The sequence below is a fragment of the Bartonella bennetti genome (genome assembly GCF_045945445.1).
Classification (GTDB): Bacteria; Pseudomonadota; Alphaproteobacteria; order Rhizobiales; family Rhizobiaceae; genus Bartonella.
This window is the reverse complement of sequence record NZ_CP174576.1, coordinates 1,548,076-1,605,746: the sequence shown is the minus strand read 5'-3', so window position 1 is coordinate 1,605,746 and position 57,671 is coordinate 1,548,076. Positions and strand designations below refer to the sequence as shown.

Sequence of the window (57,671 nt, the reverse complement as noted above, 5' to 3'; positions counted from 1 at the left end):
AATCAAGACACGCATCGTATTTCGCTTGGAATGAAACAACTTGAAAACGATCCATGGAATAATATTAATACTAAATATCCAGTTGGTAAAAAAATTACTGGCGCTGTTACAAACATCACTGATTACGGTGGTTTTGTTGAAATCGAACCAGGAATCGAAGGGTTAATCCATGTTTCTGAAATGAGTTGGACAAAAAAGAATATACATCCTGGAAAACTTCTTTCCATATCACAAGAAGTAGAAGTTGTTATTCTTGAAATTGATTCTTCTAAACGCCGTATTTCTCTTGGTTTAAAGCAAACATCCGAAAATCCATGGGTAGCTTTTGCAAATAAATTCCCTGTGAATTCACAAATTACAGGCGAAGTTAAAAACAAAACAGAATTTGGTCTTTTCATTGGTCTTGAAGGTGATGTCGATGGTATGGTTCATCTTTCTGATCTTGATTGGAATCGCCCTGGTGAACAAGTTATTGATATGTATAATAAAGGTGATACCGTTCAAGCTGTTGTTCTTGATGTTGATGTTGAAAAAGAGCGTATTTCTTTAGGAATTAAACAACTTTCCAATGACAAAATGAGAGAAGCAGTAGCATCTAGCGAATTACGTAAAGGTGCCATTGTTACATGTGAGGTAATAGGAATCAATGAAAATGGCATTGATGTGAAACTTATTGAACACGATCTTGAAATCACCATCCGCCGTACTGATTTGGCACGTGATCGTGATGAACAACGTCCTGAGCGTTTTGCTATTGGACAAAAAGTTGATGCTCAAGTGACCGCATTTGACAAAAAAACCCGTAAGATTTCAGTATCGATCAAAGCCTTAGAAATCGCAGAAGAAAAAGAAGCTGTTGCTCAATATGGCTCTACAGATTCAGGAGCTTCTCTTGGTGATATTCTTGGTGCAGCTTTAAAAAAGCAAGAACAAGATTAATCATAAAACAAAAGGCCACTATACAATTAGTGGCCTTTTATTCTCCATTAGGAATTCTCTTTTAACCCTTTAATTTTTTCTACAAAAAATTTAAAAACTTACAATAAAAACAAAAACTTATTTTTAATGAAATGAAGTGTTCACTTATTGAGATAAAATACCAACAGTCTATTGAGTAAATAACACATCATCGAATGGCAATAGAACATTATGGTACCCCGATTACATCGCATGAAGTGGTTTTCTTTCCAAAAGACAAAAATTCATTATCTCGATGAGACTAGTTCCCCTATTCGCTCAACTAATAAATCACAAGAAGAGCTTTATAAGTTAGGATATAATATAGCCTCCGGCCAAGAAATCTTGCTTCCTGAATATAAAGAAGAAGAAAATGATTTTCGCAAACGATTAATTAAAAATGCTAAACTTATTCTCCATGTCTTTCACATCAACGATGTTGCCGCACGTAATAATGAAACAATTGCACTATCCGCCCAGTGGCTTATTGATAATCATTATACTATTGATAAAACTATACAGCAGCTACGGTGCAATTTTTCTAAATCTTTCATCAAGCAACTCCCCCTTTACGAACAGAAAAAAGAAATTCCACGTATTTTTGCTTTAGCCTGGCTTTATGTTGCCCATACAGATAGCAGGTTTTCACAAGAAACACTGACAGCAATGGTTAATGGTTTTCAAAAAGTTTGTACTCTAAAAATTAGTGAATTGTGGGCTCTCCCTTTTGTTGTTCGTATGATATTAATTGAAAATATCTGCCGTCTTTCATTGCGTATGGAACAAGCACGGTATATGCATTCTCTTGCTAATCAAGTAGCCGATAAAATTGCCCTTGCAAAAAATGAAACTCAATTAAATATTCTCATCCTTTATGAAAAACTAACCTCTCATTCGATTTTTTCAGCTCATTTATTTTATCGCCTGCGAGGTGCATCTGTTGATTCAACAACAGCATTAACCTGGCTTGAAGAACAGTTGTATCTTCATGGCAGTAGTCCAGAAATGATAACAGCTGATGAACATACTCGTCAAACAACAGATGGTATAACCATGAGCAATATTATTCGTGCTCTCAAAACTATTGATGATGTTGATTGGACGGAATGGTTTGAAACAGTAAGTTGTGTAGACTTAATCCTACGTGAAAATAGTGATTTTTCTGAAATTGATTCTCATTCACGTAATGCTTATCGACAAGTCATCGAAAAAATCGCCCATCGCTCACCTCTTAGTGAATTAGAAATTGCACGTAAAGCTGTAGAGATGACAAAAACTTGCTCTCAAGATGTTACTTGTAAAAATAATTTTTCTGTTGGATGGTACCTTGTTGATGATGGACGTTCTATTTTTGAAGAAGCTTGCGGATACAAACCATCATTTCTGACAAAATGGATACAAACCTATTACCGTTTAAAAATAGGAACCATTGCCATTCCTATCTTTCTTTTAATGTTCGTTCTTTTGTTCGCGATCTATACTTCATTACAAACATCCGGTCTGACACCATTAATGACACTCCTTTTCACTGCACTGACACTTTTTCCTACTATGGACGCTTCTTTTGCTTTTTTTAACACTATTGTTTCATGGTTTGTTCCACCAAAACAGCTCATTGGTTATGAATATAAAGCAGGTATTCCCGAAGATGCACGCACAATGGTTGTTGTCCCCACTTTAATCACATCACGTCATGATATCGATGAACAAATACGTAATCTTGAAGTGCACTACCTTTCTAATCCTCAAGGTGCCATTCATTTTGCTCTTATCACAGACTGGGCAGATGCTCCATTTGAAGAAACACAAAATGACCTTGATCTGTTACACTATGCACAAAAGGGTATTGCTCAGCTGAACCAACGCTATCAGCGTGATAGCATCCCCCTATTTTTTCTTCTTCACCGTCGACGTCTTTATAACGCTCATGAAAAATGCTGGATGGGATGGGAGCGCAAGCGTGGGAAACTTCATGAACTTAATCTCTTACTCCGAGGAAATGAAAATACGAGTTTTTATGCTCCAGATCCGCACCTTCCTATGGATTGTCGTTTTGTTATGACTTTAGATTCAGACACACGTCTAACGCCTGAAAGTGTCACTAGACTTGTTGGTAAGCTCAACCATCCACTTAATTGCCCCATTTTTTCTGAAAAAAATGGGGTAATTGTAAAAGGCTACAGTATTTTACAACCCCGTATTACACCTCCTCTCACAGCAGAAGAAGAAACATCAATTTTGCAACGAATTTTCTCTACCAATCGTGGAATTGATCCTTATGTCTTTGCTGTATCTGACACCTATCAAGATCTTTTAGGAGAAGGAACTTTTACCGGAAAAGGGCTTTACAATATCGATGCCTTTGAACAAGCACTGAAAAACAAAATCAAAGAAAATACTGTCCTCAGTCATGACCTTTTGGAAGGAAGCTATGCACGCACTGCGCTTGTAAGCGATGTAGAAATCATTGAAGATTATCCAACGGCCTATAACGTTGATGTCATTCGCCATCACCGTTGGATCCGTGGTGACTGGCAGTTATTGCCTTATCTTTTAAACCATCATACCATAAGTCTCACAACGCGCTGGAAAATGCAAGACAATTTGCGTCGTTCTCTCACACCACTCATGTGGCTTATTGCAGCAATAGTAGGATGGTCTTTTTTACCGTTAAAGATAGCAATTGTTTGGCAAATATTTCTGCTTTTCAGTCCTTTCATTGCGCAAATTTTAGGTGTCTTTCGTACGTTTATTCCCTCCAATAGTGATTATTCTTTATGCGGACAGTTGCAATTAATTTCAAGTAGTATTTCCTCCACGATATTAGAAATATTTCTTAAAATTACATTTATAGCCCATTCAGCTTATTTTATGACTGATGCAATCATCCGCGCACTCTATCGCATGATGATCTCAAAACAGTATCTTCTTGAATGGAAAACTTCAGCTGCAACGAAATTAATTCCTAGCAGTTTAAGTTTCTATATCATCACTATGTGGCCAGCAGTATTTATTGGTATTATTGCTATAGGATTACCTCTATTTTTTCATAATTCAACAATATTGATTGCTTTACCCTTTGGGCTTCTATGGTTTTTCTCACCACTGATTGCATGGATTGTCAGCAAACCAACAACATTTCAAGATGTTCTTGATATATCCTCCACAGATAAAAAAATACTAAGGTGCATTGCACGACGCACATGGCTTTATTATGCAACCTTTGTTAATGCACAAAATAATTATTTGCCACCTGATAATTTTCAAGAGGAACCTGAACCTCTTGTTGCACAGCGCACATCACCCACCAATATCGGAGTGTACCTACTTTCTGTTATTGCCGCACGTGATTTTGGTTGGATTAGCTTTGAAGATGCCATTACGCGAATTAAGTGCACATTAAGTACCCTTGAAAAAATGGAAAAGTTTCGAGGTCATTTGTATAATTGGTATGAAACAGATACACTTAAGCCTCTTCTACCAACTTATATTTCAACGGTTGATTCAGGCAATCTTGCTGGCCATTTAATAACTCTGTCTTCTGCTTTAAGCGAATGGGCTGAAACACCTGATACTTTTTTACAAAGCGATCTAGATGGTTTATTCGATATCAGTAATATTATTGAAGAAATCTTAAAAGAAATTCCTGACAATCTCAAGTTTCCTCACCCATTTCGTCAACAGATCAAAGAGCATATTGCTAATTTTCATCACTCTGTTAGTGAACTCAAAGCAAAACCAGCAGCCGTTATAAATATCTCTCGTCTTTCCATTACTGCTCGTAACATTGTACATTTAATCAATAGACTGGATAAAACAATCCAAACAAAAGAATCTGCTTATATATTATCTTGGGCTAAATTCCTGATAGAAACCTGTGAAGCACATAACCATGATATTACCAATAACTATGATATTAAAGAATTATGCAAAGAATTAAATACTTTATCTGAAAAAGCTCGACAAATAGCTTTCGATATGAAATTTGATTTTTTAGAACAGACTGAACGCCAACTTTTATCTATTGGCTATCGCGTACAGGAAAATAAACTTGATGAAAGCTGCTATGATCTTCTAGCTTCAGAAGCACGTCTCTCAAGCTTCTTTGCTATCGCTAAGGGCGATATTAAATTCAAACATTGGTTTCGTCTTGGCCGATTACTTACCCCAATTGGTTGGAAAAGTGCTCTATTATCATGGTCAGGATCCATGTTTGAATATCTTATGCCTTCCCTCGTTATGCGTGAACCCTTAGGATCCATACTTGATCAAACAAATCGGCTCATTATTCGCCATCAAATACAATATGCGCGCAAACGAGGATTACCATGGGGTATTTCAGAAGCTGCATTTAATACTCGTGACCACTTAATGAATTATCAATATTCTAATTTTGGTGTTCCAAGTCTTGGGCTTCAACGTGGCTTATCACGCAATGCTGTCATTGCCCCTTATGCTAGTATTTTAGCTGCACAATATATGCCAACTCAATCTACCGCTAATCTAAAACGCCTGCGTAATCTTGGTGCTTTAGGAACATACGGTTATTACGATGCTATTGATTTTACTCCTTCACGTGTACAAAAAGGAGAAAAATATGCTATCGTGCGTAACTATTATGCACATCACCATGGCATGTCAATTCTTGCCATTAATAATATCATTTTTGAAGGGCGTATGCGCAATCGCTTTCATCGTGATCCAATTATAAAAGCTGTACAACTCTTATTACAGGAAAGAGCGCCACGACAAACTCCTGTCATTCATACTAAAATGAACAATCCTATACACAATAGCTCTAGAGGTTTTGATGATACTCCTGTACGCATTATTACAAATCCCCTTTTTAAACCTAGAGCAACTTTACTTCTATCGAATGGTTGTTATTCCATAATGACGACGGCAAATGGTTCTGGTTATAGCCGTTGGCATAATTATGCCATCACGCGTTTTATTCCTGATGTATCAGAAGATCAACAAGGAACTTTTTTCTTTGTCCAAGATACATATAATAAATCCTGGTGGTCTATCACTAGTGAACCAACACGTATAGCCGAAGAAGAAGTAGTTAGTATTTTTACAGATGAAAAAGCTGAATATACAAAAACAGTTGATGGCCTGAAATCAATACTTGAATGCCTTGTTGCTTCTGAAGGTGCTGGTGAAGGTCGACGTATACAATTAATGAATACAACTCACAAAGACCGAATAGTTGAAATAACTTCTTATGGTGAGTTAGCACTCGCAACAATGGACGATGATCATGCTCATCCTGTTTTTTCGCGGATGTTCATAGAAACAGAAATTCTTGATTCAGGTGGGACAATTTTAGCTAAAAGACGCAAACGTTCTCCTCACGATCCTAATATTCATGTCGCCCATTTTGTTACTGATCCATCAGGAATTATCCCAGAAGCAGAAGCAGAAACTGATCGTCGCATTTTTATTGGCCGTGGTCGATCTATTCATCACCCAATTGTCTTTGACCAAAATACTCGTTTCAAGGGTAATCAAGGGTGTGTTCTTGATCCGATTATTTCAATCCGTTGTCGTGTAAAAATTCCAGCATATGAAAAAGCAGAACTTATTTTTTGGACTTTTGCTGCCGATTCAAAAAAAACACTACAAAACTATATTGAGCATTATCGACAACCTCATATGTTCCAGCAAGAATTATCAAAGGCATGGATACATTCACAAGTTTCACTGTATCAAAACAATATCAGTCCTAAAGAAGCTATTACTTATCAAAAATATATAACACCACTTATCTATCCTGATCGAACATGGCGTCTTCCTCCTGAAATATTAGCAAAAACTCTTGGAAAACAATCTGATTTATGGCCAATGTCTATTTCAGGAAATTATCCTATTTTCCTCCTCAGAATTGATAATGAAACGGATATCACTGTACTGAGCGAACTTCTTAAAGCATATGAGTATTGGCGTATGCGAGGTCTCATCGCTGATATAGTTATTTTAAATGAACAGACATTTTCTTATCTACAAAATACACAACGTGCCATTAAATGGACATGTGAATCTTACCGTCACCGTACAAAAGAAATGAATGGACAACATCATATTTTCACCCTCCAACGCGATCAAATGAGTGAACAAAGTTTGAAAACACTTCTCGCATCAGCCCGTATTATCTTACATGCCCAAAATGGATCTTTATCTGAACAATTGAAACGTATAGAAAATATTGATTCCAATTTAGTGATACGCAGTCATAGTCAAGAATCTAATCATAAATTAAACCACAAAAAATATAATAAAAGAACACAAAAAAAACCACAAGCCAAACCAAACCTATTTGCTTCTATTGCTCTCATTGACCAACAGAAAACTTCTTCTTTTCCCATACCGAGCGAAGATCTGCGTTATTGGAATGGTTATGGTGGTTTTAATCAGGATAACCATTACGTAGTGCGTTTGAATGGATGCCAAACAACACCACATCCATGGATTAACATAATTGCAAACCATAGTTTTGGCTTTCATGTATCCGCTGAAGGAGCACTCTTTACCTGGGCTAATAACAGCCGTGACTACCAATTAACACCTTGGAGCAATGATCCCGTTACCAATCGTCCAGGAGAAGCACTCTATCTTGTTGATCGTCTATCTTTAAAATGTTTTTCTCCAGTTTCTGCCGTCGAATGTGATGACAATGTCATTTATGAAGCGTGCCATGGTTTTGGATTTTCAACTTTTAAGTCTACACATTCAGATATTGCATTAGAACTTACCCACACTCTTAATGGAGAAAAGCCAATTCGTTTTTCTCGTCTCATCATTAAAAATGAAGGAAAAAAACCACGTAGTTTACGCCTTTATAATTATGCTGAATGGGTTTTAGGAAACATCCGTACACAATATGCGCCCTTTATTATTCCCCATTACGATCCTAAACGTGGTGCACATTTTATCCAAAATCCTTATCACATTGAAAAATCTCAACAAGTTACTTTCTTATCAGCATCCGAAATGCCAACCAGTTTTACTACTGATCGTACTGAGTTTATCGGCATAACAGGAACCATTCAACATCCACAAGCTATCCGTGAAGCTGAAGCACTTTCAAATACAGTAGAACCAGGTCATGATCCTTGTTCAGCACTCGCCTATGATATCGATTTACAACCAGGAGAAACAAAAGAAATTATCTTCTATCTTGGCAACGCTGAAAATATTCAAAAAGCTGAAAAACTACTAGACCAAGTGCATAAAAATGATTTTAAGATTCTCCTCGCACAACAAAAACAAAAATGGAATGATTTTGTTTCTCCACTACAAGTAAAAACCCCTGATCCCTCTTTTGATATTATGGTTAATCATTGGTTACCCTATCAAGTTTATACATGTCGTTTGATGGCACGCTCAGCTTTTTATCAATCTAGTGGAGCATTTGGTTTCCGTGATCAATTGCAAGATAGTTTATCTTTATTACTGCTTGAACCACAATTAGCACGTGAGTATTTATTAAATGCAGCAGCACACCAATTTCCTGAAGGAGATGTACAGCATTGGTGGCTTCCTGATACAAATGCTGGTGTCCGCACACTTATTTCTGATGACATCGTTTGGCTTGCTTATGGAACAGCCTTATATGTTCAAACCACTGGCGAAACTGAATTTCTTGATACTTTAGTTCCTTTCATCGAAGGTCCCCTCTTAACCACAGAGCAACAAGATGCTTATTTCCAACCTACACAATCCTCTAACATTACAACACTTTATGAACATTGTGCTTTAGCTTTAGATCTCGCCATCAAGCGCTGTGGACCACATAATCTACCTCTGATTCTGGGTGGTGATTGGAATGACGGTATGAACTTGGTGGGCATTGAAGGAAAAGGTGAAAGTATCTGGCTGGGATGGTTTCTTGGAACTGCTTTACAAGCATTCATTCCTCTTGCTAAAAATCGTAATGATCATAGCCGTGCAAAAGCCTGGAGTGCATATTTAAAGCGTCTCATTAAAGCTCTAGAAGAAAAAGGGTGGGATGGTGCTTGGTATCGACGTGGTTATTTTGATGATGCAACTCCTTTTGGCTCTAAAATAAATGATGAATGTCAAATTGATGCTATTGCTCAATCTTGGGCTGTAATTTCCAAAATGGCAGCTTCTAACCGTCAAAAACAAGCAATGACATCACTGCTTGATCACCTCTATGATGAAAAAACTGGCCTCATACGCCTTTTCTGGCCACCTTTCAACGAAAGTGCTCTCGAACCAGGTTATATTAAAGGGTATCCTCCAGGAGTTCGAGAAAATGGTGGACAATATACTCATGGTGCCATTTGGAGTATTTTAGCACTTGCTGAAATAGGAGAGGAAGATAAAGCTTACATGCTGTTTTCAAGGATAAATCCTATCAATCATGGTCAAAATCCAGAAGTTTATCGTGTTGAACCTTATGTCACGGCTGCAGATATTTATACAGTTGAGCCATATCGTGGACAAGGTGGCTGGACATGGTACACAGGCTCAGCAGGATGGCTTTATCGTGCAGCAACACAAACTATTCTTGGAGTTCACCTGCAAGCCGGAAAGTTATTTTTACGCCCACATTTACCCTCCTTCTGGCCTGAATATGAAGCAAAAATGAAATTTCACAGTGCTGTTTATAAAATTAAAATTAGACGAGCAAATAAAAACATGATTAGTATTAACGGAAAAGAATACAATAAAATTGATAAAGGCATAAAATTAAAAAAAACAGGCAAGCATGAAATTATATATACCCTAGAATCATAAATAAATGAAAAGCTTTTTATATTGCTCAAAACTATAAAATTGTTATAGTTTATGCATTTCTTGTAATGGTGCAAAATGCATAACAGTTTTAAATTTTACTCCACGAATAAGAGCAAAGGTCATGAATTGTACAGATATTGCTAGACGTGTCTATAATCATACGTGGAAACATGATCCAATCATCCGTTCTCTTCTTGATACAGATTTTTATAAACTTCTTATGGTGCAGATGATCTGGGGATTGTATCCAGATGTTAAAGTCACTTTCTCTCTCATAAACCGCACAAAAACAATTCGCCTTGCCAATGATATTGATGAAAATGAGTTGCGCGCTCAACTTGATCATGCCCTTAGCTTGCGCTTTACCAAAAAAGAAATGATTTGGCTTGCTGGTAATACATTTTATGGACGTAAACGAATTTTTGAACCAGAGTTTCTACAGTGGCTTGAGAAATTTCAGCTTCCAGAATATGAATTAACTCGCAAAGATGGTCAATATATTCTCCGTTTTGATGGACCATGGGCTTATAGTTCTATGTGGGAAATTCCTGCTCTTGCTATCATTAGTGAATTACGTTCACGTGCTGCTATGAAAAATCTTGGTCTTTTTGCACTTGATGTGCTTTATGCTCGTGCCAAAGCAAAAATGTGGAGCAAAATTGAACGACTAAAAAAACTGCCCGATATTAAAATATCTGACTTTGGGACTAGACGTCGGCACTCATTTTTATGGCAACGCTGGTGTGTTGAAGCTTTAAAAGAAGGAATTGGTAATTCTTTTACAGGTACTTCTAACGTCCTTCTAGCCATGGATACAGATTTAGAAGCTCTTGGTACCAATGCCCATGAATTACCAATGGTTATTTCTGCTCTTACCAATAATGACGATGATTTACGTAAAGCGTCTTATAAAGTCTTACAAGATTGGAATCGTTATTATGGTGGTAACCTTTTAATTGTTTTGCCTGATGCTTTTGGCACAGAAGCTTTTTTACGAAACGCCCCAGAATGGGTAGCGGACTGGACAGGTTTCAGACCCGACAGTGCTCCACCTATCGAAGGAGGTGAGCGAATCATCAAATGGTGGCAAGAAAAAGGAAAAAACCCACGTGAAAAATTATTAATTTTTTCTGATGCTTTAGATATAGACACAATTGAAAAAACTTATCACCACTTTCACGGCAAAGTCCGTATGTACTTTGGATGGGGAACTAATCTTACTAATGATTTTGAAAATTGTGCACCTAAAAATATTCCAAACCTTGAAGCCATTTCTCTTGTTTGTAAAGTCACCCATGCTAATGACCGACCAGCTGTAAAACTTTCGGATAATCCCGAAAAAGCTATTGGCGATCCAAAAGAAATACAACGTTACTTAAATTTTTTTGGGAATGAACAACGCATTGCTAAGCCTGTAAAAGTTTAACCATTAACTCATTTGTATCAAATAACTTCTGAACAGTAAACTTAACCAATAAAATATTCCTTTTTAAATATAAAATAAGATCATAATCTTCATGATCCAGTCTTCCCTAATTGGAATCACACTTCCTGATACAGTAATTATTTTTAATGAACGTAGCAGTCTTATAATATTCTGAAAAATCTTATAAAGTGAAGTACCGCTTTGATATTCATAAATACTGAACTTTTTAAAATAAGTTAAAGAAAAATACTTTTTGTCAGTAAAATTTTTCATTTCGATCATATTTAAGAAGATGGACGCGTTATAATATAAAGAGCAATCAGCAATAAGATAACCGCAACTAATAAAATAAGCCATAAATCTGGATGGATGATCACTAAAAACGATAAAAAACCACCCAGCATACTTATCACTGCAAAAATCTTGATAGATAGTGGAATAGCTTTTTTTTCCTCCCATTGTTTAATAGGAGAACCAAAAATTCTGTGATTACACAACCAATGGTGAAAACGTGGTGATGAACGAGCAAAACACCATGAAGCAACTAATAAAAAGGGCACTGTAGGCATAATAGGTAGAATGATACCGATAAAACCTAATACAATCATTACCCATCCTAATATAGAATAGCAAATACGGAGAGGACGAGATATCTTAAAATCTTTCTTCATTATTTGTCACTGTTTTTTCTTGCTCAGATACTATTGTGCAAAATATTTTTACTATGAAAATTTAATACATCATCATCTCTCTGCACAATAAATCAGTCAATACATTCTCAGTAGTAATTGTTTTCCAAAAAAAAGAACAATCTATACAATATGATGACAATTTTAAAGTTTTCAAACAATAAAAATTAATTCGTTTAGAGAATTCCAAAATAAAAGGCTGCATGATAAATCAATGCAGCCTTATAATTACGAATGCAGTGTTGGGAGGAGGAATACTGCACTCATTCACTAGACATTAGGAGGAAAATGATCTAGCTTCTCCTTACTTAATGAAAACACACACTAGAAACAATATACAAAAATGCATAGCTGCTATGCGTGAGCTCCATTAAATTTCTTGAACTGTACTCTCACGAAAGGAAGTTGATATAAAAATAACAATAAAAATGAGTGTTAAAATTAATACAATTGTAGCCGCAGAATCAGAACCAATAAATAAGCTGAGATAAATTCCAAAAAAACTCGAACATACTGCAATAAATACAGCAATTAACAGCATAGAAAAAAAATGCTTAGTAATAAGATAAGCAATAGCGCCTGGTGCAATTAACAAAGAAATAACTAAGATAATTCCAACTGCCTGCAAAGCAGAAACAATTGTCAGAGAAATCATTGTTAAAAAAGTATAATGGAGCACCGATATTTGTAATCCTATTGCACGTCCTTGAATTGAATCAAAAATGTACAACATAAAATCACGCCATTTTATGCCCAAAATTGTTGTAACAATAACAGAAATTATTGTTGTTTGCGTAATATCAAGCCAATTAACACCTAAAAGATTACCAAATAAAATATGATTTAAATCCAAATCACTATATATTGCTGTTGCTAAAACAAGCCCTAAACCAAACATAGATGAAAAAACAATACCCATAACAGTATCCTGTTTAACGCGACTGTTGTTCCCTAAGAAACCCGTTACAATAGCACAAATCATACCTGCTAAAAAAGCACCACAAGTAATCAAAGTCATTGTGACATTAGCAGGACGTACATCATGAAACCAAAGAAACGGCATAGAAGACAAAAATGTCATCACCCATGGGGTCGCCATATATCCAACAACTACCCCAGGAAAAACTGCATGAGAAATTGCATCTCCTAAAAGGGCCCATCCCTTTAAAATAAGAAAACAAGAAAGCAAAGCCATTGGAACAGTCAAAATAATGGTAATGATCATACCTTTAATCATAAAAGAGAACTGAAAAGGAAGCAGCAATTGATCAATCATATATCATCACCCCACCTTTTTGCCGCTCTCACACGTAAGCGTGTAGCGATGTAACCGTATTTAGGGGCAAAAATAAAGGCGACTATAAATAAAAATGTTTGAAAAAGCACAACAACACCACCGGTTTGTGCATTCAAAAAATAACTCATATAAACACCCAAGATACTTGTAAGGGTTCCAATCATAACTGCAATAATTAAAAGATTTACAAAACGATCACTTAAAAGATAAGCTGTTGCTCCTGGTGTAATCACAAGACAAATCACTAAAAAAGCTCCTACTGTCTGCATAGCTGCAACAGTACAAGCAGCAAGAAGTGTAAAAAAGAGAATTTTTAATAGCGTAACATTTAATCCAATAGCGCGCGCATAACTCTCATCAAATAAAAAAACCAATAAATCTTTCCATTTCATACACAATATAAAAAGGGAAACAAAACCAATACAAGCTAACTGCATAATATCTGATGAATTAACTGCTAAAATATTTCCCAGAACAATCGTATCAATATTAACAGACATTGGCCTCAGCGATTTCAGAAATAAGCCAAAGGCAAAAAAGGAAGAAAAAATTAAACCAATGATTGTATCTTCTTTTAGCTTTGTTCTATAATTTAAAAACAACATTGCTGCAGCAGCAAGCCCGCCAGAAAAAAACGCTCCAAATGAGAAAGGTAATCCCAAAAGATAAGCACCAGCAACTCCAGGCACAATCGAATGGGAAAGCGCATCACCAATCAATGACCAACCTTTTAACATTAAAAAAGCAGAGAGAAAGGCACAAACACAGCCAATTAACCCTGAAACCCACATTGCATTAATCATATATTGGTAGGTAAAAGGCTCAAGCAACCAAGCAATCATAAAATATGCTCCAGTTTTTGGTTGCAATCATGAAATAAAGTCTCATCATCATCTATGCAAACATCATTTTGTTTTGCATATTGAGAACCAACATAATGATGACGTAGAGAACCACCAAAAATTTGTTCAAGATTTTTTTGTGTAAACACCACTTCTGTTAATCCAGAAGCAACAACCGTTCCCTTGATTAAAATCGTACGATCACAAAATTCAGCAACGGAATTTAAATTGTGAGTAGAGACTAATATGACAGCGCCTTCTTTACGCAGATCTTGCAACAAAGCGATAATTTTATCCTCTGTCTTGACATCAACTCCTGTAAAGGGCTCGTCTAGTAAAATAACTTTTGCTTTCTGTGCAAGAGCACGTGCCAAAAAAACGCGTTTTTTTTGTCCACCAGACAGTTCACCAATCTGACGTTTAGCAAACGGCAACATATCGACGCGCTCTAACGCAGCACGAACAGCTTCATGATCTTGTGCTCGGGCATAACGAAAAAAATTCATATGGCCATACCGTCCCATCAAAACAACATCCTCAACAAGAACAGGAAAATTCCAATCAATATCCTCATTTTGGGGAACATATGCAATAAGGTTTTGTTTTAAAGCCTTTTTAACTGATAAACCCAAAATGCAAATTTTACCCTTTGAAGTTTTTACAAATCCCATAATAGCTTTAAATAATGTAGACTTTCCTGATCCGTTAATCCCAATCAATGCGGAAATGGAACCTACAGGACTTTCAAAACTCGCTTCTCGCAAAGCCGTATGACCGTTACAATAAGTCACAGTTACATCTTGGGCAGAGATTCCACACCCAATCATTGGCCCCTTACCTCATCTGACAAAGCTTTAGTAATACGGGCACTTGTAATACGTAATAAATCAATATAAGTAGGAACCTCACCATCTTTATCACTTAGTGAATCTACATAAAGCACACCCCCATATTTAGCACCTGTTTCCTTTGCCACCTGCTTAGCAGGTGCAGCAGAAACAGTACTTTCAGAAAAAACAACTGGAATATTATATTTCCGAACCATATCGATGATATGCTTAATCTGCTGTGGTGTCCCTTGCTGGTCAGCATTAATAGGCCACAAATAAAGCTCTTTCAAACCGAAATCACGAGCTAAATAACTAAATGCACCTTCACTTGTTACAAGCCAGCGTTTATCTTCTGGTATTGCTTGCAACTCAGTTTTAATTGGATCAATGCTCAAACGAATCTTTTGTTTATAAACTTCAGCATTTTTATTATAAATAGCCGCATTTTCAGGATCATATTTTACAAAAGCATCACGAATATTATCAACATAAATCAAGGCCGAGATTGGCGACATCCACGCATGAGGATTCGGTTTACCACTAAAAGGCCCCTCTCCAATTTTAATAGTCACAATACCTTCTGAAACGATTGCACTTGGAACATCTTTGAGATTTTGAAAAAATTTTTCAAACCAAAGCTCTAACCCCAAACCATTCCATAAGATAAGATTAGCTCCTTGAGCACGCATAAGATCGCGTGGTGTAGGCTGATATTCATGAATTTCAGCACCTGGTTTGGTAATTGATTCAACATCGGCAACATCACCAGCGACATTACGAGCCATATCAGCAATGATAGTGAAAGTTGTGACAGCTTTAAATTTACCAGCACTCAAAACTGTACCGGGAATGAAAAGAATTATACCCAAAAAACACGTGATAAAAAACGCTCTCAGTTGCATTGACTTTCTCTCTATTGCTAATGATTTGCATTATCATATACAAATAACAGTTAATTCCTAACTTTGCAATAATTTTAAAATAACGACTTTTCTAGTTATCTTTAAGAAAGGAAATATTGAAATATTTTTCATATCCAAAAAAACAAAACTAGCTTTATATAATAATTAATAACGCAAATACGCACCGGTTTTTTTAGTGACATTCTCAATTATTTTTAAAGATAGTTTTTCAAGATCCTCATCAGTCAAAGTTCGTTCAATAGGCTGAATAGCAACTTCAATTGCAACAGATTTCTTATTTTGTCCAAGACTTGGATCTTCAAAAAGATCAAAAACCTGTACTGAATAAATAAATTTTTTATCCACTCCACTCGCAGCACGAACAATAAGAGAAGATGCGACTTCTTTATCAACAACAAATGCGAAATCACGTCGCACCATTTGAAAAGGTGACAAATTTAAAGGAGGGCGGATCTTAGTGGCTTTTTTTTTGGATTCTGGAATGCGATCAAGGAAAATTTCAAAACCGCATATAGGGCCACTTACACCTAACTTTTCCAGAGTACTAGGATGAAAAATACCAAAAAAGCCAAGAATAACCTTCGGTCCAAGTTTAATAACACCTGAACAACCAGGATGATACCAATTAGGTGCTCCAACTTCAATTTGCACTTTACTGCTATCCACACCACATGCTTCTAAAACAGCGAATGCATCCGCTTTAGCATCAAAAACATCCACTGCCTTTACATTTCCAGACCAAAAGCGTCCAGCTCCTTCAAATTTTTCCGTACCACAACGAATACCACTAGCAACATTCTGTTGCTTATCAGGTATGTCACCTTGATAAATATTGGAAACTTCAAACAAAGCAAAATCTAAAAAACCACGATCAATATTTCGCTGTGCAGCAACAAGCAAACCAGGCAAAAGAGAAGGACGCATTACCGACATATCAGAAGCAATAGGATTCACTAATTTAAGCTGTTCCTGACCACCCCCAAAAGCTAATGCTTGATTTTCAGAAATAAATGACCAAGTTACAGCTTCCATCATACCTCGATACGCTAAAATCCTACGAGCAGCGTATGAACAAATCTGCAAAAATGTAAACGTTTTCTGCTTAATCTCAGCAAAATTTTCCAACGGTATAGGCTGAATCTTATCTAATCCATAAATCCGCATAATTTCTTCTACTAAATCAGCCTTACCAACAATATCAGGACGCCAGGTTGGTACTTCAACTGTAACCACATTCCCTTTTCCTTCAATGACAAACCCAAGCTGTATCAAAAAACTAAAAGCTTTCTCTGGTTCTATCTCCAAATTGGTTAAACGTTTAATTTCCGAAAATGGAAAAACGATCTCTTTGATTTCTGGCTTTTTATATCCTATGACTTGTGTCGTTGATGCTTCCCCACCACAAAGACGCAAAACTAATTCTATGGCAATCTCAAGACCCGATTCCATAAAAGCCGGATCAACACCCCGCTCAAACCGATAACGTGCATCACTAATAAGTCCCAATGAACGCCCAGTTTGCGCAATATTCTTTGAATTCCAAAGCGCTGATTCAATAATAACACGACGTGTCTTTTCGTCACAGCTGGTTCTTTCTCCACCCATAATACCAGCAATAGCAATAACACCCTCTTCATCTGCAATAACACAATTTTCAGGACCTAAACTGTAAACTTTACCATTTAATGCTTGAAATTGTTCACCCTCACGACCACGACGTACGGCCAATGTCCCTTTCAGCTTATCCGCATCAAAAGCATGAAGGGGACGACCAAGATCAAAACTAATATAATTTGTTACATCAACCAGCACATTTATTGATCGCAAACCAATAGCATTCAAACGCTGTTGCATCCATTGTGGCGACGTACCATTTTGTACATTGCGAACTTCACACCAAGAAAAACCTAGGCATAATGATAAGTCCTGCGGATAATCTAAAGAAACTTGAACTAACGTTTCAAAAGAAGAAGATAATTGTGGTAAAGATAATTTTTTTAATTTTCCAATTCCAGTTGCAGCTAAATCACGCGCAATTCCTCTAACACCTGTACAATCAGAACGATTAGGCGTTAAACCAATATCAATCACTGGATCATCTAATCCTGCATAAGTTATAAATGACATTCCAATGGGTGCATCTTTTGAAAGTTCAATAATCCCAAAATCCTCATTGGATAAGCCAAGCTCTGCTTGTGAGCACATCATACCAAAACTTTCCACACCACGAATTTTTCCTACAGACAACGTCACATCAAGCCCAGGAACATAAGTACCTGGCAACGCAAGAACACTAACAAGTCCAGGACGTGCATTTGATGCACCACATACAACTTGAATATGCGGACCAGATCCTATATCTACTGACAAAACCTGTAATTTATCCGCATCAGGATGTTTAATAGCGGTTAAAATTTTTGCAATTACAAAACCAGTTAAACAAGAACGGTCTTCAACATGATCAACCTCAAGGCCAATAGCTGTCAGTTTATCACAAATTTCATCCAAAGACGCATTTGTTTCTAAGTGATCCTTTAACCAGGACAACGTAAATTTCATTTTCAAACCTCACATGACAACTGTTATAAGATCACACATTGTTCAAACCAGAAAATAAAAGAGAGATGTCAAAACAGCGAAAACCGTAATGATTTAACCAACGAACATCAGCATCAAAAAAAGCTCGCAAATCAGGCATACCATATTTTAACATAGCAATACGATCAATGCCCATTCCCCATGCAAAACCTTGATATTCATCAGGATCAAAACCAACATTCTTCAAAACATGAGGATGTACCATTCCACATCCTAAAATTTCTAACCAATCACGACCTTCACCAAATTTTACTTCCAAACCAGAACGATCACATTGAATATCCACTTCCATAGAAGGCTCAGTAAAAGGAAAGAAAGAAGGACGAAAACGCATCTTTACCGAAGGTACTTCAAAAAAAGATTTACAAAAAGTTTCATGAAGCCACATCATATGTGCAATATTAGAAACTTTATCAATCACTAATCCTTCCACCTGATGAAACATTGGTGAATGAGTTGCATCAGAATCCATACGATAAGTTTTTCCAGGAATAATGATACGTATCGGAGCTTGTTTCTTTTCCATCACACGAATTTGCACCGGTGATGTATGTGTGCGTAACAGTTTTCGATTTCCCATTTCATCAACATCAAAAAAGAAAGTATCATGCATTTCACGCGCTGGATGACCTTCAGGAAAATTTAACGCAGTAAAATTATAATAATCCGTTTCAATATCTGGCCCTTCTGCAATAGAAAAACCCATATCCATATAAATAGCTACGATTTCATCAATCACCTGCGAGATAGGATGAATACGTCCCCGCTCTATGGGTGATGAACGAACAGGTAAAGTTACATCAACGGTTTCGTTAGACAGGCGTATAGTCATTTCTTGATGCTTGAGAACATCACGCCTTTGCATCCATAACTCTAAAACGCGTTTTTTTAACGCGTTAAGTACTGGACCTACTTTACGCCGCTCATCAGCACTCATCTTGCCTAATGCTTTTAATTTTTCAGAAATACTTCCCTTCTTTCCTAATGCCCCAATACGCACTGCCTCAAGTGCTTGTTCATCATTCGCTGTTTTCAAAGCAAAACAAATTTCTTGTTCCAAATGCTTAATATCGTTATTGTTCATAATTTCTGCCTATTTTTTCAACAAAAAAACCGCACCAGTAATAACCAGCGCGGAACCCCGAATAATGAATGCCTAAAGAGAACGCAGCTGGCTACTTGACAGCGCTTTCAAAAGCATTGGGTGTTGTATCTTTCAAATATTCTAACGCTTTCTTTGCAGAATCCACTAAAGCAGTAAATACTACTGGATCATAAATAGCTATATCAGAGAGAATCTTACGATCTATCTCAATACCAGCCTTTGATAGGCCATCAATAAAACGCCCATAAGTCAAGCCCTCTATACGAACAGCAGCATTAATTCTTTGAATCCACAAAGCACGAAAAGTACGCTTTCTGTTTTTACGATCACGATAAGCATATTGCTTCGAACGATCAACCGCTGCTTTAGCTGCACGAATAGTATTTTTACGACGACCATAAAAACCTTCAGCCTGTTTGAGAACTTTCTTGTGCTTAGCATGAGCTATAACACCTCTTTTTACACGTGCCATGAATAATCTCCTACAAAATCAAAGCAAAGCTCAAAGGCCATTTGGTAAATAACACTGAATAACTTTTTTAGCATCTGGTTCAGCCAACACCATCATTCCACGTGCATCACGAATAAACTTATTAGAACGTTTAATCATACCATGCCGTTTACCTGCAGCAGCGGCTTTAACTTTACCTGTTGCAGTGACTTTAAATCGCTTTTTAGCAGATGATTTTGTCTTCATTTTGGGCATTTCGTTACTCCATACGTTATACGTTTAAATTCGATCAAGCTGACCAAAGCTCGAGTAAACATTTGAACAGCCACGGCATGCCCTGCCGGGCAGTTCTCATTACATTTTCATAAGCCAGTATACATAAAATAGCAAGTCCGTGTTAAAAAAAAACTGGAGCCCCATTGTCTTTAACTTCAACTAAGGGCGCTGGAATCGCATTCGTTTTAATTGTTGCTTTGCAAAGATCTGCAATGATACACTGTACGCATTCTACTTTACGCGCTTTACAAATATAACGTCCATGTAAAATGAGCCAATGATGTGCATACTGTAGATAACAATCTGGAATAATTTTTACTAATTTTTCTTCGACTTCTTCCGGTGTTTTTCCTGATGCGAAACCAAGACGATTTCCAAGACGAAAAATATGTGTATCCACCGCCATAGTAGGCTGTCCAAAAGCAATGTTCAAAATAACATTAGCAGTTTTACGTCCTACACCAGGGAGCGTCATAAGTTCTTCACGACTATCAGGAACTTGTCCACCATATTGATCAATCAAACGACAACAAAGTGCATAAACATTATGCGCTTTTGCACGCCAAAGACCAATCGCACGGATATGATGTGCAATTCCTTCTTTTCCTAATATAATCATTTTTTCTGGTTGATCAGCAAGGCGAAACAATTTTTTTGTAACTTTGTTAACGCTAGCATCCGTAGTTTGGGCAGAAAGAACAACCGCAACCAAAAGAGTGAAAACATTGGTATAATTAAGATCACTCTTAGGTATAGGACGCTGAATGGAAAAACGACGAAATATTTCTGCAATTTCATCCACTCCATAAATTATCTTGGTATCTTTGTACACCTTTAATGATTTAATAACTTTTTCAGTCATTATACTCTGTTAGATCTTCTTTTTCGAAGTTTTTGTTTAATTTCGCTAAATGGCTGCTTTGTAAAATTACCAAAATGATATATATTATATATCATATTTCTTTCTTTTTAAATTTGAGATAATCAAAAAAACATTACAATATATCCGTAAAGTTGGTTATTTTCATTAAAGTAGTTAAAAATTGTATACATCTCTTGTGTCTGTTATTAAATTTAAGATCAGTGATCTCAATTAAAGGCAATCAGCTGATCGTTCAGTGAAACACGAAAAGAATTAAAAATATCAGTATTTATGTTATAGTATGGTCTCTAGTCCAATTTCAATATATCTTCTTTTCGCTAAGAATAATCCATGTAACAAATGCTGAGTTGAAAAATTGTCTTTTATCTATTAATCTTTAACAATCGCAATTAAAACCAGCACCAATAGTAATCAAAGTAATAGAAGGTAACGCATAAAGGATCAATACCATGAAAGAGCGTAAACAAATCTTATCGTTACAAAATACGATCTTTCCTGATGCGCGACAAATTGCCTATTTAAAAGAAGTTTGTACAGATGATCTAGCCAAAAATTTTCCAGATCTTCCCCCCATGATCCCAGGTATTACAATATGGGCTCTCTTCGGAGAAACAGGTCACCCAATTATTTTATCTGATGAACGTTCTATAGCCCTTGCAGGTGCTAATGAGCATGAACTACAAATTGTGACACTTCAATAGGCCAGTCAAAAATCCTGAATAATTCCTAAAAAACAGGACGAAATTTGGTAAAATTGTGCTATATATTTTATATAAGCAAACACAGCAAAAAATATTATTTTAAAACTTAGAAATAGGGATTAAAAGCAATTTACATCCACACTCTCAGCAATCACTATAATAATTTTGATAAAAAGGACCTCATAGCGCTTTTAGCGCCGCCCGCATGCTTTTAATTGCTGATTATAAAGTCTAGACAATGCTTCCACGTATTGTGCTTTTTTTGCAATATCAGCAGACGAAGGACCTTGGTGACGTGAATAAGCACCATGTCCCATATGGTAATTTAAATAGAGATTATATGCATCATTTGGGCTAATACTATTACGTCGAACACTTTGGCGATGATACCAAGCAATAAAATCTGCTGTATCCGTAAAATTGGTACGCCGCGCAAAAATTTTTCCTGTAGAACGAACATAATGATCCCATGTACTATTAATTGCTTGAGAATAACCATACCCCGTAGAACGACGCTTCCATGGAATAAAACCGAAAAGTTTTGTACGTGGAGGACGTGCATTATGACGAAAACCTGATTCTACACGAATAGTTGCAAGAATAATAGGCATAGGAATTCCGTGAAGTAACTCCGCATTTTTAGCAGCCTTTCTCCAATTATTAAAAAAACTCTCTTTTTCAGCTAAAATAGCACAAGCGTTATTAATATGTGCAGGAGGTTTTGTAGAACAACTTCCTAATAGGAATACACACCCGCCTAACAAAAAAAAGCGCCATATCACTTGTTCTGCCTAACTATAAAAATTAAATGGGACATTATTAAAAGCTTTAATTAATTTATAAATAAAAAAAATCAATATGGTATTTTGATACTTTTCTTTTACTCCTTATCATCTAAGGGCGGGGTTTGTGGCTGAGTATGTATTGCTGTTGGCTCCGATATAGAATTGTTTTCTTTTAATTCAAAAGCTTCAATGCGATTAGCTCTCTTCATAATTTTAGAAGATGATGTCAAAATTGCTTCGATATCTTCACTCGCTTTATAAAAATGTTTCTGTAAAGCGCGAACACGTATATCCATTCGTCCAAAATCTTCCATTAATCTTAATACTTCTGATTGGATTAAATGCGCTTGTTCACGCATCCTTGCATCTTTCATAATAGTTTGCACAACTTGAACAGATAACATTAATAAAGAAGGTGATACAATAATCACATGCGCTCGATTAGCTTTTTGCACTAATGACTCAAATTCCTCATAGATTGTGGCAAAGATAGATTCTGATGGCACAAAAAGAAAAGCTGTATCATGTGTTTCTCCAGGAATTAAATATTTTTTCGTAATATCGCGAATATGAACATCCATATCATGATGAAATTGGCGTTCAGCTTCCTGACGTTCTCTAGATGATGATGCCTCACGCATTGCATGCCAAGCCTCTAAAGGAAATTTAGCATCAATAACAAGAGAGGGTGCCTTATTAGGCATATAAATAAGACAATCTGGTCGTTTTCCATTTGAAAGAACGGCTTGAAAAACGTAAGCATTAGATGGTAAAGCATCAGAAATAATTGCTTCCATCCGTCCCTGTCCAAAAATACCTCGTGTTTGCTTATTGTTTAAAATAGCTTGTAATTGAACAACCTGCCCAGTAAGCGATTGAATATTATTTTGTGCGGCATCTATCACTGCCAAACGTTCTTGTAAACGAGTCAAGTTTTCATAAGTAGACTTAGTCTGCACCTGAAGAGTTTGTCCTAAATTGGTTCTCATCCCATTAAGTTGTTCACAAATAGATTGATTCAATTCAAACTGCCTTTGACCAAAAATTTCTGCCATTGTTTGCATACGTCCTTGCATTTCAACTTGTGTTTGCAACAATGTAGCCATCTGCATTTGTGCCTCGCGAGCACGTTCAACTACTTCACGTTCCAAAATGGCTCTTTTCCGGTTATTATGTATAATGATTAAAAGCACTACACAAACTAGAACAAAGAAAACCACTAGTTGACTATAGTGCCTACCAAAGGGCATTATTAAAAAAAGCGAATCAAACATAAGAATAATATAATGTTTTTATCGCAAAAAAATACATGCACTTATTCAGTTTCAATACTTGCCTTTATAAATTAAGCATCGATTTACACAACTATTTATTATGTCAATAAAGCCTTTAGTTATTTTACCTGATCCTATTTTACGTGAAGTTTCAAAACCAATTGAGCATATTGATCCAATTATTCAAAAATTAGCTGATGATATGCTAGAAACTATGTATAATGCTCAAGGTATTGGACTTGCAGCTGTTCAAGTTGGTATACCATTGCGGATGTTAGTTGTAGATATCTCCCCCAAAGATGCTCCTAAAAATCCGCTTGTTGTTATTAATCCAGAAATTTTATGGATATCAGATGAACGTAGCGTTTATCAAGAAGGTTGCCTTTCTATTCCTGAATATTTTGCAGAAGTTGAACGTCCCAAATGCCTCCGTATTTGCTATAAAAATCGTGAAGGAAAACAAGAAGAAATTGAAGCAAATGATCTTTTAGCTACTTGCTTGCAACATGAAATTGATCACTTGAATGGTTATCTTTTTATTGACCACATTTCAAAAACCAAACGTGATATGGTAATACGAAAATTCAAAAAACGTGCAAAAAAGCAAAGTATATAGAAAGCAGCTTCATAATGGCATTACGATTAGGTTTTATGGGAACACCGAATTTTTCTGTACCCATCTTGCACGCTTTATTAGAAGCCGGTCATGATATTGTAGCAGTTTATACCCAACCTCCTCGTCCAGCAGGACGGCGTGGTCTCAAATTGTCGCCTTCTCCTGTTCAAATTGCAGCACAAGATAAATCGATTCCTGTTTTTACTCCTCAAACTCTCAAAACAGCTGAAGAGCAAATCCAATTTGCGGAACTTTCTGTTGATGTTGCTGTTGTTGTTGCTTATGGATTATTATTGCCTAAACCCATTCTTGAATCACCACGCTTTGGTTGTTTTAATGTTCATGCCTCATTGTTACCACGCTGGCGTGGAGCTGCACCTATTCAACGTGCAATTATGGCTGACGACCAAGAAACAGGAATAGTGATTATGAAAATGGATGAAGGGTTAGACACAGGACCTATTGTCTTATCACATTCAGTTGCTATCACTGATAACATGACAGCTTATGAACTTTCAGAAAAACTATCACATATAGGAGCAAAACTTATCGTAGAAACTTTATCAGCTCTCGAAAAAGATCAACTGACACTTATTCCACAATCGTCAAAAGGAGTGACCTATGCTGTTAAAATCAGAAAAGAAGAAACTCAAATTGATTGGACGAAGTCTGCCAAATCGATTCATAAACACATCTGCGCTCTTTCTCCTACTCCTGGTTGTTGGTGCAACATGAATATCAATGGCAAACAAGAACGAGTGAAAATTCTTGGAAGTCGCTTAATAGAAAAGAGTTCCCTTGAAATTGGGCGCATCGAACCAGAGCAATTAATTGTTCATTGTGGACAAGGATGTATAGAAATAACTCATCTCCAAAGATCCGGTGGAAAACTTCTTGATCGCGCAACATTTTTGCGAGGAGCTAATATTTCTGCAGTTTTCTAATATGGCACGTTTTAAACTTACTCTTGAATATGATGGCTCTAATTATGCTGGCTGGCAACGTCAGAAGAATCTTCGTACAATACAAAGTTCCATTGAAAAAGCTATTTTTCACTTTAGCGGACAAAAACTAACCATCACTACAGCTGGAAGAACGGATGCTGGAGTCCATGCTATGGGACAAGTTGCTCATATTGATTTCGAGAAACATTGGAGTACGCATATTGTACGTGATGCACTCAATGCTCATTTGCAGAAACAAGGCGAAGATATTGTTGTTCTAAATGTTCAGAGTGTTCCTGATAACTTTGATGCACGATTTTGTGCCACTAAACGCCACTATCTTTTTAAAATTCTCAATCGCCGTTCACCACCAGCTCTCAATGCTAAGCGTGTTTGGTGGTTGCCAAAACCACTAGATGCTGATGCTATGCATAAAGCGGCTCAAAGACTTGTAGGACAGCATGATTTTACAACTTTCCGATCAGCTCATTGCCAAGCCAAAAGTCCTGTTCGTACCCTTGATCGCTTGGATATCCAAAGAGAAGGAGAAGAAATTTTCCTTTATGCACAAGCTCGTTCTTTTCTTCATCATCAAATCCGTTCATTTGCAGGAAGCCTGATGGAAGTCGGTATTGGACGCTGGACAGCTGAAGATCTAGAAGCAGCTCTTCATGCGAAAAATCGGGCCCGTTGTGGTGTAGTAGCACCCCCCTCAGGCCTTTATCTGATAAAAGTTGACTATTAGTTGCTCTGTTCAAATTGTTTTCACAAAATATTATTAACAGTCAAAAACTTCATAAAAAAAATTTAGAGATTGTTATCAATGAAGATCAGGTAACGAATTGAGAAACCATCACATTATAATAAAAAGAATAATAAAAAGAAAATTCACAATTTTAAAAACTAACATTTTTCTCCAGTAATATTTTTATTTATCTTTTTAAAAGGTTTTTGAAAGTCTGTAATTCGTCTTTGCGTTTTGTATTATTCTTTGCTAAATCGCCTTGTATGACAATAGATCGCAATTATATTCGTAATTTCTCCATTGTAGCTCATATCGACCACGGAAAATCGACTTTGGCTGATCGTTTAATCCAAATGACAGGTGGCCTTGAAACAAGGGAAATGAAAGAACAAGTACTTGATTCTATGGATATTGAACGTGAACGTGGAATCACTATTAAAGCTCAAACGGTACGTCTATGCTATAAAGCAAAAAATGGTGAAACTTATATCTTAAATCTTATTGATACACCTGGCCATGTTGATTTTGCTTACGAAGTATCGCGTTCATTAGCCGCTTGTGAAGGATCGCTCTTAGTGGTAGATGCGAGTCAAGGAGTAGAAGCACAAACATTAGCAAATGTTTACCAAGCTATTGATAGTTCTCATGAATTGGTTGTAGTGCTTAATAAAGTAGATCTTCCAGCTGCAGAGCCTGAGCGTGTGAAAGAGCAAATTGAAGATGTGATTGGTATTGATACGTCTAGGGCAGTGGAAATATCAGCGAAAACAGGTTTAGGAATTTCTGACGTTTTGGAAGAAATTATTACGCAATTACCACCTCCACATATTGGTAATGTTATAGATCCTTTAAAAGTAATGCTGGTTGACAGTTGGTACGATGCTTATCTTGGTGTTATCGTTCTGGTGAGAGTGATTGATGGTGTTTTAAAAAAAGGTCAAACCATTCGTATGATGGGGACAGGAGCAAAATATCCCGTTGAACGAGTTGGAGTGTTTACTCCAAAAATGGTCTCAGTTGATGAATTAGGCCCAGGAGAAATTGGCTTTATAACAGCTTCTATAAAAGAGGTTGCTGATACACGGGTAGGGGATACTATTACTGAAGATCGCCGGCCTTGTGAAGAAGTACTGCCTGGTTTTAAGCCTGCTCAACCAGTTGTTTTTTGCGGTATTTTTCCAGTTGATGCAGCCGATTTTGAAAATTTACGCACAGCTATGGGTAAATTACGTTTAAATGACGCAAGCTTTTCTTTTGAGATGGAAACATCAGCTGCTTTAGGTTTTGGCTTTCGTTGTGGCTTCTTAGGCCTTCTGCATCTTGAAATTATTCAAGAAAGGCTAGAACGCGAATTTAATTTAGATTTAATTGCAACTGCACCTTCTGTTATTTATCGCATGAATATGACTGACGGTTCTATTAAGGAATTACATAATCCAGCGGATATGCCTGATATTATTAAAGTTATTTCTATTGAAGAACCATGGATTCGGGCAACGATTATGACGCCTGATAATTATCTCGGAGCTATTTTAGAACTTTGTCAAGAACGGCGTGGGGTGCAAACGGGTTTATCTTATGTTGGTACACGGTCTATGGTAACTTATGATTTACCTTTGAATGAGGTGATTTTTGATTTTTATGATCGTTTGAAATCCATCTCAAAAGGATATGCTTCTTTTGATTATCAAGTAACTGATTATTCTGAAGGCGATTTGGTTAAAATGTCTATTTTGGTCAATGGAGAATCTATTGACGCATTATCGATGCTTGTGCACCGTAGCATAGCTGAAAAACGTGGGCGTTCTATGTGTGAAAAACTTAAAGATCTGATTCCTCAACATATGTTTCAGATCCCAATTCAAGCAGCAATTGGTGGGAAAATTATTGCTCGTGAAACAATTCGCGCTTTACGAAAAGACGTCACAGCGAAGTGTTATGGTGGTGATATTACCCGTAAACGTAAACTGCTTGAAAAGCAAAAAGCAGGTAAAAAACGGATGCGTCAATTTGGAAAAGTAGAAATTCCCCAATCAGCCTTTATTCAAGCACTTAAGATGAGTAAATAACTCTGTTTCTTTCTTTTTATTGATTTCATTACCAATGAATAATTTTTGAGAAATGCTTTTAATCACGCAATAAATTATTAATTGATGTTTTTTCTCGTGTTTTTTTATCAACGCGTTTAATGATAACGGCACAATAAAGATTGGGACCCATTTCGCCATTTGGCAGTAGTTTCCCGCAGTATGAACCTGGAACAACAACTGAGTAAGCAGGTACTTCACCGATAAAAACTTCACCTGTTGTACGATCAATAATTTTAGTGGACTTTCCAATAAAAACTCCCATGCCTAAAACAGCACCTTCACGTATAATACAACCCTCAACAATTTCAGAGCGTGCACCAATAAAACAATGATCTTCAATAATTGTCGGACCTTCTTGTAGTGGTTCTAAAACGCCTCCAATACCTACACCACCAGACAGATGGACATATTGACCAATTTGTGCGCATGAACCAACAGATGCCCATGTATCAACCATCGTCCCTTCTCCCACATAGGCACCAATATTAACAAAAGAAGGCATTAATATCACATGAGGAGCAATATAAGCGGAATGACGTACAATTGCTCCTGGAACTGAGCGAAAATTTGCTTCTTTAAAATCAACTTCTCGCCAACCAGAAAATTTTGAAGGTATTTTATCCCACCAATGTGATTCATTTGCACCACCAGAAATGATACACATAGAATGAAGTCGAAAAGACAAAAGAACAGCCTTTTTTAACCATTGATGAACATACCATTGACCATTATCTTGACGTTGAGCTACACGAATCTCACCTTTATCGAGAAGATTCAATATGTACTCAACACTCTCGCGAATTTCACCCTTTGTAGTAGAATTGATGGAATCTCGATTATTAAAAGCTTTTTCAATAATTTCTTTAAGCTGTATGAGATTAGTCATTACCAAAGACCCGTTTAAAAAATCAAAAGCACCAAGATTTATCCTTGATGATTTACGTTACGTGAAGAAATATGTGCAGTCAATAAAATGACTAAAAAAGAGTACAAGATAGCTCTCTAAGAGAAAATTATAAAAAATAAAAAACACTAAAAATTTCTACGTTTATGCTTACATTATTTTTCTAAGTCTCAATATCTTGTTTTTGCTACTCTAATCTGGAACGATGAAAATAGATCACCTTAGTTTTTGATAGACTTATATTTTTACACTGTAATCAATAATACCAAACATCCAGCCAATACCCACAACAGCAACATATACAGTTGCAATGAACTGCACTGTCATATCCATCAAATGGTAACAATAGTATTTAAAACAATATCTAGTTCATTACATAAGCCAATGCTTATCATTAATTTAAATGATCTGTATGCTAATTATGTTTCAAATTCATACAATTATATCTTGGCTCTTTTACATTTTAAATATCTCGAAAATACCTAAAGCGATTTTATCTTCATTGTGGACCTATATCTCATAATATAGAACAGACAATGTAGACAATAATAATCGGTTTAAATCGCATTCGCTCAATCCTGATTGTTTTTATACCCCATAAATTTTTTATACATCTCTGCTTTTCTCCTAATTTTCAAGAGAGAGTTTCAATAGTACTTGTTGTAAATTAAACACATTTTGCAAAGAAAAATATTATTTTTGTATTTTTAATATTGTCATTTTGATAAAATGAAACAACTTAAAATTGTCTATATTAAATGATAGTAAAAATATTTTATTTTTTAGATAGAAAATTTTGAGAATGAATAAAGTTTAATATTAAAATTTTTAACAGAACGAAGACAATCCATAGGAGTTAAGCTATGAATCTAAGACGGCAAAAATTCCTAACCTTTAGAGGAAACTATGTAATCAATCTTCTTTTGAAGAGAGGCCAAATGATAAACAATGTATCTAAGAATATTTACTATATCGCCTTTACACTCCTTTTAACCATGTTCGTTGTATTAAGTCCTGCTTATGCTAATGCTACTGCTGGCGGCATGGGGAATCTTGATACGGTTTTGCGGAATATTGTTACTATGATGACAGGTACAACAGCGAAGCTCATTGCGACCATATGTGTTGCAGCTGTGGGTATTGGTTGGATGTATGGTGTTATTGATTTACGCAAAGCGGCATATTGTGTTCTTGGTATTGGTATTGTTTTTGGTGCTTCGGCTCTTGTTAATTTATTAATGGGTGGTACATCATAAATGAACGAAGACACTCTTTTTCTTGCCTGTACACGACCAGCCATGTTTGCGGGTGTTACTGTAGAAGCAATGGCATTAAATGTCATAGCAACGTCTACTCTTTTTATCATTACAAGTAGCTTTTCAATGATCGGTCTTGGTGTTGGTTTGCACTTTATCTTACGTGAAATCACGAAACGCGACCATAACCAATTTCGTGTTCTATTTGCTTGGCTCAATACTCGAGGCAAACAAAAGAACCTGACGAGATGGGGGGGAGGATCTACATCTCCTTTACGTCTCATCCGTACTTACAAGGAGCTACAATAAAGGAGATAAATGCAGTGATGAAGCGGGAATCGAAGCGGGAAACTTTACCCGAAGAATACATTCCCTATGTCCGTCATGTCAATCAACATGTGATTGCATTGGCTTCACGTTGCTTAATGACAGTAATTACTGTTGAAGGCATAAATTTTGATACTGCAGATATCAGCCAATTAAATTCTTTACATACCCAATTAAACACGCTTTTGAAAAATATAGCAGATGAACGTGTTGCTTTATATTCTCACGTTATCCGTCGACGTGAAACGATTTATCCAGAAAGCCAATTTTCTTCATCTTTTGCAACAATCTTAGATCAACAATACAAACAAAAAATGATTTCGCAAGATCTTTATCGAAATGATCTATTTCTTTCGGTTCTCTGGAATCCTGCAGCAGATAAAACTGAACAGCTAGCTTCTTTTTTTCATCGTTTAACACAAGCAAAAAAGATGCAATCGGAACCAGACTTTGAATCTGTTCGGAAAATCGAAGAGTTAAGTCAAGATCTTATACAAGGTCTGGAATGCTATGAAGCACGACTTTTATCTACTTACGAATACAATGACATTTTATTTTCTGAGCAAAGTGAATTTCTTCATCAATTGGTGGGAGGAAGGCGTGAACGCATACCCCTTACCTTTGGGACTATTGCCTCAACGATTTATTCAGATCGTATTATCTTCGGCAAAGAAATTATCGAAATTCGTCATGAAAGCAATGAACGCTTTGTCGGTATGTTTGGCTGGAAAGAATATCCTTCTAGAACACGTCCTGGCATGACCGATGGCTTGTTGACAGCACCCTTTGAATTTATTTTAACGCAATCCTTTGTTTTTAAAAGTAAAGCAGTTGCAAGTGCTATTATGAGCCGTAAACAAAATCAAATGATTAATGTAGCGGATCGTGCCAGCTCGCAAATTGGAGCTCTTGATGAGGCACTTGATGATTTAGAGTCCAATCGTTTTGTTTTGGGAGAACATCATCTCTCTTTAGCCGTTTTTGCTGATCGTCCACAAGAATTGGCAGAACATCTCTCCAAAGCGCGTTCATATCTTACTAATGGTGGTGCAGTTATAGCGAGAGAAGATCTAGGATTAGAAGCAGCATGGTGGGCACAACTTCCTGGCAACTTTAGCTATCGAGCACGCTCTGGAGCTATTAGCAGCAGAAATTTTGCAGCATTATCCCCCTTTCATTCATTCCCCATTGGCAAACTAAAGGGTAATGTTTGGGGCTCTGCTGTCGCTTTATTACAAACGCAAGCTGGCTCTCCTTATTATTTTAATTTTCATTTTGGTGATGTTGGGAATACCTTTATTTGCGGTCCGTCAGGATCTGGAAAAACAGTCATTGTTAATTTTCTTCTTGCACAATCGCAAAAACACAACCCAACAATAGTCTTTTTTGATAAAGACCAAGGAGCAGAGATTTTTGTTCGTGCTGGAGGTGGCAAATATAAGCCTTTGAAAAATGGTAAACCTACCGGTATTGCACCATTAAAAGGCATAGAATACACAGAAAAAAACAAACTCTTTCTTCAGCATTGGGTTTTAAAGTTGGTTACTACGGACGGCCAAACAGTGACAGAACAAGAGCGACAAGATGTCGCTAGAGCGATCGATTCCTTAGAAAGTCTTCCTCTAGAACAACGCTCACTCGGTGCACTTCAACTGTTTTTTGATAATACCTCCACAGAAGGTATTGCGATACGTTTAAAACGTTGGATCAAAGGCAATCCTTTAGGGTGGGTCTTTGATAATGATCACGATGACCTCAATTTAGATGCTCAATTCATAGGTTATGATATGACCGATTTCTTAGATAATGAAGAAATTCGTCGCCCTTTGATGATGTATCTGTTTAACCGCATTCTCGATCTTATTGATGGTCGGCGTATCATTATTGTTATTGATGAATTCTGGAAAGCCCTTGAAGATGATTCATTTAAAGCTTTTACTCAAGATCGTCTTAAAACAATTCGTAAACAAAATGGCATGATGCTCTTTGCAACACAAAGCCCCAGAGATGCTTTGAATTCAACAATCGCTCATACAATCATTGAACAATGCCCCACTCAAATGTTTTTTCCAAATCAAAAAGCCAATTACAACGATTATGTTGAAAACTTTAAATTAACTGAACGTGAATTTGAACTAATCCAATCAGAATTAAGCAGAGAATCTCGTCGCTTTCTCATTAAACAAGGTCACAATTCTGTTGTTGCAGAACTCAACTTACGTGGAATGGATAATGAAATCGCTGTCTTAAGCGGAACAACCAGAAATATCGAACTCGTGAATCAAATTATAAGTGAACACGGAACAAATCCCAATGTATGGCTACCTATATTTTATCAAAGGAGACAAGCTCAATGAAACCATTGTATCTGATTACGCTTTTATCATTATGCTCTACCTCTCTTTTATCATTATGTTCTATCTCTTATGCAGTATCGCAAACAGATACTGAGACATATTATCAAAATGCCATACAAGCTTCATCAGGATCAGAAATCTCAGATTTAGAAACAGCTAAATCTGTTTATGCTTCGGCAGTTGCAAATCAAGAAAAGATTAAAGAAATCAATAATAAATTATCACAGAATCTTACGCCAGAACAAAAAGCAGCTCTTCAAACGGAGTTGGCTATTCTTCAAGCTAATCTTCAAGCGGATATTCTAAAACTTCAGGCTTCTGCTATTATAAAATCGGAAAGTGCTCAATCAAAAGAACAAGAACGTGAACAAGAGCAACAGAAAAACCAGGAAGCTGTTCAACAAACACTTCAAGAACAGTTGGAGCAAGCTAAAACTAAGCTCAAGTTATAAACTTACTCCAGTTAGTAAAAAAGAAGAAAGGGAAAGCTCTTCAAATACAGTTGGCTAGTTTTCAAATAAATTCTCTCATTCAGGCTCCTTCTATAATTCAATGGAAATACTCAATCATAAGAAGGGCGTGAAGAGGTGCAAGAAAAATCATAAATTCATATTTATCGAACATTACAGGCAAAATTAGAATAAGATAAAACTGATGTCAGATTTTAAATTTACTCCGTTTGAAACTGTTTCTTCGTATATTTTAGCACCACTCAACGATGTAGTGGATACAACAGTCAGTAGCTTGTCTTCTGCTATTGCAGCACCCTTAAATCTTGCTGCAATCATTTTTATCTTTTTATATGGCTATAATGTTATGACTGGCCACGTCGCCCTTTCAATGCATAGTCTCCTTAATAATGTCATTAAAATCGTTGTTGTGACAACAATGGCAACAAATGCAGATGTATTTAATACTTACATCAAAGATATATTTTTCGGTAATTTAGCCAATGCTATTGGGAATGCGTTCAATAGCAGTCCCGTCGACTCTAATGTTTTCGATTATCTCTTGTTAATTACGAATACGCGCTATCAAGATTTTGTAGGTAGGGCTGGTTTTTTTGAAAAGATTATGGTGGGATTGATTGGTGGTATAATGTTTTTGGCGGTTATCTTTTTTTGTACAGTTGGTTTTATTATCCAAATGTTTGCAAAAATTACATTAATCATGGTGATAGGTCTTGGTCCTCTTTTCATTAGTTTATATTTATTCAATGTAACTCGCAGATACGCCGATGCATGGATTTCAACATTAGTTAATTTTACAGTTTTGCAAGTTCTTGTGATGATGCTTGGAACAATGATGTGTAAAATTATGCTGTATGTTTTCGATAGCTCATATACTTCAATCTATTTCTTGCTGCCTCCTGTCCTTGTAGTCTCAATAGTGGGAATTGTTCTCTTCCAATCACTTCCTACCATTGCTTCTGCACTCTCTAGTGGAGGACCATATCATCATGCTGGTGTCTCATCAGGATCACAAATAATCTCAATGGCTTCTGGCGCCTTTAACCTCGCTGGAAGAGGCTTTACAGTCGGTAGCAGTGCAGCAAGAGGTGCATCTGTAGGAGGTTCTCGTGCTGCGCAGCAAGCTGCACAAGCTGCGGAAATGATGCGTGGAGGTGGTCGTGGCGCATTCTAATATCAACTGTCTCTCCAATACGGCTATAGTCAGACCCTTAACCCAAAAGGTATTAACCGTACGCACAGCCGATGAAAAGCTCTCTTCGCTTTTTCAAAAAATCAGTTCTCATGTTTTGGAAAAATTACGCACTGCAAAATCCCAATATTTTATTTTTCAAAATATTTGCGAGTTCAGATAATGAAACTAAAAATAACTATCATTTTAATTCTTTTGATAGCACTTACGGGTTGCGCTTCTTTTAAAAGTGGCCCCAAAAAACTTCCACGCTGTAGCGGACAGAATATCCGTATGCTCAATCAAGGAAAATGGAACTGGAACAATAATAGCACCTTCCTTCACAATACGGCAATCAAGCCAATCACAACTCCTATTATCCTCAACACACAAGAAAATGAAGCACCAAAAGCTCATGTCGAACTCCCTGCACCTCCTGTGAATACAATAAACCATCAAACTCCCTCTTATACGAATGCGGAGATCACACATGAAAAGTGATGAATTTAAAGAATATATAAGAGAAGCGCGGTCATTCGATATTGATCGTATGTGTAGTACGCGACTGCAAATGAAAATGGCTATAGCTTTGACCGTGCTTTTTGGGTTGATAACAATCGCTTTGGCTTTAGCCGTGGTAACCTTAACACCCTTAAAAACCGTAGAGCCTTTTGTTATCCGCGTAGATAATTCTACAGGTATTGTCGATGTCGTGAGTGTTCTAAAAGATGAACCTCAAAATTATGATGAAGCAATAACACGCTACTTCGCGAGCAAATATATTCGTGCACGCGAAAGTTTCCAATTATCAGAAACAGAAAATAACTTTCGTATCACTTCTCTTTTATCTTCCGTAGAAGAACAAAATCGCTTTGCCAAATGGTATTCGGGAAATAATCCAAATAGTCCGCAAAATATCTATAAAAATATGTCCGTGACAGTCACAATAAAATCCATTTCTTTTTTAAGTAAAGATCTCATTCAAGTGCGTTACTATAAAACGATTAGAGACACTAATGGAAAAGAAGATATTTTCCATTGGGTTTCGGTCTTAAATTTTTCCTACGTTAATACACGCATTTCAGTAGAAAATCGCTTAATTAATCCGCTTGGTTTCCAAGTGTCAGAATATAGATCTGATCCAGAGGTAGTTCAATGATTAGAGTAGTAAAAATATTCTTTTTAACTCTCATCGTTGCAATAAGCTGTGATGCATCTTTATCATGGGCAGAAATTTCTCCCGTGGGTGCCCAAAAAGATAATCGGATCAGATTTATTAATTATGACCCATATAATGTCACAAAAATCATTGGATCTATTCGCTCTTCAGTGCAGATTGAATTCGCTAGCGATGAAAATATTTCCTATATTGGAATTGGCAATTCCGTTGCTTGGCAAGTCGCACCAGCCGGTCACTTTGTCTTCCTCAAACCCCGTGAAGTTCAGCCTATCACCAATCTACAAATTGTCACAACTCGCCAAGATGGGACAAAACGATCTTATCAATTTGAACTTCAAGTGCGTGAAGGCGATGTTTCTATCGGTAATGACACATATTTCCTTGTAAAGTTTCGTTATCCAGAAGATGAAGCTTTGCGTAAACAATTAGCTCAAGAAGCTAAAGCACAAAAGGATGAAGAAGAATATGCCGATAATATCCTCAATATGCATGAACATTTTGGACCGCGCAATTGGGCTTATATTGCTCAAGGTTCCCCCCTCATTGAACCAAGCTCAGTCTATGATAACGGTAGAACAACAACATTTACCTTTTTAGGAAATAATGAAATCCCTGCCATTTATCTTGTCTCGCTTGATGGACAGGAAACTATCGTTCCAAAATCAATTAAAGGAAACCAGGTCATTGTTCATGCCATAGCCATGCAATTCACTTTGCGACGTGGTAACGAAGTTCTGTGTATCTTTAACAAAGGTTTTATCCCAAGAGGAATTAATCCCGGAACCGGGACAACATCACCTTCTGTCCAACGTGAAATAAACGTAGAGAAACAGCCATGAATAATGATGAAGTGGATGAAATAAATCTTAATAAGTATGACGCGATAAAGGATCGTGATACAATAGAGGATGGTCAAGAAAAAAAAGAGGGCTTTAATTTAGGAAAAGGCCTTGCTCTTCTTATTCTCTTTAGTGTCTGTATTTATTTAATATATATAATCCTTTCATCTTCAAAAGATACAAAAAAACAGCCCATAGAATTACCTAAAGAAGCAAGCAGCAGACAAACAGAACTGTTCCAATCGATAAAACCCACGATGGCTCCTCTAGAGCTAGCTGATAAAAATAATCCCCTGTTGCCTAAGGTCGAATTACCAACACCAACAATCAATCAGCCAAAATTTGATCATAAATTATTAGAAGCAGCACAACGTGCTCCCGTTTTAGCCTATGTTAATCCAAATCAGCAACAAGTTACTTCAGAAAATAATAATAATACCGTTTCTCTTGACCAAAATAACAATCGCTCAAATAAAACAGCACAATCCTTTAATCACCTCCTCGAAGCAACAAAGTTAGACGGTGTTCATGCATCAACACTCGGTAACCGAAATTACATCATTGCAATGGGAGCCTCTATTCCATGTATCTTAGAAACAGCAATCAGCAGTGAACAACAAGGTTTTGTTAGCTGTATCGTTTCCAGAGATATCTTGTCAGACAATGGTCGTATCGTTTTGCTCGATAAAGGAACACAAATCATCGGTGAATATCGTAGCGGTTTAAAAAAAGGCCAATCGCGTCTCTTCATATTATGGAATAGAGCTAAAACACCAGAGGGTATCATTATAACATTGTCCTCACCAGCAACAGATTCCTTAGGCCGATCAGGTGTTGATGGTGATATTGATAATCATTGGTTTGAACGACTTGGTTCTGCACTTCTTGTTTCAATCGTCAGAGATGCAACAAATTACGCAAATAACCGGCTAAATTTACTCAAAACACCAACACAACAAGAACAAACAATAGACACCTTGTCTTCAGGAACACATAGCCTTTATGCAGGAACAGATATGGCAAAAATTATCGCAGAAAATTACGTCCATATCCCTCCAACCTTGACCAAAAATCAAGGTGAAATGGTTAATGTTTTTGTTGCCCGCGACCTAGATTTCTCAACTGTATATAAATTGAAAATTATCGAAAATAACAAAAAGGTTATTCATCGCGCCTTTTCGGGAGACTTTCATAAAAACTCTACGGGGACATTGAAATGAAACAAAACTTCCAAAATATAAATGATGAAACCATTGCTATCGTTTTAACAAAACTCAAACCAATTCATAATTTTCTTAAAGATGAAAGTCTTTTTGAAATCGTTATTAACCGTCCTTATCAGGTCATGATCGAAGGAACTACAGGATGGAAAACAATAGAAGTACCAGAGCTCTCTTTTAATGAACTTATGGGTATGGCTAAAGTGATCGCTGCTTATTCTAAGCAAAGTATTTCCGATAAAAATCCAATACTATCGGCTACCTTGCCAAATAATGAGCGTATTCAAATCGTCATTCCTCCAGCTGTAGAAAAACATTGATTAAACATTCTATAGAAAAAAATTACCTTATGAAAGGATAATCATGACAGAAACAGTCTCAAATGAAGCAATAGTAACAGAACCATCATCCAGCTTGCCTTTACCTAAGAATTATAACTATCCCAATAGTCTTACACTAAAGAATAAATATGGAATAATAGACCATAAAGAGTTTACGGATAAATGTGCGCATGATTCAGCAAAAGCAGCTATTAATTTGCGTCAAGAAGCATTGCCAGAGAAGTTTGATTCTTCTTATTTAAAATATATTCATAAACGCTTGTTCGAGAATACATTTGAATGGGCTGGCTGTACTCGCGATATCCCTTTCTCATTTAAAGATGGTACAGTTGCTGTTATGCCAGAAATGATAAGATCAAATTGGAAAACAGACCAACCAATCATTTTTGCAACCGGTAATAAAGTGCAAGATGGTTTAAAAAGTATAGATAAAATGCTCATTGAAAAAAATAATTTACAAGACTTACCGCGCCAAGAATTTATTCATCATATAGCACAAATATTTGCTTCCCTCAACTATACGCATCCTTTCAGAGAAGGCAATGGACGTACACAACGGATATTTTGCGAAAAGCTTGCTCAAGCTGCAAATTATAATCTTGACTTTTCAATTGTGACCTCAGAACGTATGTCTGAGGTCAGTATTGCAGCAGCACAAGACAACAATCTAGAACCTATGAAAAAGCTTTTTGATGATATCTCCGACCCCCAAAAAACCGCTATTTTAAAGGAATTCATAAGCAATACACAAAATATTGATCAAGAGAATATTAATAATTGTATTATTGTAGCAGCAGATGAAGGTGTAACCTATACAGGAACTTATAAAGGTGAAAGCCCAGATAGTATTGTAATCAAAACGAATAATATCTATACAATCTGTAGCAAAGATAGTTTTACACCAGAGCAAATTAAGGCATTAAAATTTGATGATACCATCACTTTTACAATTCCAACCACTCAAAATAAAGAAAATGTTTTAATTCCAAAAGAAATATTAGCTCCTTTGACATCAAAACAAATATTAAAAAAAATTCAAAACAATACTGACATTCAAAACAAACAAAAAGAAATCAAACGTTTATCAAAACTTGTATATGGTAGCGCTAAAATATTAGATGAACAGATAAAGATGATTAATAAGAATCCAAAGCTAAGCAAACAGCTTTCCTCACAAATTCTGTCTTCTCCCAACTCTGTTGCTAATCTTTCAGGCTTTGAAATATTGGGTATGAAAAACTCGGTGCGTAAAAAAGCTGAAGATCATGCTATCAAACTCGCTAACTCGATTGACACTTATGCATCTATTGTAAACAATGTTAAGGCAACAATAGTTCAACAGCACAAATCAGAACAAAAACGCTGTCAAACAACAGTAAAACTACCCAGCTCAATATTGCAAAACATTCTTAACTTACCAGAAGAAAAGCGAAAGGAATTGTTATCAGAGGAAAAGTTATCTTCTTCGATTGCCAGAGAACTGGATGAATTTATGCATGCACTCAATACTCGTCTTTCACCAAAAGAGCGCAGAAATATCTGTGAAAGTGATCATCAACAATTCGCTAAAAGTCTTGGCATATCAGAAAATAAAGCAACAACAATCATCAAAGTTGCTCAAGAAGCTAAAGAAGTATTCCAACAAATACAAAAAGTAGCATTTAACCTTGAAAAACAGTTTATTGTCGCAAACTAAAATATCAAAATTTTTCTTTCATGTGAGCATATATGGATAAAAATATTTTGATATTATCTTAACCCATAGAGAGGGTTGTTTAACACTACACTCAGGTGTGTGAACTGCACAGAATCTAAGCGTGATGTTTTCTATTAAAAATAATCACGGCAAGATTAAATATCACAAAAAAACAGACTAATTACTTTTTTCAGTCGTTTTATTTTTTTTACGCCATTGTGAAGGTCGTAATTCAGCCACTACAATCCCTATTATAATAAACACACCACCCAACAAAGCTGAGGGAGATAAATACTCCCCAGCTAAACGCCCAACAATACCAGCCCATACAGGCTCACCAGCATAAATAACTGTTGCCCGAGTAGGTGAAACGGATTTTTGCGCCCAATTCATAGTCAATTGGATCACCGCACTCATTAGTGCCAACCCCAAACCTACATTAAACCAAACCCACGAAAACTCAGGAATGCTTTCACCCATTAAAGGCATAAAGCAAAATGCAAAGAGGCTACAAAAAAATAACTGTATAATTGTTATACGTCGGCTATCAACCTTATTTGCAAAAAAACCGATTAGTATAATTTCTCCAGCAATCGCCAAAGCTCCCAGTAAAGTCAAAATTTCACCTTTTGAAAAATGAATACCTTTAAAATCTTGTCCAGAAATTAGTATAAGCCCAATAAAAGCAAACACAATACCAATCCAACTCCCTAGATGAGGTAACTTTCTTAAAAAAATCCATTGTAAAATCGGAACTATCGGAATATATATTGCTGTAATAAAAGCTGATTGACTACTAATAATAGTTTGAAGTCCTGCTGTTTGAAAAGCATAGCCAAGAAATATTCCAAAACCTATAGCCATTCCAGCAAAAATTTCATAAACAGTTATATCTTTCATAGATCGCCAAAAAATCACCATAGTTATAAGTGTTGCAACAATAAAACGGAATCCTACAAAAAAAAGAGGCCCACTATAACGTACCGCAATATGAATAATAAGAAACGTAATACCCCACAGCGCTGTCGCAAAAAACAATGCCAATTCCTGCTTACTGAATAAGAGATGTCTTGATTGTTTCATTCTAGTTATAAAAGGCTCCATCCTTCAAATTCATCCCATATTACTTATGAAGCAATGAGCGTTCCCGCTCCATGTTCAGTAAAAAGTTCAAGCAAAATAGAATGAGGCGTTTTGCCATTCAAAATAACTACACCCTCAACACCCTTTTGAATAGCTTTAATACAAGTTTCCACTTTTGGAATCATACCACCTGAAATTGTTCCATCTTTGATAAGTTTTTTAGCTTTAGGAATGGTCAATTCTTTTAAGAGCTTTTTTTCTTTATCCAAAACACCCGAAACATCAGTTAAAAATAAAAGACGTTTTGCTTTTACAGCGCCAGCAATTGCTCCAGCAAAAATATCAGCATTGATATTATAAGTTTTACCATCTCGTCCTGGAGCAACAGGAGCAATAACCGGAATCATTTCAGAACACGCTAAAAGATCAAGCAATGTTCGATCAACTTCAACAGGTTCACCAACAAATCCCAAATCTACAATACGTTCAATATGTGAATCAGGATCAATTATAGTCTTATAAGACTTTTCAGCAAAAACCATATTACCATCTTTGCCACAAAGTCCAATCGCCCATTCACCCTCAGCATTGATAAGAGCTACAATCTTCTTATTTATTGAGCCTGCCAAAACCATTTCAACGACTTCAATAATTTTTTCATCGGTTACACGTAAACCATCTTCAAATCGTGATTCAACCCCCATTTTAGTTAACATTTCAGCAATTTGAGGACCTCCACCATGAATAACAATAGGATTAATGCCGGACTGTTTTAACAAAGCAATATCACAAGCAAAAGCTTGTCCTAAAGCAGGATCACCCATAGCATGTCCACCATACTTCACAACAATTGTTTCATTTTCATACTTTTGCATATAAGGTAAAGCAGATGATAAAAATGCTGCCTGTTTTTCAAAAATTTTTTCATTATCGTTTTCGATATTATCCATTCAAGAGTCTCCACATCATTTTTAACTTTTCTTAATGGAATTTAGGAAAAGTAAAAACAATTTTTAGCTATTCAATCCATTGAAAATCAACAATTTTTATCAGCCCCCCCAAAATAATAATTAAAAATAAACAAGCATAACTTGTTTCAATAATTTAAATATACAATTAATAATTTTGAATTGTTATTATAGATTAGCTTTTTAAGTTTCTCTTACACTCAATTTATTAATTTTGATTAGCAATATTATCAAAAAACTCCTTCATACGTGCAAAAAAACCATGTGATTGCGGTGAATTTTCATGATTTGAAAGCTTATCAAATTCTTGTAATAATGTGCGTTGTTCTTGAGTCAATTTTTGTGGTGTTTCAATAGTGATGTGAATATAAAGATCACCTTTCGCTTGTTGACGCAACATGGGCATTCCCTTACCTTTTAAGCGGAATTGACGCCCGTTTTGTGTACCCTCAGGAACTTTAACCCGTGCTTTAATACCATCGAGGCCGGAAACCTCAAATTCACCTCCTAAAGCAGCTGTAACCATTGAAATAGGCACACGACAATGAAGATCGGCACCGTCTCTCTGAAAAAATTCATGCGCTTTAATGGAAAGAAAAATATAAAGATCACCTGCAGAACCACCACCAATACCTGCATCTCCTTCACCAGAAAGACGAATACGCGTACCATCTTCAATACCTGCTGGAATATTAACACGCAATGAACGATTTTCTTCAACTTTCCTTGTCCCATGACACTTTAAACACGGATCCGTAATAATTTCGCCACGACCATGACAAACTGGACACGTCCGTTCAATAGAAAAAAATCCTTGTGCAGCACGTACACGCCCAGCTCCATGACAAGTCCCACAAGTTGTTGGTTTAGAACCTTTTTTTGTACCTAATCCTTCACAAGCATCACAAACAACGGAACTCGGAATATTAATTTGCGTAGTTTTTCCCGTGAAAGCCTCTTCCAATGTCACTTCCATATTATAACTTAAATCAGCTCCACGCTCGCGGCCATCACTACGTTTACGATGCCCACCTCCCATAATTTCGCCAAAAAAATCTTCAAAAATATCAGCAAAACCGCCACTAAATGGATTAGACCCTTCGCGACTATTATTTTCAAAAGCTGCATGACCAAATCGATCATAAGCAGCTCGTTTTTGAGGATCTTTAAGAACCTCGTATGCTTCGCCAATTTCTTTAAATTTCCGTTCCGCCTCTTTATCCCCTGCATTACGATCCGGATGATATTGCATCGCTAATTTACGAAAAGCAGATTTCAACTTTTTATCATCACATCCACGGGTTACGCCAAGAATTTCATAATAATCAACCTTCATCATGTATTCCCGATAAATTTTTTGTCATCCATTCCAGATAACACTTGTTTTAATTTAGTTTTTTGAAAAACATAGAAAGAACTGCAACTAAACAATAAAGCCCAGCCTTATATCTCACAGGCCGGGTTATTAATTCACGAATGCACTTGCTTTAACTATTTCTTCTTATCATTAATTTCTTCAAAATCAGCATCAACAACATCATCATTTTTCGTACCTGTTTCAGTATTAGCCTTAGCTGACGAATCTTCATACATAGCCTGCCCAAGTTTCATACTAGCTTCTGCTAATTTTTGCATTTTTGTCTTGACTTCTTCAGCATCATTGCCCTCAAGAGCTGTCTTCAAATCAGCTATCGCTGTTTCAATCTGACCTTTATCTTCAGCTGATAACTTATCACCATACTCACTTAATGATTTCTCAGTTGAATGGATAAGAGACTCCGCTTGATTTTTAGCTTCAACATTTTCACGACGTTTTTTATCTTCAGCAGCATGTGCTTCTGCATCCTGAACCATCTTTTCTATATCAGCATCACTTAAACCACCCGATGCTTGAATACGAATCTGATGCTCCTTACCAGTTCCCTTATCTTTAGCAGAAACATTTACAATACCATTCGCATCAATATCAAAAGTAACCTCAATCTGAGGAACGCCACGTGGTGCTGGTGGAATACCAACGAGATCAAATTGAGCTAATAACTTATTATCATTAGCCATTTCACGTTCACCTTGAAAAACACGAATAGTCACAGCATTCTGATTATCATCAGCCGTCGAGAAAGTTTGCGACTTTTTAGTAGGAATAGTGGTATTACGTTCAATTAAACGTGTAAATACTCCACCCAACGTTTCAATACCTAAAGACAAAGGTGTTACATCCAGAAGCAATACATCTTTTACGTCACCTTGTAATACTCCCCCTTGAATGGCGGCACCCATAGCGACAACTTCATCAGGATTAACACCTTTATGTGGATCTTTGCCAAAGAAGTTTTGTACAACTTCCTGTATTTTAGGCATACGAGTCATACCACCCACTAAAACAACTTCATCAATCTCGTTGGCACTCAATCCTGCATCTTTTAACGCTGCTTTACATGGTTCAATAGTTCGCTGTACTAAATCTTCAACTAAAGATTCAAACTTCGCTCGTGTCAATTTCATTGTCAAATGCTTAGGGCCAGACTGATCAGCTGTAATAAATGGTAAATTGACCTCAGTTTGCTGTGAAGAAGAAAGCTCAATCTTTGCTTTTTCTGCAGCTTCCTTCAAACGCTGCAACGCTAGTTTATCATTTTTTAGATCAATCCCTTGGTCTTTCTTGAATTCCTCTGCAAAGTAGCTAACTAGACGCATATCAAAGTCTTCACCACCTAAGAATGTATCTCCGTTGGTTGATTTAACTTCAAAAACACCATCTCCAATTTCAAGAACAGAAATATCAAATGTACCACCACCAAGATCATAAACAGCTATCGTTTTTCCATCTTTCTTATCTAAACCATAAGCCAAAGCTGCTGCTGTAGGCTCATTGATAATCCGTAAAACCTCAAGCCCAGCAATTTTACCAGCATCTTTAGTAGCTTGTCGCTGTGCATCATTAAAGTAAGCCGGAACAGTAATAACAGCTTGCTCGACCTTTTCACCCAAATAAGACTCTGCCGTTTCTTTCATTTTTTGCAAAATCATTGCTGAAATTTGTGATGGAGAATATTTTTTACCTGCTTCCTCAACCCACGCGTCACCATTGTCACCTTTAACAATTTTATAAGGTACAAGCGCTTTATCTTTTTCAACCATAGGATCATCAAAGCGACGCCCAATCAAACGCTTAACTGCAAAAACTGTCCCTTCAGGATTTGTAACCGCTTGCCGTTTAGCAGGTTGCCCAACAAGCCGTTCTCCACTATCAGTGAAAGCAACAACTGAAGGTGTTGTCCGTGCTCCTTCTGAGTTTTCAATGACCTTTGCATTTGTGCCATCCATAACAGAAACACAGGAGTTAGTCGTCCCCAAATCAATACCAATTACTTTTGCCATATTTTAATCTCCACTCAGCAAGCTGTCTAAATCTTTATCAAGCAATCTTTATCAAGCATTTTTCTTTGACAGCTCCTCATTACATTCTATACCTTACATTAATTTTAAATTAAACAAATAATAAATTGAGAATCATAACAAGCTTGTTTCTTGGTATATAAGAACATCTTTTTATCCCTACAAGAGAATAACGAGAGAAACATCACTAAAATAAAAATTTACCCTTAATATCTTCATCTCAAAACCATCATTTACAGCATAAAGTAAGTAGAATAATATACTCTTCTTCCAATTCTTATAAAAATCATGAATTGCATAATAAAATTATAAAGAATAGAATCAGTTTTTAGCTTTCGTTGTTCTGTTTTACATCTCATAGCCATACATAAAATATCAAGTAAATATTTTTTATGAAAATAGCTCATCACAAAATATTATATATAAGCATATTTTATTACAATATAATCTATATTGAGATAAAGTGTTTTTTACTTTGATTATATTGTTAAAGGCATTTTGAAAAATACCTAATCACGACATTATTTGTGAATTTATCCTCAATAACTTTTCCTTTATTATATAATTACTAAAAAATTTAAAATTCCTATGAGCATTGTATCCTAAAAATATAATGATCCCTTAATTTGTGTATTTTTAAAATTTGCAAAAACATAAAAGTAAATCGTTTATTTCCATGATTTCTTGTGATTATTTTAAGTTTTTTACTTGTCCAACCAATACGCATATACTTTTCGTTCTCTCATAAATCAAATCAATATAATGTAAACAACACTCCCCTGTATTTTGAACAAAGTTCTTGCTTGAAATAAAGTAAAGCATTTATATAAAATGAAGCTAAAAAAGAGGATCAACTATCATGACGCTTATTACCAAAAAAATAAAAGATTTCTTTGTATACTTTGTATATAAGACCGCTGTAAAATACTCAATAAAAAATAATATTATCAATCTTTTATGTGTTTTTATTTTTATAGCTTTGCCCTCAACTATAAATGCCCACCAATACAAACTCGGTGATTTAGAAATCATTGATCCTTGGGCACGTACAACACCTAAAAATACAAAAGTGGGTAGTGGTTATCTTTACATTATCAATCATAGCGATACTCCTGACCGACTGATTGCTATTTCAACAAATGGAGCAAAAGAAACAGAAATTCATTCTATGTCAGTAACTAATAATATCATGGAAATGAAAAAGACACCAAATGGCATTGAAATTCCAGGAAATGGTGAAATCACCCTTAAACCTGGCGGTAATCACATTATGTTTATAGGACTTTCACAACCATTTCAACAAAATGAAAAAATTAATGCAAAATTAATTTTTGAAAAAGCAGGAATAATCGAAGTTGACTTTTTGGTCAAAACAATAGGAGCAACATTTCCTTCTAAATAAGTTTTTTCGTCATTTTAATTCTATCAATAAAAAGCATTAAAATTTCCAATATTTTACTTTTTTCATAAGGCATACACTTTCATAAAAGAATTCTTATTATCTTTCATTTATCACCGTAAATAAAAATAACACTCTGCAAATAATCAATGATCATCTATCTTTTAATCTGAATATTACTTTTTCTATCTCAAGCTGAAACTTATCAAATGTGCTTTCAAAAACGTTTCTTTTTTTAATATTATTATAAACTATTATTTTTAAAAAATTGAATAAACTTTATCTGCTTTTTTTAGACACAAACAGAGTAAATTTTGATAAAAAACATCCTAATAAAAATTTTATATCGAGAAAAGGGATCTTAATACGCAAACAAGCATTACAAAATTGTAAAGAAAATAATCTTTACTACAAAAACAAAAGGTTCTTGTCTTTGCTACAATTTGTTCCATATTTGTTTTGCAAATAAAACATGAACTCCTATATATATATTATGAAGGGTTTGCTTCTACAGCGAGAGAGGTTTAAGAAACCATGAAGGATACTCCAACCGTCACCCAAACGATTGTACTGGTTGACGATGATTGTAATATTTTAACATCTTTATCTTTTGCCCTTGAAACAGAAGGGTATCGGGTTGAAAGTTATACAGATGGATCAGCTGCACTTAAAAATTTAACAATTCACCCTCCACACTTAGCTATTTTTGATATTAAAATGCCACGAATGGATGGTATGGAGCTTTTGCGTCGTTTACGTCAAAAATCTGACATTCCAGTTATTTTTCTAACCTCTAAAGACGATGAAATTGATGAACTGTTTGGTCTCAAAATGGGAGCTGATGATTTTATTACAAAACCTTTTTCTCAACGTCTTCTTATTGAGCGAGTAAAAGCTGTTTTACGTCGTTCCCATGCCCGCAACCAGCCACTTCCAATAGGAACAACATCAACTTCTTCTCTCAAACGTGGTGATCTTGTTATGGATCAAGAGCGCCATATCTGTACATGGAAAAACAAACCTGTTATATTAACAGTGACAGAGTTTTTGATTCTGCAAACTTTAGCACAGCGACCAGGAGTTGTTAAAAGTCGTGATGCTTTAATGGATGCTGTCTATAACGATCAAATTTATGTAGATGATCGTACTATTGACAGTCATATAAAGCGTTTGCGTAAAAAATTTAAACAAGTAGATAATGATTTTGCAATGATTGAAACGCTTTATGGTGTAGGTTACCGTTTTCATGAAGTATGAAATCACTTTGCCGCAACAGGTTAAACAACCAAGAGCTCGATGAGAAAAAACACTCTACTAAATAAATCATCAAACAATACTTCTCCGATACAGCGTTCTATGTTTTTTCATTTGTATTTTCAGATACAGCGGCTTTTGAGACAATTATTCTTTTCTAGTCTCACACGCCGTATTGTGATCTTAAATCTTGCTGCTCTTGGTATTTTAATTACAAGTATTTTATATCTTAATCAATTCCGCAATGGTTTGATTGAAATAAAAATTGAAAGTTTGCGCACCCAAGGACAAATTATTGCTGGTGCCATTGCTGCCTCTGCCACAATAGAAACAAATTCTATTTTAATTAACCCTCAAAAACTTTTGGAATTACAAGCTGGGGAAAGTACTACACCAATGCTTCAATCAACTGATACTTGGGATTTTCCCATTAATTCCGAACAAATTGCTCCACTTTTAAGACGTCTTATTGCACCAAAAACAACAAGAGCACGGATATATGATCGTGACGCAACTTTGCTTCTTGATTCACGTGTTATTTATTCGAGTGGTGAAGTTTTTACCTATGATTTACCTCCTATTCAAACAAAACAAAATTTGTGGGAACACTTAAAATCATTTTTTTTCAATACACTATACGGCAACGGTATTGCTGTCGATAAAAGACAAGCAAAAGATAATGAAGCCCTTCACCCTGAAGTTTACCTAGCATTAAATGGCTCTTCTGCCACTGCTAAACGACGTAACAGGCAAGGTCAATTAATTGTTTCGGTTGCTGTACCTGTTCAACGTTATCGTGCAGTAGTTGGTGCTCTTTTGCTTTCAACTACTGGTTCAGACATTGATGATATTGTAGAAAGTGAAAGATTAGGAATTTTAAAAATCTTTGCCGTTGTTGGAAGCGTTTTTTTGGTCCTTTCTCTATTTTTAGCTCATACTATTGCGCATCCTCTAAGTAAATTATCTTCCTCCGCTAATCGTGTGCGTCATGGTCGCAGTAAACGAATAAAAATTCCTGATTTTTCAAAACGCGAAGATGAAATTGGTCATCTTTCTACCTCTATTCGTGATATGACCAACGCTCTTTATACACGGATTGAAGCTATTGAACGTTTTGCAGCCGACGTAAGTCATGAATTAAAGAACCCTCTCACTTCGCTGCGAAGTGCTGTTGAGACATTACCACTAGCTAAAAATCAAGCACAACAGACACAATTACTTGAAATTATCCAACATGATGTGCATCGTCTTGATCGTTTAATTACCGATATTTCTGATGCATCGCGGTTAGATGCAGAACTTGTTCGCGAAACTGCTAAAATAGTTGATATGAGTTCATTGTTAAAAAGCCTTATTCAAGCTATTCGTGAAGTCCATTGCAATAAACAAGATATTGATATTAATTTTAATATTATCCCACGAACTAATGGTAAACCTTACTTAATTGTAGGACATGAATTACGTTTAGGTCAGGTAGTTTCCAATCTCATTGAAAATGCACGTTCTTTTGTTCCTCGTAAAAATGGTAAAATTTGTATTACGATGAAAAATAACGCTTCAACTCTCATTTTAACTGTCGAAGACAATGGCCCCGGTATTCGTTCAGAGAATATTGAACGTATTTTTGAACGTTTCTATACTGATCGGTCAAGCAAAGATGCTTTTGGACAACATTCAGGACTTGGCCTTGCAATTAGTCGGCAAATCATTGAAGCTCATAATGGGACTCTCATGGCTGAAAATATTGTTGATCCCACATCTAAAAAAGAAAAAATTGGTGCTCGATTTATTATCACTCTTCCACTTGCCAAATAACTCCCCTTCTAAATGAAAAAGAAAGTAATAACTTTCTATAATCATTCAGGTACAAAATGAGAACAATTAATTATAATCCTTACAAAATCAAATAAAATGCAAAGTCACTTCTAAACCGGAAATCAAAAAACAATTGAGTTATTTTATATCTTAAAAAGCAAAATAGTTTTAAAACTATTCAATGCAATACTTTATACGAATGTAGATTAAAAATTAGCGCTTCATGATAAAAAATTTTTTCAATACATTTACACCGTTTCAGATTCAACAGAAACTTCTTTTACTTTTCCCTTAGTTACACCAACTATTGCCGGACGTAAAACACGTTCACCAATAATATAACCTGCTTGAACAACTTGCTGAACAGTATTTTCTGGCACATCAGCATTGGGAATTTCAAACATTGCTTGATGAAAATGAGGATCAAATTTTTGTCCTTCTGGATCAATTTTTTTTACCCCATGACGCTCTAAAGCTGTCATCATTGCACGCTCGGTCATTTCAACACCTTCTATTAATGTTTTCAAACCGGAATCATTCTCACCTGCATCTTTCGGAATTGCTTCCAATGCACGGTGCAAATCGTCAGAAACAGATAACATATCACGAGCAAAATTGGCAATTGAATATGCTTTGGCATCAGCTATATCACGTGCTGTTCGACGTCGAAGATTTTCCATATCCGCTGCGAGACGTAAAATTTGATCTCTTAGTTCCTTATTTTCACCCTGCAAAATAACTAAAGGATCAGCAGGCTTAATTTCCTCTGCCTCAGCGTTTGAGCAATCTTCTTCGTGCATGTTTAAAAACTCATCCGAAGCTTGTTTAAGTACGTCACGATCAACTGAATTCTTCAAATCGCAATTTTCAAATGAAGCATCAACAAATTTGTTTTTTTCATCAGACATAAAAACTCTATTCCTTCATAAAATTTATACTCTTGATATCGAAATTTTTCAAACAAAAATCAAGAGCTCTTTACTTATTCGTTAGCACAATGATCACTCCTAATACAACATTCAACCATGCTAACGTAACAATTGTGATACAAGCTGAGCTGTATAATCAACCATAGGTACAATCCTTGCATAATTAAGACGTGTTGGCCCAATAACACCTACAGCACCAATGACTCTTTTTTGTGTATCACAATAAGGAGCTACTACTAAAGAAGAACCAGAAAGTGAAAATAATTTATTCTCTGAACCAATAAAAATACGCACCCCTGATCCTTCATCTGCTAAGTCAAGCAACTGTGCCATGCTTTCGCGTGTTTCAAGGTCATCAAACAAATATCTCAACCGCTCTAAATCTTCTCCTACTTTCACATCTTCAAGTAAGTTGCCCCGCCCCCGAACAATAAGATGTATTTTATGATCTGAATCTTCTCCTCCCCAGAGAGCTAAACCAGTTTCAACAAGATGTTGAGACAATTGATGAAGAGCAGCTCGTGTTTCTGAGCATAAACGTGCAACTTCTATTTTTGCTTCATTAAGTGTACGTCCCTGTATATGAGCATTGAGAAAATTTGTTGCTTCTGTCAATTGTGCATGAGTCACACCTTCTGGTAACTTAATAATACGATTCTCAACATCACCTTTTTGTGTGACTAAAACTGCAAGAGCATGCTCTCCATCAAGACGTACGAATTCAATATGCTTCAGTGTACCTTCCTGTTTCGTTGCGAGAACTAATCCTGCTCCTCGTGAAAGACCTGAAAGAATTTGACTCGCTTGAATTAAAAAATGCTCAACCGATTGTGCATTACCAGCTTCTTTAACTTGATTTTCAATATTTTCACGTTCCTCGGTTGGTAAATCGCCTACTTCCATAAATGCATCAACAAAAAATCGCAAACCTGATTGCGTTGGCATTCTCCCTGCGGACACATGGGGCGCATAAATTAAACCAAGATGCTCAAGATCACTCATTACATTGCGAATTGTTGCAGGTGATAACGTTTGTTGTAAAAGACGCGAAAGATTACGCGAACCGACCGGTTCACCATCATTAAGATAAGCTTCAACAATATGACAAAAAATATCACGTGAACGCTTATCAAGAGTTTTTAAGGAGTCATCAAGGGGTATTTGCTTCATAACGATTGTTTCACTATTTTAAAAATACTTCTTTATTATATAAGTTCTTCAAAAAGATGGTCAAATAATCTAAATACAGCGCAAAAGATATATCGCATATCTATTACAATAATACCATTATCAAATACGAATAATTACCTTAGGATAAATATAAAAATATGTAGAATTATGTCTCATAAACCTAAAAATAATTATTTTACAATTGTCTAAATTGATTACAAATACAATCAATTGTATTCTGCAATAAATTTTTAAAAATCATTTGAATTCTATTCCTTACGATATATAAAATATTAATTCATGCTATAAAAATTGACAAATTAAAATTGATACCAAATCTTGTTACTTAATGAATCAATACATTGTATATAAAAAATTTAAGCAACTACCAAAAAAATTTTAATGATGTCACATTTTTTGTTGTATTGAAATTGCCAAAACATTGTTACCAATTTTTATTCTATACAAATAAACCCTTAATCAAACCGAGATTATTGCTTCATTTTAGGAAACATATACATGAGAAGTATAGCAATCAAAAAACTTATTATTGCTACGCATAATACCGGTAAATTGAATGAAATTACCACATTGATTGCTCCTTTTGGTATAACAACACAATCAGTAAAAGAACTTGGCTTGCCCGAACCAAAAGAAACAGGAAAAACATTCGAAGAAAATGCTTATATCAAAGCTTTTGCAGCTGCAAAAGCCACAAACTTCCCTGCTTTATCTGATGATTCTGGTATAGAAATAGACGCCTTAAATGGTGCACCAGGTGTTTATACAGCTGATTGGGCTCTCCAACCCGATGGTACACGTGATTTTCTAAAAGCTATGCAAACAGTAGAAAATGAATTACAAAAAGTTGGCTCTTTTAAAAAAAATCAACGTAAAGGCCGATTTATATCCGTTATTTGCCTTGCATATCCCGATGGACGTGCAGATTATTTTTGCGGCAGTGTTGAAGGTACATTCATTTGGCCACCACGGGGAAACAAAGGTTTTGGCTTTGATCCTATTTTTTTACCTGATGGATACGAAAATACCTTTGGTGAAATGTCAACAGCACAAAAACATAACTGGAAACTTAATGGTCAAACACCTCTTTCCCACCGCGCACGCGCCTTTAAACTCTTTGCGGAAAATTTTTTAGTTCTCTCATGACGAAGCCCTTTGGTATTTACATTCATTGGCCGTTTTGTACGAGCAAATGTCCTTATTGTGATTTTAATTCGTATGTTCGTATAAATGGAGTAGATCAATTGCGTTTTGCAAACGCTTTTGAACGTGAAATAACAACACAAGCTCATGAAATAGGCCCTCGTCGTATTACAAGCATTTTTATCGGCGGGGGAACACCTTCCCTTATGACACCTCAAACTGTTGATCGTTTATTACAAGCTGTCGCGAAAAACTGGACAATCGATGACAAAGTTGAAATTACACTTGAAGCTAATCCTTCTAGTGTAGAAGCAGATCGCTTCCGTGGTTATCACTTAGCAGGTGTTAACCGTTTATCTCTAGGTGTACAAGCACTCAATGATAAAGCATTACAACAACTTGGTCGTCTCCATAACGCTAAGCAAGCTCTTCATGCTATTAATTTAGCACGTAAAATTTTCCCACGTTTATCTTTTGACTTAATTTATGCGCGCCCCAAACAAACACTTAAACAATGGAAATCTGAACTTTTGCAAGCCATTAATTTGGCTGCAGACCATCTCTCTTTATACCAACTCACCATAGAAGACGGAACAACGTTTAAAAAGCTTCATGCAGCAGGAAAACTAATCCTACCAGCATCAGAGCAAGCAGCAAATCTTTATACCCTTACCCAAGAAATAACCACTATGCATGGTCTGCCAGCCTATGAAATATCAAATCATGCGATTCCTGGTGCTGAGTCATGCCATAATCTCCTTTATTGGCGTTATCATGAATATGCAGGTTTTGGTCCAGGTGCGCATGGACGTTTTATCAAGCAGTCACTGAAAAATTCCTCTCTTTTCTCAGAAAAATTACCATCCAGAACTGAAAATCATAACCGTTATGTCACCATAAACGAAAAACATCCCGAAAATTGGCTTGAATTAGTAGAAACTACAGGGCATGGTTGTATTGATACAGAACACTTGTCTCAAGAACAACAAGCTAACGAAATGCTACTCATGGGCTTGCGTCTTGCAGAAGGACTTGATCTAATACGCTATGAAACTTTAAATCGCCAAAGTTTATCATCAAAAAAACTGATCTATTTACAACAACAAGGATTAGTCGAAATAACGGACAATCAACATTTAAAAGCCACAATAAAAGGACGCATTTTTCTTGATCACATTATTTATCAATTAGCAAACTAAAATCTCTAAAGCCTCATCCTATCTATGTCACTAGAATAATCACCACTTCATTTACATTTACGCAAAAAAATCGGTGATAAAACGTTCATAAATAGAAGTTAGATTTTCTATAGCATCAAGAGTCACACATTCATCAACCATATGCATAGTGAGACCTGGCAAACCAAATTCAACCACCGGACAATAGTCTTTAATAAAACGCGCATCCGAGGTGCCACCAGAAGTTGAACATTCCGGAATATTCCCTGTTACACTTTTAATAGCATTTGACAAAATTCCAACCAATTTATCATTCTTGGTCAAGAAAACACCCCCTAAACCATATATCCATTCAATCTGATAATATGGTACTTGATCATCTTTAGGATGTACAGAAGCAAGGCGCTTCTCAATTTCAGCAACGAGTGTTTCTTTTGTCCAAAGATCATTATAACGTATATTAAAGCGAATGACTGTTTGTGCTGGAATAATATTGACAGAAAAATTTCCTGTATCAATGCTTGTTAATTCTAAATGACTTGCTTGAAAATCCTTTGTTCCTTGATCCAAAGCATTTTGTGTCAACGCTTGAATAAGCTTATTTGCCAAAGGCAATGGATTCGCTGCTCGCTCAGGAAAAGCAACATGACCTTGGCAACCCTTAATCGTAATAATACCAGAAATCGATCCTCGCCGTCCAATTTTAATCACATCACCAACAATATTGACGCTTGTTGGCTCACCCACAATGGCTGCATTCCATTTTTCACCTTTTTGTACTGCCCATTCTAAAAGCTTGACTGTACCGTTTATCGCAGGACCTTCTTCATCACCGGTTATTAAAAAGCTTACCTTTCCCTTGAGTGTGTTTTTCTCCAGAAACCGAGCCAGCGCCGCTACAAAACAAGCGATCCCACCCTTCATATCAACAGCACCTCGCCCATATAATTTTCCCTCACTTATTACTCCCTCAAAAGGAGGATAAGTCCAATTTTCTAATTCACCGGGTGGTACTACATCACTATGGCCAGCAAACATAAGATGCGGACCTTCACTGCCTATCTTTGCATAAAGATTTTCAACATCTTCTGTATTTTTATCAACAAAAACAGGACGCTCAACACAAAACCCCATTTTTCTTAAAAAGTGCTCCAAAGTGGATAAAGCTCCTGCTTCATGGGGCGTAACAGAAGGGCAACGAATAAGCATCTGTAAAAGCTGAACAGGATCTGTAAGAACAAGCATAAATGCTATTCCAATCTAAAAAGAGCAATTTTAAAAATGTTAAACTTAATCACGCAAAAGATAAAGTGAAAATATTGAATCTATCCCCAAAATAAAGCAAAGCTTCGTTATTTCATCCCCCTATAGCCCAGATTATATAACATAACACTATCCAGCATATAAAAACAACACAGACATAAAAAAGAATCATATTTTTACATTAGTGAAAATTAATCCTTTGAAGTGTATAGCCATTTTTCTTTAACCAAGCTTGATAGGTTTTTCTTTCAGGACACAGTTTTTCACAAAGAGACCAAAATCGTTCTCCATGATTCATCTCAACAAGGTGAGCTACTTCATGTGCAACAACATACTCAACAACTTCTTTTGGCGCCATAATAAGACGCCATGAAAAAGAAAGGCGACCATCTGTTGAGCATGATCCCCAACGAGTTCTAGTATCTTTATAACTAATTGATTTAACCTTTCTCCCCACCTTGCTTGCATAATGAACCACTAACGGTGCTATAATAATTTTAGCTTGTTTTTTCAAAACATCAGCAACGCGTCTTGGAAGATGTTCTAATCGACTGTAAATAATAATCTGTGATTCTTGTCCAGCATCACCTGTAATAATTTCAGCTACTCCACGTTTCTCTTTACGCAATATAACATGTGAAGCCCCCAATACAGGAATTCGTGACCCCTCTTTGAGATGAAAATCTTCGTTGATAATTCCTCCACGAGCAAGACGCTTTTCAATCCAAGATCGATGCTTTGCAATGAACCACTGAATCACACTTCGCTCTACTGCAGGCGGAGTTATCAAATAAATCTCTTGTCTGGCTAAATCAACACGCAAGGTAAGACGGCGTGCATTTTTGTGTTCTTTTACCCGCAAAGGTACACGACAATTAGAGAGAATAAAGTCCTGTTCATACACAACCATATATCATATCTCTCATAATAAATGAACATAACCTTTATTCAGCATTGATTCGATCAATCAAAGACATCAACACCTTTTCAAGACAATCCAAATCTTGGGGACGTGAAAATCGGTGATCTGCATCACGCACAAGCGTTAATGTTACATCATGCAAAGGCAAATAATCAAGTAAAGTCAATGTATGCTGATAAGGTATCTTATCATCTTCCATCCCCTGCAGAATATGAATTGGACACCCAACATCTATGCATTCTTTCATAACGCTGTTGTTTCGCCCATCTTCAATGAATGCTTTTGTAAAAAGTAATGGTTCTAAACCATCTGCCGAAGGTCGTTCACAATAGCCTTTTTCCTCGAGCATCCTCCATTCCTCTGCGCTTAAAGCAGGTTCCACCAAAGTCTGCGTAAAATCAGGAGCAGGTGCAATTAAGATCATCCCAACAGGCGCCTTGTTTTTTTGCGCGAGCATCATAGCAAGCCTTATAGCAATCCATCCCCCCATAGAAGAACCAATCAAAATTTGCGGACCTTCACAATAAGCCTCAATAACAGCTAAACTCTCTTTAACCCAGCGCGAAATTGTTCCTTGAAAAAAATCTCCTTTCGACTCTCCATGACCAGAATAATCAAAACGCAAACAAGAAAAATCATTTTTTTGAGCAAAACTATTAACTACCGTCGCTTTACTCCCTAACATATCAGATCTATAACCAGATAACCAAATTAAACTAGGAGAGCGATTGCCTTTGTGGTGACGAACAGCAAGAATCGTATTTTCAAATGAAAAAAATTGGCAAGGAATATTTTGATCCATCATCACCCTTTCTTCAGAGAAAATCCTTTTTACAAAAAGGAAATCACTGTATTTCAAAATAATATAACAAATAATCTTTATAATGATAATGAAAAAAGCGCGAATTTCTGTTGTTTTTCTCTCTGTATATTGTATACTGCTACGTTAGGAATTAATTGATATTAAGGAGCATAAACCATTCGTCGACCATTTAAAATAACCCCTACTCCCAAAGATGGGTTGCGTTCAAATCGCGATATTCGAGTGCCTCATGTCCAATTAATTAATGATGAAGGACAACATCAGGGGATTGTCACAACACAAGAAGCGCTCGCTATGGCAGCAGATGCTGGGCTTGATTTAGTTGAGATTGTGCCAAATGCAGAG

At 36.1% G+C, this 57,671-nt stretch carries 46 protein-coding genes and 1 pseudogene (2 of these 47 only partly in view); 25 read left to right on the top strand and 22 right to left on the bottom strand.

All coding sequences use genetic code 11. The annotated features are described in order from the left end of the window. The 3 genes from rpsA to pncB form a co-directional block, all read left to right on the top strand. On the top strand, window positions 1-939 hold the 3' portion of the coding sequence (gene rpsA, locus ACJTDF_RS07120) for a 30S ribosomal protein S1 (protein WP_407965570.1). It extends 762 nt beyond the left edge of the window; the window shows 939 of its 1,701 coding nt (coding positions 763-1,701); its start codon lies beyond the left edge, outside the window; the stop codon is at window positions 937-939. 210 nt (window positions 940-1,149) lie between these two features. Then, on the top strand, window positions 1,150-9,723 hold the full coding sequence (locus ACJTDF_RS07115; RefSeq protein WP_407965569.1) for a GH36-type glycosyl hydrolase domain-containing protein: 8,574 nt from the start codon (window positions 1,150-1,152) through the stop codon (window positions 9,721-9,723). A 121-nt stretch (window positions 9,724-9,844) separates the two neighbouring features. After that, window positions 9,845-11,149 carry a nicotinate phosphoribosyltransferase gene (gene pncB / locus ACJTDF_RS07110; protein ID WP_407965568.1) on the top strand — a complete coding sequence of 435 codons (1,305 nt, stop codon included), beginning with the start codon at window positions 9,845-9,847 and terminating at the stop codon, window positions 11,147-11,149. 284 nt (window positions 11,150-11,433) lie between these two features. Here the strand turns inward: pncB and ACJTDF_RS07105 are convergent, their stop codons facing one another. The 10 genes from ACJTDF_RS07105 to nth all read right to left on the bottom strand — a co-directional run bounded on the left by ACJTDF_RS07105 (window position 11,434) and on the right by nth (window position 21,022). Next, window positions 11,434-11,820, bottom strand: coding sequence for a YbaN family protein (locus ACJTDF_RS07105; RefSeq protein ID WP_407965567.1), 387 nt, complete (start codon window positions 11,818-11,820; stop codon window positions 11,434-11,436). A 388-nt stretch (window positions 11,821-12,208) separates the two neighbouring features. Then, window positions 12,209-13,114, bottom strand: coding sequence for a metal ABC transporter permease (locus tag ACJTDF_RS07100; RefSeq protein ID WP_407965566.1), 906 nt, complete (start codon window positions 13,112-13,114; stop codon window positions 12,209-12,211). Then, a complete protein-coding gene (locus ACJTDF_RS07095; protein WP_407965565.1) occupies window positions 13,111-13,977 on the bottom strand; it encodes a metal ABC transporter permease in 867 nt (288 codons plus the stop codon). The genes ACJTDF_RS07100 and ACJTDF_RS07095 overlap by 4 nt, the downstream gene beginning before the upstream one ends. Beyond that, window positions 13,974-14,804 carry a manganese/iron ABC transporter ATP-binding protein gene (locus ACJTDF_RS07090; RefSeq protein WP_407965564.1) on the bottom strand — a complete coding sequence of 277 codons (831 nt, stop codon included), beginning with the start codon at window positions 14,802-14,804 and terminating at the stop codon, window positions 13,974-13,976. The genes ACJTDF_RS07095 and ACJTDF_RS07090 overlap by 4 nt, the downstream gene beginning before the upstream one ends. Next, complete coding sequence (locus tag ACJTDF_RS07085) at window positions 14,801-15,709, bottom strand: metal ABC transporter substrate-binding protein (RefSeq protein WP_407965563.1); 909 nt, start codon at window positions 15,707-15,709, stop codon at window positions 14,801-14,803. The genes ACJTDF_RS07090 and ACJTDF_RS07085 overlap by 4 nt, the downstream gene beginning before the upstream one ends. Before the next feature lie 165 nt (window positions 15,710-15,874). Continuing rightward, entirely contained in the window at window positions 15,875-18,289 is a 2,415-nt protein-coding gene (pheT, locus tag ACJTDF_RS07080) for a phenylalanine--tRNA ligase subunit beta (RefSeq protein WP_407965562.1), read from the bottom strand. Between the two features lie 31 nt (window positions 18,290-18,320). Continuing rightward, window positions 18,321-19,412, bottom strand: a complete 1,092-nt coding sequence (gene pheS, locus ACJTDF_RS07075; RefSeq protein WP_407965561.1) for a phenylalanine--tRNA ligase subunit alpha — start codon at window positions 19,410-19,412, stop codon at window positions 18,321-18,323. Between the two features lie 91 nt (window positions 19,413-19,503). Further along, window positions 19,504-19,905: a 50S ribosomal protein L20 gene (rplT, locus tag ACJTDF_RS07070; RefSeq protein ID WP_407965560.1), complete on the bottom strand. Its 402-nt coding sequence runs from the start codon at window positions 19,903-19,905 to the stop codon at window positions 19,504-19,506. 30 nt (window positions 19,906-19,935) lie between these two features. Then, window positions 19,936-20,139, bottom strand: coding sequence for a 50S ribosomal protein L35 (gene rpmI / locus ACJTDF_RS07065; protein WP_035005477.1), 204 nt, complete (start codon window positions 20,137-20,139; stop codon window positions 19,936-19,938). Window positions 20,140-20,281: 142 nt separating this feature from the next. Continuing rightward, window positions 20,282-21,022: an endonuclease III gene (gene nth / locus ACJTDF_RS07060; RefSeq protein WP_407965559.1), complete on the bottom strand. Its 741-nt coding sequence runs from the start codon at window positions 21,020-21,022 to the stop codon at window positions 20,282-20,284. 470 nt (window positions 21,023-21,492) lie between these two features. Between nth and ACJTDF_RS07055 the strand changes: the two genes are divergently transcribed. Beyond that, window positions 21,493-21,744 (top strand): DUF1150 family protein, encoded by a 252-nt coding sequence (locus ACJTDF_RS07055; protein WP_407965558.1) that lies wholly within the window; start codon window positions 21,493-21,495, stop codon window positions 21,742-21,744. A 191-nt stretch (window positions 21,745-21,935) separates the two neighbouring features. Here the strand turns inward: ACJTDF_RS07055 and ACJTDF_RS07050 are convergent, their stop codons facing one another. After that, window positions 21,936-22,526, bottom strand: coding sequence for a hypothetical protein (locus ACJTDF_RS07050; RefSeq protein ID WP_407965557.1), 591 nt, complete (start codon window positions 22,524-22,526; stop codon window positions 21,936-21,938). 98 nt (window positions 22,527-22,624) lie between these two features. Beyond that, entirely contained in the window at window positions 22,625-23,803 is a 1,179-nt protein-coding gene (locus ACJTDF_RS07045; protein ID WP_407965556.1) for a DNA recombination protein RmuC, read from the bottom strand. Between the two features lie 100 nt (window positions 23,804-23,903). On the opposite strand from ACJTDF_RS07045, the gene def reads away from it, so the two are divergent. The 4 genes from def (at window position 23,904) to lepA (ending at window position 28,177) form a co-directional block, all read left to right on the top strand. Next, entirely contained in the window at window positions 23,904-24,419 is a 516-nt protein-coding gene (def, locus tag ACJTDF_RS07040) for a peptide deformylase (RefSeq protein WP_407965555.1), read from the top strand. A gap of 14 nt (window positions 24,420-24,433) precedes the next feature. After that, window positions 24,434-25,363 (top strand): methionyl-tRNA formyltransferase, encoded by a 930-nt coding sequence (fmt, locus tag ACJTDF_RS07035; protein WP_407965554.1) that lies wholly within the window; start codon window positions 24,434-24,436, stop codon window positions 25,361-25,363. A gap of 1 nt (window position 25,364) precedes the next feature. Continuing rightward, window positions 25,365-26,108, top strand: coding sequence for a tRNA pseudouridine(38-40) synthase TruA (gene truA, locus ACJTDF_RS07030; RefSeq protein WP_407965553.1), 744 nt, complete (start codon window positions 25,365-25,367; stop codon window positions 26,106-26,108). Window positions 26,109-26,371: 263 nt separating this feature from the next. Further along, window positions 26,372-28,177 carry a translation elongation factor 4 gene (gene lepA, locus ACJTDF_RS07025; protein ID WP_407965552.1) on the top strand — a complete coding sequence of 602 codons (1,806 nt, stop codon included), beginning with the start codon at window positions 26,372-26,374 and terminating at the stop codon, window positions 28,175-28,177. Window positions 28,178-28,235: 58 nt separating this feature from the next. On the opposite strand, the gene dapD is transcribed toward lepA, so the two are convergent. Continuing rightward, on the bottom strand, window positions 28,236-29,084 hold the full coding sequence (gene dapD / locus ACJTDF_RS07020) for a 2,3,4,5-tetrahydropyridine-2,6-dicarboxylate N-succinyltransferase (protein ID WP_407965551.1): 849 nt from the start codon (window positions 29,082-29,084) through the stop codon (window positions 28,236-28,238). A gap of 956 nt (window positions 29,085-30,040) precedes the next feature. Here dapD and ACJTDF_RS07015 point away from each other — a divergent pair. From ACJTDF_RS07015 to ACJTDF_RS06965, 11 genes and pseudogenes are all read left to right on the top strand, one after another. Then, on the top strand, window positions 30,041-30,358 hold the full coding sequence (locus ACJTDF_RS07015) for a TrbC/VirB2 family protein (RefSeq protein ID WP_407965012.1): 318 nt from the start codon (window positions 30,041-30,043) through the stop codon (window positions 30,356-30,358). After that, on the top strand, window positions 30,359-30,667 hold the full coding sequence (locus ACJTDF_RS07010; RefSeq protein ID WP_078680347.1) for a type IV secretion system protein VirB3: 309 nt from the start codon (window positions 30,359-30,361) through the stop codon (window positions 30,665-30,667). A gap of 17 nt (window positions 30,668-30,684) precedes the next feature. Beyond that, complete coding sequence (locus tag ACJTDF_RS07005; RefSeq protein WP_407966215.1) at window positions 30,685-33,042, top strand: VirB4 family type IV secretion/conjugal transfer ATPase; 2,358 nt, start codon at window positions 30,685-30,687, stop codon at window positions 33,040-33,042. Continuing rightward, complete coding sequence (locus ACJTDF_RS07000; protein ID WP_407965011.1) at window positions 33,039-33,494, top strand: hypothetical protein; 456 nt, start codon at window positions 33,039-33,041, stop codon at window positions 33,492-33,494. Before ACJTDF_RS07005 ends, ACJTDF_RS07000 begins: the two co-directional genes overlap by 4 nt. Window positions 33,495-33,696: 202 nt before the next feature. Then, window positions 33,697-34,686, top strand: a complete 990-nt coding sequence (locus tag ACJTDF_RS06995) for a type IV secretion system protein (RefSeq protein ID WP_407965010.1) — start codon at window positions 33,697-33,699, stop codon at window positions 34,684-34,686. A 180-nt stretch (window positions 34,687-34,866) separates the two neighbouring features. After that, window positions 34,867-35,184, top strand: coding sequence for a conjugal transfer protein TraJ (locus ACJTDF_RS06990; protein ID WP_407965009.1), 318 nt, complete (start codon window positions 34,867-34,869; stop codon window positions 35,182-35,184). After that, on the top strand, window positions 35,174-35,842 hold the full coding sequence (locus ACJTDF_RS06985) for a virB8 family protein (protein ID WP_407965008.1): 669 nt from the start codon (window positions 35,174-35,176) through the stop codon (window positions 35,840-35,842). The genes ACJTDF_RS06990 and ACJTDF_RS06985 overlap by 11 nt, the downstream gene beginning before the upstream one ends. Then, window positions 35,839-36,702: a P-type conjugative transfer protein VirB9 gene (virB9, locus tag ACJTDF_RS06980; RefSeq protein WP_407965007.1), complete on the top strand. Its 864-nt coding sequence runs from the start codon at window positions 35,839-35,841 to the stop codon at window positions 36,700-36,702. Before ACJTDF_RS06985 ends, virB9 begins: the two co-directional genes overlap by 4 nt. Then, on the top strand, window positions 36,699-37,922 hold the full coding sequence (gene virB10, locus ACJTDF_RS06975) for a type IV secretion system protein VirB10 (protein ID WP_407965006.1): 1,224 nt from the start codon (window positions 36,699-36,701) through the stop codon (window positions 37,920-37,922). Before virB9 ends, virB10 begins: the two co-directional genes overlap by 4 nt. Next, a pseudogene (locus tag ACJTDF_RS06970) lies at window positions 37,919-38,236 on the top strand (ATPase, T2SS/T4P/T4SS family); the annotation flags it as partial. The gene virB10 and the pseudogene ACJTDF_RS06970, both read left to right, overlap by 4 nt. Window positions 38,237-38,285: 49 nt before the next feature. Beyond that, window positions 38,286-39,959: a BID domain-containing T4SS effector gene (locus ACJTDF_RS06965; protein WP_407965550.1), complete on the top strand. Its 1,674-nt coding sequence runs from the start codon at window positions 38,286-38,288 to the stop codon at window positions 39,957-39,959. Between the two features lie 177 nt (window positions 39,960-40,136). Here ACJTDF_RS06965 and ACJTDF_RS06960 read toward each other — a convergent pair whose 3' ends face one another. From ACJTDF_RS06960 to dnaK, 4 genes are all read right to left on the bottom strand, one after another. Further along, entirely contained in the window at window positions 40,137-41,042 is a 906-nt protein-coding gene (locus tag ACJTDF_RS06960) for a DMT family transporter (protein ID WP_407965549.1), read from the bottom strand. Between the two features lie 44 nt (window positions 41,043-41,086). After that, on the bottom strand, window positions 41,087-41,992 hold the full coding sequence (gene argB, locus ACJTDF_RS06955; protein WP_407965548.1) for an acetylglutamate kinase: 906 nt from the start codon (window positions 41,990-41,992) through the stop codon (window positions 41,087-41,089). Between the two features lie 226 nt (window positions 41,993-42,218). Next, window positions 42,219-43,346 carry a molecular chaperone DnaJ gene (gene dnaJ / locus ACJTDF_RS06950; protein ID WP_407966246.1) on the bottom strand — a complete coding sequence of 376 codons (1,128 nt, stop codon included), beginning with the start codon at window positions 43,344-43,346 and terminating at the stop codon, window positions 42,219-42,221. A 155-nt stretch (window positions 43,347-43,501) separates the two neighbouring features. Then, entirely contained in the window at window positions 43,502-45,391 is a 1,890-nt protein-coding gene (gene dnaK, locus ACJTDF_RS06945) for a molecular chaperone DnaK (protein ID WP_407965547.1), read from the bottom strand. An 874-nt stretch (window positions 45,392-46,265) separates the two neighbouring features. Here dnaK and ACJTDF_RS06940 point away from each other — a divergent pair. The 3 genes from ACJTDF_RS06940 (at window position 46,266) to ACJTDF_RS06930 (ending at window position 49,877) form a co-directional block, all read left to right on the top strand. Then, the gene (locus tag ACJTDF_RS06940; protein WP_407966245.1) at window positions 46,266-46,811 is read left to right on the top strand and encodes a copper chaperone PCu(A)C; all 546 of its coding nucleotides are present in this window, start codon (window positions 46,266-46,268) and stop codon (window positions 46,809-46,811) included. 531 nt (window positions 46,812-47,342) lie between these two features. Continuing rightward, window positions 47,343-48,065 (top strand): response regulator transcription factor, encoded by a 723-nt coding sequence (locus ACJTDF_RS06935; protein ID WP_407965546.1) that lies wholly within the window; start codon window positions 47,343-47,345, stop codon window positions 48,063-48,065. A 39-nt stretch (window positions 48,066-48,104) separates the two neighbouring features. Further along, on the top strand, window positions 48,105-49,877 hold the full coding sequence (locus tag ACJTDF_RS06930) for a stimulus-sensing domain-containing protein (RefSeq protein WP_407965545.1): 1,773 nt from the start codon (window positions 48,105-48,107) through the stop codon (window positions 49,875-49,877). 248 nt (window positions 49,878-50,125) lie between these two features. Here ACJTDF_RS06930 and grpE read toward each other — a convergent pair whose 3' ends face one another. Both grpE and hrcA read right to left on the bottom strand, forming a co-directional pair. After that, window positions 50,126-50,785 (bottom strand): nucleotide exchange factor GrpE, encoded by a 660-nt coding sequence (grpE, locus tag ACJTDF_RS06925; protein WP_407965544.1) that lies wholly within the window; start codon window positions 50,783-50,785, stop codon window positions 50,126-50,128. A 120-nt stretch (window positions 50,786-50,905) separates the two neighbouring features. Next, window positions 50,906-51,976 carry a heat-inducible transcriptional repressor HrcA gene (hrcA, locus tag ACJTDF_RS06920; protein WP_407965543.1) on the bottom strand — a complete coding sequence of 357 codons (1,071 nt, stop codon included), beginning with the start codon at window positions 51,974-51,976 and terminating at the stop codon, window positions 50,906-50,908. Window positions 51,977-52,495: 519 nt separating this feature from the next. Here hrcA and rdgB point away from each other — a divergent pair. Together rdgB and hemW are read left to right on the top strand one after the other, a co-directional pair. Continuing rightward, window positions 52,496-53,143 (top strand): RdgB/HAM1 family non-canonical purine NTP pyrophosphatase, encoded by a 648-nt coding sequence (gene rdgB / locus ACJTDF_RS06915; RefSeq protein WP_407965542.1) that lies wholly within the window; start codon window positions 52,496-52,498, stop codon window positions 53,141-53,143. Continuing rightward, window positions 53,140-54,339, top strand: a complete 1,200-nt coding sequence (gene hemW / locus ACJTDF_RS06910; RefSeq protein ID WP_407965541.1) for a radical SAM family heme chaperone HemW — start codon at window positions 53,140-53,142, stop codon at window positions 54,337-54,339. Before rdgB ends, hemW begins: the two co-directional genes overlap by 4 nt. A 57-nt stretch (window positions 54,340-54,396) precedes the next feature. Here the strand turns inward: hemW and dapE are convergent, their stop codons facing one another. The 3 genes from dapE to ACJTDF_RS06895 all read right to left on the bottom strand — a co-directional run bounded on the left by dapE (window position 54,397) and on the right by ACJTDF_RS06895 (window position 57,305). Then, window positions 54,397-55,563: a succinyl-diaminopimelate desuccinylase gene (gene dapE / locus ACJTDF_RS06905; protein ID WP_407965540.1), complete on the bottom strand. Its 1,167-nt coding sequence runs from the start codon at window positions 55,561-55,563 to the stop codon at window positions 54,397-54,399. A gap of 199 nt (window positions 55,564-55,762) precedes the next feature. Further along, window positions 55,763-56,491 carry a M48 family metallopeptidase gene (locus ACJTDF_RS06900; protein WP_407965539.1) on the bottom strand — a complete coding sequence of 243 codons (729 nt, stop codon included), beginning with the start codon at window positions 56,489-56,491 and terminating at the stop codon, window positions 55,763-55,765. Window positions 56,492-56,525: 34 nt separating this feature from the next. Further along, window positions 56,526-57,305, bottom strand: coding sequence for an alpha/beta hydrolase (locus ACJTDF_RS06895; RefSeq protein ID WP_407966244.1), 780 nt, complete (start codon window positions 57,303-57,305; stop codon window positions 56,526-56,528). A gap of 195 nt (window positions 57,306-57,500) precedes the next feature. Between ACJTDF_RS06895 and infC the strand changes: the two genes are divergently transcribed. After that, window positions 57,501-57,671, top strand: the beginning of a protein-coding gene (gene infC / locus ACJTDF_RS06890) for a translation initiation factor IF-3 (protein WP_407966243.1). It continues 348 nt past the right edge of the window; 171 of the gene's 519 nt are visible here — the first part of the coding sequence; the start codon lies at window positions 57,501-57,503; the stop codon falls past the right edge of the window.

What these genes read in the sequence shown, in the direction of transcription:
- ACJTDF_RS07115 (WP_407965569.1), top strand. Translation starts at nt 1,150, where the DNA reads ATGGTACCCCGATTACATCGCATGAAGTGGTTTTCTTTCCAAAAGACA.
- pncB (WP_407965568.1), top strand. Translation starts at nt 9,845, where the DNA reads ATGAATTGTACAGATATTGCTAGACGTGTCTATAATCATACGTGGAAA.
- ACJTDF_RS07105 (WP_407965567.1), bottom strand. Translation starts at nt 11,820, where the DNA reads ATGAAGAAAGATTTTAAGATATCTCGTCCTCTCCGTATTTGCTATTCT.
- ACJTDF_RS07100 (WP_407965566.1), bottom strand. Translation starts at nt 13,114, where the DNA reads ATGATTGATCAATTGCTGCTTCCTTTTCAGTTCTCTTTTATGATTAAA.
- ACJTDF_RS07095 (WP_407965565.1), bottom strand. Translation starts at nt 13,977, where the DNA reads ATGATTGCTTGGTTGCTTGAGCCTTTTACCTACCAATATATGATTAAT.
- ACJTDF_RS07090 (WP_407965564.1), bottom strand. Translation starts at nt 14,804, where the DNA reads ATGATTGGGTGTGGAATCTCTGCCCAAGATGTAACTGTGACTTATTGT.
- ACJTDF_RS07085 (WP_407965563.1), bottom strand. Translation starts at nt 15,709, where the DNA reads ATGCAACTGAGAGCGTTTTTTATCACGTGTTTTTTGGGTATAATTCTT.
- pheT (WP_407965562.1), bottom strand. Translation starts at nt 18,289, where the DNA reads ATGAAATTTACGTTGTCCTGGTTAAAGGATCACTTAGAAACAAATGCG.
- pheS (WP_407965561.1), bottom strand. Translation starts at nt 19,412, where the DNA reads ATGAACAATAACGATATTAAGCATTTGGAACAAGAAATTTGTTTTGCT.
- rplT (WP_407965560.1), bottom strand. Translation starts at nt 19,905, where the DNA reads ATGGCACGTGTAAAAAGAGGTGTTATAGCTCATGCTAAGCACAAGAAA.
- rpmI (WP_035005477.1), bottom strand. Translation starts at nt 20,139, where the DNA reads ATGCCCAAAATGAAGACAAAATCATCTGCTAAAAAGCGATTTAAAGTC.
- nth (WP_407965559.1), bottom strand. Translation starts at nt 21,022, where the DNA reads ATGACTGAAAAAGTTATTAAATCATTAAAGGTGTACAAAGATACCAAG.
- ACJTDF_RS07055 (WP_407965558.1), top strand. Translation starts at nt 21,493, where the DNA reads ATGAAAGAGCGTAAACAAATCTTATCGTTACAAAATACGATCTTTCCT.
- ACJTDF_RS07045 (WP_407965556.1), bottom strand. Translation starts at nt 23,803, where the DNA reads ATGTTTGATTCGCTTTTTTTAATAATGCCCTTTGGTAGGCACTATAGT.
- def (WP_407965555.1), top strand. Translation starts at nt 23,904, where the DNA reads ATGTCAATAAAGCCTTTAGTTATTTTACCTGATCCTATTTTACGTGAA.
- fmt (WP_407965554.1), top strand. Translation starts at nt 24,434, where the DNA reads ATGGCATTACGATTAGGTTTTATGGGAACACCGAATTTTTCTGTACCC.
- truA (WP_407965553.1), top strand. Translation starts at nt 25,365, where the DNA reads ATGGCACGTTTTAAACTTACTCTTGAATATGATGGCTCTAATTATGCT.
- lepA (WP_407965552.1), top strand. Translation starts at nt 26,372, where the DNA reads ATGACAATAGATCGCAATTATATTCGTAATTTCTCCATTGTAGCTCAT.
- dapD (WP_407965551.1), bottom strand. Translation starts at nt 29,084, where the DNA reads ATGACTAATCTCATACAGCTTAAAGAAATTATTGAAAAAGCTTTTAAT.
- ACJTDF_RS07015 (WP_407965012.1), top strand. Translation starts at nt 30,041, where the DNA reads ATGATAAACAATGTATCTAAGAATATTTACTATATCGCCTTTACACTC.
- ACJTDF_RS07010 (WP_078680347.1), top strand. Translation starts at nt 30,359, where the DNA reads ATGAACGAAGACACTCTTTTTCTTGCCTGTACACGACCAGCCATGTTT.
- ACJTDF_RS07005 (WP_407966215.1), top strand. Translation starts at nt 30,685, where the DNA reads ATGAAGCGGGAATCGAAGCGGGAAACTTTACCCGAAGAATACATTCCC.
- ACJTDF_RS07000 (WP_407965011.1), top strand. Translation starts at nt 33,039, where the DNA reads ATGAAACCATTGTATCTGATTACGCTTTTATCATTATGCTCTACCTCT.
- ACJTDF_RS06995 (WP_407965010.1), top strand. Translation starts at nt 33,697, where the DNA reads ATGTCAGATTTTAAATTTACTCCGTTTGAAACTGTTTCTTCGTATATT.
- ACJTDF_RS06990 (WP_407965009.1), top strand. Translation starts at nt 34,867, where the DNA reads ATGAAACTAAAAATAACTATCATTTTAATTCTTTTGATAGCACTTACG.
- ACJTDF_RS06985 (WP_407965008.1), top strand. Translation starts at nt 35,174, where the DNA reads ATGAAAAGTGATGAATTTAAAGAATATATAAGAGAAGCGCGGTCATTC.
- virB9 (WP_407965007.1), top strand. Translation starts at nt 35,839, where the DNA reads ATGATTAGAGTAGTAAAAATATTCTTTTTAACTCTCATCGTTGCAATA.
- virB10 (WP_407965006.1), top strand. Translation starts at nt 36,699, where the DNA reads ATGAATAATGATGAAGTGGATGAAATAAATCTTAATAAGTATGACGCG.
- ACJTDF_RS06965 (WP_407965550.1), top strand. Translation starts at nt 38,286, where the DNA reads ATGACAGAAACAGTCTCAAATGAAGCAATAGTAACAGAACCATCATCC.
- ACJTDF_RS06960 (WP_407965549.1), bottom strand. Translation starts at nt 41,042, where the DNA reads ATGAAACAATCAAGACATCTCTTATTCAGTAAGCAGGAATTGGCATTG.
- argB (WP_407965548.1), bottom strand. Translation starts at nt 41,992, where the DNA reads ATGGATAATATCGAAAACGATAATGAAAAAATTTTTGAAAAACAGGCA.
- dnaJ (WP_407966246.1), bottom strand. Translation starts at nt 43,346, where the DNA reads ATGAAGGTTGATTATTATGAAATTCTTGGCGTAACCCGTGGATGTGAT.
- dnaK (WP_407965547.1), bottom strand. Translation starts at nt 45,391, where the DNA reads ATGGCAAAAGTAATTGGTATTGATTTGGGGACGACTAACTCCTGTGTT.
- ACJTDF_RS06935 (WP_407965546.1), top strand. Translation starts at nt 47,343, where the DNA reads ATGAAGGATACTCCAACCGTCACCCAAACGATTGTACTGGTTGACGAT.
- ACJTDF_RS06930 (WP_407965545.1), top strand. Translation starts at nt 48,105, where the DNA reads ATGAGAAAAAACACTCTACTAAATAAATCATCAAACAATACTTCTCCG.
- grpE (WP_407965544.1), bottom strand. Translation starts at nt 50,785, where the DNA reads ATGTCTGATGAAAAAAACAAATTTGTTGATGCTTCATTTGAAAATTGC.
- hrcA (WP_407965543.1), bottom strand. Translation starts at nt 51,976, where the DNA reads ATGAAGCAAATACCCCTTGATGACTCCTTAAAAACTCTTGATAAGCGT.
- rdgB (WP_407965542.1), top strand. Translation starts at nt 52,496, where the DNA reads ATGAGAAGTATAGCAATCAAAAAACTTATTATTGCTACGCATAATACC.
- hemW (WP_407965541.1), top strand. Translation starts at nt 53,140, where the DNA reads ATGACGAAGCCCTTTGGTATTTACATTCATTGGCCGTTTTGTACGAGC.
- dapE (WP_407965540.1), bottom strand. Translation starts at nt 55,563, where the DNA reads ATGCTTGTTCTTACAGATCCTGTTCAGCTTTTACAGATGCTTATTCGT.
- ACJTDF_RS06900 (WP_407965539.1), bottom strand. Translation starts at nt 56,491, where the DNA reads ATGGTTGTGTATGAACAGGACTTTATTCTCTCTAATTGTCGTGTACCT.
- ACJTDF_RS06895 (WP_407966244.1), bottom strand. Translation starts at nt 57,305, where the DNA reads ATGGATCAAAATATTCCTTGCCAATTTTTTTCATTTGAAAATACGATT.